The sequence below is a fragment of the Acinetobacter sp. WU_MDCI_Abxb74 genome (genome assembly GCF_025513915.1).
Taxonomy (GTDB): domain Bacteria; phylum Pseudomonadota; class Gammaproteobacteria; order Pseudomonadales; family Moraxellaceae; genus Acinetobacter; species Acinetobacter calcoaceticus_C.
Map to the genome: position 1 here is coordinate 115,343 of NZ_JAHPRP010000005.1, position 57,671 is coordinate 173,013.

52 protein-coding genes, 1 pseudogene and 1 riboswitch (2 of these 54 running past the window's edge) are annotated in these 57,671 nt (G+C 38.5%); of the genes and pseudogenes, 32 read left to right on the plus strand and 21 right to left on the minus strand.

Annotated elements, in window-relative coordinates; all coding sequences use genetic code 11:
- From KTH84_RS10650 to puuE, 4 genes are all read right to left on the minus strand, one after another.
- Positions 1-600, minus strand: the start of a protein-coding gene (locus KTH84_RS10650) for a nucleobase:cation symporter-2 family protein (RefSeq protein ID WP_262473090.1). It extends 768 nt beyond the left edge of the window; the window shows 600 of its 1,368 coding nt (coding positions 1-600); the start codon lies at positions 598-600; its stop codon lies off the left edge, out of view.
- A gap of 26 nt (positions 601-626) precedes the next feature.
- Positions 627-950, minus strand: coding sequence for a hydroxyisourate hydrolase (gene uraH, locus KTH84_RS10655; RefSeq protein ID WP_262473091.1), 324 nt, complete (start codon positions 948-950; stop codon positions 627-629).
- Positions 947-1,450, minus strand: coding sequence for a 2-oxo-4-hydroxy-4-carboxy-5-ureidoimidazoline decarboxylase (gene uraD, locus KTH84_RS10660; RefSeq protein WP_133976111.1), 504 nt, complete (start codon positions 1,448-1,450; stop codon positions 947-949). Before uraD ends, uraH begins: the two co-directional genes overlap by 4 nt.
- A 101-nt stretch (positions 1,451-1,551) precedes the next feature.
- Positions 1,552-2,517 carry an allantoinase PuuE gene (gene puuE, locus KTH84_RS10665; RefSeq protein WP_262473092.1) on the minus strand — a complete coding sequence of 322 codons (966 nt, stop codon included), beginning with the start codon at positions 2,515-2,517 and terminating at the stop codon, positions 1,552-1,554.
- 251 nt (positions 2,518-2,768) lie between these two features.
- On the opposite strand from puuE, the gene KTH84_RS10670 reads away from it, so the two are divergent.
- The 4 genes from KTH84_RS10670 (at position 2,769) to dsbD (ending at position 6,434) form a co-directional block, all read left to right on the plus strand.
- On the plus strand, positions 2,769-3,119 hold the full coding sequence (locus KTH84_RS10670; protein ID WP_197730962.1) for an HPF/RaiA family ribosome-associated protein: 351 nt from the start codon (positions 2,769-2,771) through the stop codon (positions 3,117-3,119).
- Positions 3,120-3,272: 153 nt separating this feature from the next.
- Complete coding sequence (locus KTH84_RS10675; protein WP_262473093.1) at positions 3,273-3,818, plus strand: ankyrin repeat domain-containing protein; 546 nt, start codon at positions 3,273-3,275, stop codon at positions 3,816-3,818.
- A gap of 12 nt (positions 3,819-3,830) precedes the next feature.
- Complete coding sequence (locus KTH84_RS10680; protein WP_262473094.1) at positions 3,831-4,598, plus strand: transporter; 768 nt, start codon at positions 3,831-3,833, stop codon at positions 4,596-4,598.
- A gap of 15 nt (positions 4,599-4,613) precedes the next feature.
- Positions 4,614-6,434, plus strand: a complete 1,821-nt coding sequence (gene dsbD, locus KTH84_RS10685) for a protein-disulfide reductase DsbD (protein ID WP_262473095.1) — start codon at positions 4,614-4,616, stop codon at positions 6,432-6,434.
- On the opposite strand, the gene KTH84_RS10690 is transcribed toward dsbD, so the two are convergent.
- Together KTH84_RS10690 and KTH84_RS10695 are read right to left on the minus strand one after the other, a co-directional pair.
- On the minus strand, positions 6,429-7,622 hold the full coding sequence (locus KTH84_RS10690) for a GGDEF domain-containing protein (RefSeq protein ID WP_262473096.1): 1,194 nt from the start codon (positions 7,620-7,622) through the stop codon (positions 6,429-6,431). The two genes, dsbD and KTH84_RS10690, sit on opposite strands and share 6 nt — an antisense overlap.
- Before the next feature lie 175 nt (positions 7,623-7,797).
- The gene (locus KTH84_RS10695) at positions 7,798-8,709 is read right to left on the minus strand and encodes an alpha/beta hydrolase (protein ID WP_133971213.1); all 912 of its coding nucleotides are present in this window, start codon (positions 8,707-8,709) and stop codon (positions 7,798-7,800) included.
- Positions 8,710-8,860: 151 nt separating this feature from the next.
- Between KTH84_RS10695 and KTH84_RS10700 the strand changes: the two genes are divergently transcribed.
- The gene (locus tag KTH84_RS10700) at positions 8,861-9,298 is read left to right on the plus strand and encodes a DUF2147 domain-containing protein (protein ID WP_003654111.1); all 438 of its coding nucleotides are present in this window, start codon (positions 8,861-8,863) and stop codon (positions 9,296-9,298) included.
- Between the two features lie 39 nt (positions 9,299-9,337).
- Here the strand turns inward: KTH84_RS10700 and KTH84_RS10705 are convergent, their stop codons facing one another.
- Positions 9,338-9,688, minus strand: coding sequence for an arsenate reductase (locus tag KTH84_RS10705; protein WP_133971215.1), 351 nt, complete (start codon positions 9,686-9,688; stop codon positions 9,338-9,340).
- Between the two features lie 454 nt (positions 9,689-10,142).
- Positions 10,143-10,967: an exodeoxyribonuclease III gene (locus tag KTH84_RS10710; protein WP_042895797.1), complete on the minus strand. Its 825-nt coding sequence runs from the start codon at positions 10,965-10,967 to the stop codon at positions 10,143-10,145.
- A 38-nt stretch (positions 10,968-11,005) separates the two neighbouring features.
- On the opposite strand from KTH84_RS10710, the gene pyrE reads away from it, so the two are divergent.
- Positions 11,006-11,656 (plus strand): orotate phosphoribosyltransferase, encoded by a 651-nt coding sequence (gene pyrE, locus KTH84_RS10715; RefSeq protein WP_262473097.1) that lies wholly within the window; start codon positions 11,006-11,008, stop codon positions 11,654-11,656.
- Between the two features lie 639 nt (positions 11,657-12,295).
- Here the strand turns inward: pyrE and KTH84_RS10720 are convergent.
- From KTH84_RS10720 to KTH84_RS10735, 4 genes are all read right to left on the minus strand, one after another.
- Positions 12,296-12,799 carry a HEPN domain-containing protein gene (locus KTH84_RS10720; protein ID WP_262473098.1) on the minus strand — a complete coding sequence of 168 codons (504 nt, stop codon included), beginning with the start codon at positions 12,797-12,799 and terminating at the stop codon, positions 12,296-12,298.
- Between the two features lie 8 nt (positions 12,800-12,807).
- A complete protein-coding gene (locus KTH84_RS10725) occupies positions 12,808-13,932 on the minus strand; it encodes a DUF262 domain-containing protein (protein WP_262473099.1) in 1,125 nt (374 codons plus the stop codon).
- Between the two features lie 337 nt (positions 13,933-14,269).
- Positions 14,270-16,462, minus strand: coding sequence for a TonB-dependent receptor (locus tag KTH84_RS10730; RefSeq protein WP_262473100.1), 2,193 nt, complete (start codon positions 16,460-16,462; stop codon positions 14,270-14,272).
- A gap of 229 nt (positions 16,463-16,691) precedes the next feature.
- A complete protein-coding gene (locus KTH84_RS10735) occupies positions 16,692-16,904 on the minus strand; it encodes a DUF1737 domain-containing protein (RefSeq protein ID WP_133971221.1) in 213 nt (70 codons plus the stop codon).
- 814 nt (positions 16,905-17,718) lie between these two features.
- Here KTH84_RS10735 and hemG point away from each other — a divergent pair.
- Positions 17,719-18,273, plus strand: a complete 555-nt coding sequence (gene hemG, locus KTH84_RS10740) for a menaquinone-dependent protoporphyrinogen IX dehydrogenase (protein ID WP_133971223.1) — start codon at positions 17,719-17,721, stop codon at positions 18,271-18,273.
- Between the two features lie 22 nt (positions 18,274-18,295).
- On the opposite strand, the gene KTH84_RS10745 is transcribed toward hemG, so the two are convergent.
- Together KTH84_RS10745 and KTH84_RS10750 are read right to left on the minus strand one after the other, a co-directional pair.
- Positions 18,296-19,165, minus strand: a complete 870-nt coding sequence (locus tag KTH84_RS10745; RefSeq protein ID WP_262473101.1) for a hypothetical protein — start codon at positions 19,163-19,165, stop codon at positions 18,296-18,298.
- Between the two features lies 1 nt (position 19,166).
- Positions 19,167-19,982 carry a hypothetical protein gene (locus KTH84_RS10750; protein ID WP_262473102.1) on the minus strand — a complete coding sequence of 272 codons (816 nt, stop codon included), beginning with the start codon at positions 19,980-19,982 and terminating at the stop codon, positions 19,167-19,169.
- Between the two features lie 1,079 nt (positions 19,983-21,061).
- Here KTH84_RS10750 and gshB point away from each other — a divergent pair.
- The 8 genes from gshB (at position 21,062) to lpxC (ending at position 30,297) form a co-directional block, all read left to right on the plus strand.
- A complete protein-coding gene (gshB, locus tag KTH84_RS10755; RefSeq protein ID WP_262473103.1) occupies positions 21,062-22,006 on the plus strand; it encodes a glutathione synthase in 945 nt (314 codons plus the stop codon).
- 237 nt (positions 22,007-22,243) lie between these two features.
- Positions 22,244-23,341 carry an undecaprenyldiphospho-muramoylpentapeptide beta-N-acetylglucosaminyltransferase gene (murG, locus tag KTH84_RS10760; protein ID WP_262473104.1) on the plus strand — a complete coding sequence of 366 codons (1,098 nt, stop codon included), beginning with the start codon at positions 22,244-22,246 and terminating at the stop codon, positions 23,339-23,341.
- 11 nt (positions 23,342-23,352) lie between these two features.
- Positions 23,353-24,801, plus strand: a complete 1,449-nt coding sequence (gene murC / locus KTH84_RS10765; RefSeq protein WP_262473105.1) for a UDP-N-acetylmuramate--L-alanine ligase — start codon at positions 23,353-23,355, stop codon at positions 24,799-24,801.
- A 36-nt stretch (positions 24,802-24,837) separates the two neighbouring features.
- Positions 24,838-25,764, plus strand: a complete 927-nt coding sequence (locus KTH84_RS10770) for a D-alanine--D-alanine ligase (protein WP_262473106.1) — start codon at positions 24,838-24,840, stop codon at positions 25,762-25,764.
- A 2-nt stretch (positions 25,765-25,766) separates the two neighbouring features.
- Positions 25,767-26,621 carry a cell division protein FtsQ/DivIB gene (locus KTH84_RS10775; RefSeq protein WP_133971233.1) on the plus strand — a complete coding sequence of 285 codons (855 nt, stop codon included), beginning with the start codon at positions 25,767-25,769 and terminating at the stop codon, positions 26,619-26,621.
- Positions 26,622-26,681: 60 nt separating this feature from the next.
- Positions 26,682-27,944 (plus strand): cell division protein FtsA, encoded by a 1,263-nt coding sequence (ftsA, locus tag KTH84_RS10780; protein ID WP_262473107.1) that lies wholly within the window; start codon positions 26,682-26,684, stop codon positions 27,942-27,944.
- A gap of 164 nt (positions 27,945-28,108) precedes the next feature.
- On the plus strand, positions 28,109-29,284 hold the full coding sequence (gene ftsZ / locus KTH84_RS10785; RefSeq protein ID WP_133971235.1) for a cell division protein FtsZ: 1,176 nt from the start codon (positions 28,109-28,111) through the stop codon (positions 29,282-29,284).
- Positions 29,285-29,394: 110 nt separating this feature from the next.
- Positions 29,395-30,297 (plus strand): UDP-3-O-acyl-N-acetylglucosamine deacetylase, encoded by a 903-nt coding sequence (lpxC, locus tag KTH84_RS10790; RefSeq protein WP_133971237.1) that lies wholly within the window; start codon positions 29,395-29,397, stop codon positions 30,295-30,297.
- Positions 30,298-30,391: 94 nt separating this feature from the next.
- Here lpxC and KTH84_RS10795 read toward each other — a convergent pair whose 3' ends face one another.
- On the minus strand, positions 30,392-30,835 hold the full coding sequence (locus tag KTH84_RS10795; protein WP_133971239.1) for a DciA family protein: 444 nt from the start codon (positions 30,833-30,835) through the stop codon (positions 30,392-30,394).
- 107 nt (positions 30,836-30,942) lie between these two features.
- Between KTH84_RS10795 and KTH84_RS10800 the strand changes: the two genes are divergently transcribed.
- The 5 genes from KTH84_RS10800 (at position 30,943) to KTH84_RS10820 (ending at position 37,803) form a co-directional block, all read left to right on the plus strand.
- Complete coding sequence (locus KTH84_RS10800; RefSeq protein ID WP_262473108.1) at positions 30,943-31,635, plus strand: M23 family metallopeptidase; 693 nt, start codon at positions 30,943-30,945, stop codon at positions 31,633-31,635.
- Between the two features lie 250 nt (positions 31,636-31,885).
- A complete protein-coding gene (gene aceE / locus KTH84_RS10805; protein WP_133971241.1) occupies positions 31,886-34,603 on the plus strand; it encodes a pyruvate dehydrogenase (acetyl-transferring), homodimeric type in 2,718 nt (905 codons plus the stop codon).
- Between the two features lie 2 nt (positions 34,604-34,605).
- On the plus strand, positions 34,606-36,573 hold the full coding sequence (locus tag KTH84_RS10810) for a 2-oxo acid dehydrogenase subunit E2 (RefSeq protein ID WP_262473109.1): 1,968 nt from the start codon (positions 34,606-34,608) through the stop codon (positions 36,571-36,573).
- A 146-nt stretch (positions 36,574-36,719) separates the two neighbouring features.
- Positions 36,720-36,998: a hypothetical protein gene (locus KTH84_RS10815; RefSeq protein WP_202743164.1), complete on the plus strand. Its 279-nt coding sequence runs from the start codon at positions 36,720-36,722 to the stop codon at positions 36,996-36,998.
- 28 nt (positions 36,999-37,026) lie between these two features.
- A riboswitch (yybP-ykoY riboswitch) is annotated at positions 37,027-37,212 on the plus strand.
- A 15-nt stretch (positions 37,213-37,227) separates the two neighbouring features.
- On the plus strand, positions 37,228-37,803 hold the full coding sequence (locus tag KTH84_RS10820) for a TMEM165/GDT1 family protein (protein WP_003654075.1): 576 nt from the start codon (positions 37,228-37,230) through the stop codon (positions 37,801-37,803).
- Positions 37,804-37,862: 59 nt separating this feature from the next.
- Here the strand turns inward: KTH84_RS10820 and KTH84_RS10825 are convergent, their stop codons facing one another.
- On the minus strand, positions 37,863-39,995 hold the full coding sequence (locus KTH84_RS10825; protein ID WP_262473110.1) for a TonB-dependent siderophore receptor: 2,133 nt from the start codon (positions 39,993-39,995) through the stop codon (positions 37,863-37,865).
- A 253-nt stretch (positions 39,996-40,248) separates the two neighbouring features.
- Here KTH84_RS10825 and KTH84_RS10830 point away from each other — a divergent pair.
- The 5 genes and pseudogenes from KTH84_RS10830 to recJ all read left to right on the plus strand — a co-directional run.
- Positions 40,249-40,341, plus strand: a pseudogene (locus KTH84_RS10830) (MBL fold metallo-hydrolase); the annotation flags it as partial.
- A 173-nt stretch (positions 40,342-40,514) separates the two neighbouring features.
- A complete protein-coding gene (gene guaB, locus KTH84_RS10835) occupies positions 40,515-41,981 on the plus strand; it encodes an IMP dehydrogenase (RefSeq protein ID WP_262473111.1) in 1,467 nt (488 codons plus the stop codon).
- A 149-nt stretch (positions 41,982-42,130) separates the two neighbouring features.
- On the plus strand, positions 42,131-43,468 hold the full coding sequence (glmM, locus tag KTH84_RS10840; RefSeq protein WP_262473112.1) for a phosphoglucosamine mutase: 1,338 nt from the start codon (positions 42,131-42,133) through the stop codon (positions 43,466-43,468).
- A 10-nt stretch (positions 43,469-43,478) separates the two neighbouring features.
- Positions 43,479-44,135 carry a pyridoxamine 5'-phosphate oxidase gene (gene pdxH, locus KTH84_RS10845; RefSeq protein ID WP_133971253.1) on the plus strand — a complete coding sequence of 219 codons (657 nt, stop codon included), beginning with the start codon at positions 43,479-43,481 and terminating at the stop codon, positions 44,133-44,135.
- Positions 44,136-45,836 carry a single-stranded-DNA-specific exonuclease RecJ gene (recJ, locus tag KTH84_RS10850; protein WP_262473113.1) on the plus strand — a complete coding sequence of 567 codons (1,701 nt, stop codon included), beginning with the start codon at positions 44,136-44,138 and terminating at the stop codon, positions 45,834-45,836. It begins immediately after the preceding gene.
- Positions 45,837-45,883: 47 nt separating this feature from the next.
- On the opposite strand, the gene KTH84_RS10855 is transcribed toward recJ, so the two are convergent.
- Both KTH84_RS10855 and KTH84_RS10860 read right to left on the minus strand, forming a co-directional pair.
- Entirely contained in the window at positions 45,884-46,651 is a 768-nt protein-coding gene (locus KTH84_RS10855) for a putative porin (RefSeq protein WP_042895761.1), read from the minus strand.
- A gap of 335 nt (positions 46,652-46,986) precedes the next feature.
- Positions 46,987-47,844, minus strand: coding sequence for a putative porin (locus KTH84_RS10860; RefSeq protein ID WP_262473114.1), 858 nt, complete (start codon positions 47,842-47,844; stop codon positions 46,987-46,989).
- A 207-nt stretch (positions 47,845-48,051) separates the two neighbouring features.
- Between KTH84_RS10860 and prfB the strand changes: the two genes are divergently transcribed.
- The 5 genes from prfB (at position 48,052) to KTH84_RS10885 (ending at position 52,927) form a co-directional block, all read left to right on the plus strand.
- A protein-coding gene (gene prfB / locus KTH84_RS10865) for a peptide chain release factor 2 (RefSeq protein ID WP_133971261.1) occupies positions 48,052-49,147 on the plus strand; the annotation gives its coding sequence in 2 pieces (ribosomal slippage) (positions 48,052-48,123 and positions 48,125-49,147; 1,095 coding nt in all).
- Between the two features lie 222 nt (positions 49,148-49,369).
- Positions 49,370-49,672: an ArsR/SmtB family transcription factor gene (locus tag KTH84_RS10870; protein ID WP_133971263.1), complete on the plus strand. Its 303-nt coding sequence runs from the start codon at positions 49,370-49,372 to the stop codon at positions 49,670-49,672.
- 28 nt (positions 49,673-49,700) lie between these two features.
- The gene (locus tag KTH84_RS10875) at positions 49,701-50,759 is read left to right on the plus strand and encodes an alkene reductase (RefSeq protein ID WP_262473115.1); all 1,059 of its coding nucleotides are present in this window, start codon (positions 49,701-49,703) and stop codon (positions 50,757-50,759) included.
- A gap of 171 nt (positions 50,760-50,930) precedes the next feature.
- Positions 50,931-52,223, plus strand: a complete 1,293-nt coding sequence (locus KTH84_RS10880; RefSeq protein WP_262473116.1) for a 3-deoxy-D-manno-octulosonic acid transferase — start codon at positions 50,931-50,933, stop codon at positions 52,221-52,223.
- On the plus strand, positions 52,220-52,927 hold the full coding sequence (locus KTH84_RS10885; RefSeq protein ID WP_262473117.1) for a 16S rRNA (uracil(1498)-N(3))-methyltransferase: 708 nt from the start codon (positions 52,220-52,222) through the stop codon (positions 52,925-52,927). The genes KTH84_RS10880 and KTH84_RS10885 overlap by 4 nt, the downstream gene beginning before the upstream one ends.
- On the opposite strand, the gene KTH84_RS10890 is transcribed toward KTH84_RS10885, so the two are convergent.
- On the minus strand, positions 52,907-53,887 hold the full coding sequence (locus tag KTH84_RS10890; protein WP_262473118.1) for a mechanosensitive ion channel family protein: 981 nt from the start codon (positions 53,885-53,887) through the stop codon (positions 52,907-52,909). The genes KTH84_RS10885 and KTH84_RS10890 overlap by 21 nt on opposite strands.
- Positions 53,888-54,001: 114 nt before the next feature.
- The gene (locus KTH84_RS10895) at positions 54,002-54,577 is read right to left on the minus strand and encodes a DUF805 domain-containing protein (RefSeq protein ID WP_133971273.1); all 576 of its coding nucleotides are present in this window, start codon (positions 54,575-54,577) and stop codon (positions 54,002-54,004) included.
- A 294-nt stretch (positions 54,578-54,871) separates the two neighbouring features.
- Here KTH84_RS10895 and acs point away from each other — a divergent pair, with 294 nt between their 5' ends.
- Positions 54,872-56,821 carry an acetate--CoA ligase gene (gene acs, locus KTH84_RS10900; protein WP_133971276.1) on the plus strand — a complete coding sequence of 650 codons (1,950 nt, stop codon included), beginning with the start codon at positions 54,872-54,874 and terminating at the stop codon, positions 56,819-56,821.
- Positions 56,822-56,857: 36 nt separating this feature from the next.
- Here the strand turns inward: acs and KTH84_RS10905 are convergent, their stop codons facing one another.
- A complete protein-coding gene (locus KTH84_RS10905) occupies positions 56,858-57,400 on the minus strand; it encodes a cysteine hydrolase family protein (protein ID WP_042895740.1) in 543 nt (180 codons plus the stop codon).
- A 105-nt stretch (positions 57,401-57,505) separates the two neighbouring features.
- On the opposite strand from KTH84_RS10905, the gene KTH84_RS10910 reads away from it, so the two are divergent.
- A protein-coding gene (locus tag KTH84_RS10910) for an Lrp/AsnC family transcriptional regulator (RefSeq protein WP_042895737.1) crosses the window boundary here: on the plus strand, positions 57,506-57,671 show its beginning. 248 nt of this gene lie beyond the right edge of the window; 166 of the gene's 414 nt are visible here — the first part of the coding sequence; the start codon lies at positions 57,506-57,508; its stop codon lies beyond the right edge, outside the window.

Sequence of the window (57,671 nt, forward strand, 5' to 3'; positions counted from 1 at the left end):
CGATAACCTGCGAATGCTGGCTTGAGGCAGCATATTTAGAACAATCACAATACCTAAAGTAAGTAAGGCCAAAGAGATATTTTCTACGCTACCCCAGTTGGGTGCTTTATTGTTACCACCCATCATCCAGCGAACTGCGACGGGTAATAGAGATAAACCAATAATCGTGATGACGCACCCCGTCACCACAGGTGGAAAAAATCGAATAATTTTAGAAAAATAAGGCGCAAGACATAGTCCAATCAGAGATGCGGCAATGACCGCACCGTACACCGCAGGTAGGCCGCCTCCTGTGGTGATAATGGCCACCATGGTTGCCACACCCGCAAAAGACACGCCCTGAACTAAAGGTAATTTGGCTCCTAAATATTTGGTTCCAATCGTTTGTATGAGTGTTGCCAGTCCACCTACAAATAGCGCAGCCGCAATTAACATTCCGACTTGTGCTGAGCTTAATCCAGCTGCTGTTCCAATAATCAGGGGTGGGGCTACAATGCCACCATACATGGTCAGGACATGTTGTAACCCGTAAGCAAAACTTTTGGATATTCCTAAATATTCATGCTCTGGAGAAATAGAGGTTTTTTGCTGACTATTCATATTTTTCTCCTATCTATATTCTGTTTTTAACTGCCGCGATAAGTGGAGTAAGCAAACGGGCTGATCAGTAAGGGAATGTGGTAATGCTGATTAATGTCTTCTATAAAAAATTGAATGCAAACACGCGGGAAAAAAGTTTTGACTTGTTGCGATGAAAAATAAGGCGCAATTTCAAATTCAAGTTGATACGCCCCTTTAGTCAAGTCTTTTAGTTCAAAATCACTCACTCGACCATCTTGATTGGTGGTTGCTGTCGCAATCAGCTCATGGGTTTCTGCATGAAATAACTTCACTTCTACGTGTGCAGCTGGTTTGCCTAAATTCGTATCTAAAATATGAGTGCTGATCATGCTTGTATTTCCTGAGAAAGACGTAAGAGGGCAATCGCTGCGAGTTGCTCATGTACAATTATTTTTTCTGTGGCTAAATCATTTTGAAGACGGTCATGTAGATTTTTTAAAATCTCTTCGCTACTTAAGCCTGCTGCTTTAATTAAAAAAATGAAGCCAAATTTTTGTTCATAATCGAGATTGCCTTGCGGTAGGGCTTGCTGCGTTTTCTCATCTAGAGAAATGCCGGCCTGTTCTTGATTTGAAAAATGTTGCTCTTTTGCATTGAGCTGATTTTTTGCCTGCCGTTCACCAATTTTGGGGTGGGTTGCTAAAGCCGCTTCTATCTCTTGCCAAGTCCACATTTGACTTAAATTTTCTGCATATTCCAGAAGAGATGCTTTTGATAAATAGGGACGTTCTGAGATGATTTTTTCGGCCCATGCGGGAATGTGGACACAGTTTTTTAACAAAGTCTTGAGTTGTGCGGGTGGGGCTTGATTAAACTCGGCTAAAAACACTGTTATTCCTAAACTCATTGTCGTGATATAGAGTTTTTAGCAATAACAGTGCCAATAGTGGTTTGTGATTAACTTATGAATTTTAAAAATTTAAAAATCAATTATTCAGTTATGTGATTTTTATACCAATGTTCAGCGATATCCTGACGTCGACATATCCAGACCCGATCATGCATTTGAATATAATCGAGGAATTTTTGTAATGCTTTAAAACGGCCGGGCCGCCCTAAAATACGGCAATGCATTCCAATTGACATCATTTTTGGTGCAGTTTCACCTTCTGCGTACAGCACATCAAAGCTATCTTTTAAATATTGGAAAAACTGCTCCGAGTGATTAAAACCTCCCGGTGAACAGAACTTCATGTCGTTACATTCCAAGGTGTAAGGAATAATTAAATGTGGGCGGGATGCACCAGAAACATCGGTCAGAGTCACCCAAAAAGGCAGGTCATCACCATAATAATCAGAGTCATATTGTATTTGTGGGAACTCTGCAAGTAACTGACGAGTATTGGGACTGTCACGTCCGGTGTACCAACCTATCACTTTATTTCCAAACAAGTTTTCTAAAACAGATAAAGCTTGTTCTATATGCTGTTTTTCTAGTTCGATATCAGTATCTTGATAGTGAAGCCAGCGGTAGCCATGAGACACTACATCATAATCAGCTTGCTTAATGGCTTCCGCAATATACGGGTTGCGGGCAAGCGCCATGGCAACTCCGAAAATGGTCATTGGAAGCTTACGTTTTTGGAATTCAGCATGAATACGCCAAAAGCCAGCACGTGAACCATATTCGTACATTGAGTCCATCGACATATGTTTGGCTGGGTAGCTTGCAGCACCAATAATCTCTGATAAAAACTGTTCTGAGCCATCATCGCCGTGCTCAATATGTTTTTCGCCACCTTCTTCATAATTAAGAACAAACTGGATGGCAATTTTGGCGTGATTAGGCCACTGAACCTGTGGCGGTTTTCCGTGATAACCGATTAAATCACGTGAATAAGGAGATTTTTGAATTTGCTCAATAAGCTCGGCTCCAGATAGATAAGATTCAAGCACGATTGTTCTCCTTTTGTTCGAATTTTCATAAAAATTTAAAAAATCAGCTTGCATATTTTTATAGATGGACTGATATTGAAGATAGAAGATCTTCTAAAACACTCCAAAACAATACGGTCAAGTGAGGAGATAAAAAACCATTACACCGTCAAACTGTACAATTAAACTCGATTTATGCATGCTTAAAACATGCCAAGATAAAAAAGTTTTGCATAGAAAAGATCCACAGTAAGAAAGAGAGGATGGTATTTATGAATATTGAAATCCGCACAGATAAAAACATCCATAATAGTGAACGTTTAATTACTTATGTACGTGCAGAACTTACTCAAGAATTTCAACGTCATAGCGAACGTATTACACATTTCTCGGTTCATTTTAGTGATGAAAATGGGGATAAAAGTGGCGACAAAGACATCCAATGTATGATCGAAGCACGTCCTTCAGGTTTGAAACCAGTTGCAGTGCACCATAAAGCAGGCAATATTGATGCTTCAATTCATGGCGCGATTGAAAAATTAAAACGTAGCCTCGAACATACTTTTGAGAAAAAAGAACACCCGAGAGGTGGGCAACCAGAATTCATTGATGATGAAGTTTAATTAAAAATGCTAAAAAGCCCTTCGGGGCTTTTTTTATATTTGATGAAAATAAAACTATTCACAACATTAGGTTTGCAATGCTATGCAATCAACCTCTAAAATCTGGAGAAGAGATTAGGCATAATAGCCCTAATATATTTTTGAGAGATGGTCATGTTAACCACCCAGCAGCAAGCTTTAATTAAAGCCATAGAAGAATTAGAACTCGCGCAAGTGCAGAAATTACTTGCTGACGGACTTGATCCGAACTTTATTGATCCGGAACAAGGACCACCTGTATCAATTATCTGTGACGGAATTTTTAAATGGTGGGAAAATGTATCAGAAGCTTATGAAGCAGGTACACCATTATCAAAAGAAGAAAAGCAACAAGCATTGCAAGTTTACCTCGATATTCTCGAAGCTTTGATTCAGGCCAAAGCCAATGTATATCTTTGGGATGCAGAAGAGTTCTATGGTCCGTTATGGGATGCTGCAAGCTCAGCATGTGCGCCAGCCGTTCAACGTTTACTTGATGAAAAAGTAGATCCAAACACACGTGATGAAGAAGGACTCACTATTTTATCTTCGATCAGTCAGTTATTTTTTGATTGTGATTTTGATGAAATAGATTGGGCAGAATCGCTTGAAGAAGAGCGTGAAACATTAGAGTTATTGCGCCGTCACGGGGCAAAGATGTCAAAAGAATTAACTACTTAATTGGATATTAGAATGAAAATAGTTCAAATTTTAACTTTTGCTCTTACAACTGTTGCTGCCGGAAGTACCTTCGCAGCAGAGTTCTCGTTTGACCGCCCAGGGGCAGGAATGGGGACGGGAATTACCCCTGTAGGTAATTTGGCTTGGGAGCAAGGTTTACCAAGCGTAACCTATACTGAAGCAACTGTTGATGGTGTTAAAGAAAAGACTGTAACCTTAAATCAGGACATGTTGTTCCGTACAGGTTTAGGTCGTGACTTAGAATTACAGTTAGGATGGCAGGGTCCAGCCTGGACTCAGACTAAACGTGCTGGCAAAAAAAATGATACTTCGGGCTTTGGTGACGTAAGCATCGGTTTAAAAAAAGCGATTGATTTAAAAGATGACAGACTGTCTATGGCAGTGTTGGCTGAGGCGATCATTGCAACTGGAAATGATGAGTTTACGGCACATGACGACATTTATAGTCTTACCTCTGCGGTAGCTTACCAATATAGTGATTTAGTAGGTACTTCAATTACCATGCGCTATGAAGTGCAAAATAGTGATTGGGCAGTTACAGCTGTACCAACTATTGACTATAAAATCGCAGGTAAGCTCTCAGGTTATTCCGAGTTCATTTACCGTAAAGCTGAAAGCCAAGACTATGAATATGGTCTAGGTACAGGTCTGGTTTATGCGGTAAATAATCGTACTCAGCTTGATGCAAGTGTAGGGGTAGATTTAAACGGGCAAGATAAGAGTTATAACGGTGGCTTAGGCGTATCGTTCTTGTTTTAAAGAACGATTGATTAGATGTTAATGAAAAAGTTTATTCAGCAAGGAATCATTTATTTTCTGGCAATTGTTTCGCTTGTACTTAGCCAATTTATCTTTGCGCAGGACAAGTTATTGTCACCTGAACAAGCTTTTTCATTTTCGGTTGAATCTTCTGAGTCGCATACTGCGAATTTATCTTGGCAGATTCAGCCAAATTACTATCTATATCAGCATAAATTTACCGTACAACAAGGTACTCAACCTTTAGCTTTAAAGTTACCTAAAGCTGTTGCTCAATATGATGAAAATTATGGGCAAAGTCAGGTTTACTACAATCAAGTTAATTTCCAAATTAAGACGAAACCTTCTGAACACTATAGTGTGACTTGGCAGGGCTGTGCCAAAGATCGGATTTGTTACCCACCACAAACCATTGAGTTTCAAACTGATGCAGATGGTTTAGTTGGTGTACAAAACCAAGCTGGAACAGCACCAAAACGTTTGCTGGATTTAGCAAATACACAAACAGACGCTTCTTCAGGAACTTTAGAAAAAGAGCAGAGTACACAGACGGCTGTTGATACAACTACACCACAAATTGCACAAGATCAGATCTGGTCAGCGAAGTTAATTGAACACTCACTTTGGTATGGGATTTTATTATTTCTAGGTTTAGGCATGCTGCTCGCATTTACGCCATGTTCTTTACCGATGCTTCCTATTTTAACTTCGTTAATTATTCGAGAGCATAAAGGCTTAAAAGCTTGGGCTATTGCACTTACTTTTGTCTGTAGCATGGCATTGGTTTATGCAGGTTTAGGTTTAATTGCTTCTTCAGCAGGCTTGAATTTCCAACGCTGGCTACAACAGCCTGCTACTTTAATTGCTTTTAGTTTGTTGTTTATCGTATTTGCTCTGAATCTATTTGGCTTGTTTGAGCTTCGTTTGCCACAAACATGGTTAAACCGACTTGACCGCATTCAGTCCATGCAACAAGGCGGTACCTTGATCGGTGCTGGTGTCATGGGTGTGGTTTCTGCGCTCTTGGTGGGTCCTTGTATGACTGCACCACTCGCTGGAACTTTATTATTTATTTCTCAAACACAAAACCAATGGCAAGGCGCTTTGCTTTTATTCTGTCTAGGTTTTGGAATGGGAATTCCGTTGTTACTGGCAAGTATTTTAGGTGCAAAATTCTTACCTAAAGCGGGCGATTGGATGCATCAGATTAAAGTAATTTTTGCTTTTCTGATGTTGGGCTTAAGCCTCTACTTTATTCGTCCTTTATTGCCAGATTGGGGCATGCAAGTACTTAGTCTCGTATTAGGACTCGCTTTTATTGTCTATTCGCTTTATCAGCTTTTCTGGAAAAAGGGACAGCTACAATGGCTCTACGCCATCTTATTGTTAGTCGTTACACCTTTTGTAGCCTATAACCAATATCAACATATTCAAAATCGAAATTTGCAAAGTTCTGACCACATGGCCGAGTGGCATGTTGCGGCTAGCGCGGCAGATTTCCAAAAGATTTTAGCAGCAGCACCTGCTGATCGGGCCATTGTGATTGATGTCTATGCAGACTGGTGTGTTGCTTGCCAACCGATTGAGCACCGTATTTTAAAAGCACCCGAGGTTCAATCTGCTCTTGCGCCATATTATTTAATTAAGCTTGATTTGAGCCATTATGATCAGTCGCATGAAGCTCTACTCAAACAATGGAATATTTTAGGGCCACCAACGTATCTATTTTTAAACCCAGAGCAAAAAGAAATTCGTGCTTTGCGTTTAACTGGTGCCTTTAGTCAGCAAGAGCTTTTGCAGCAACTCGCGAACTTGGCGAAACTAAAAGAATCATAAGGTATTAATAGCTTCGATCTGATGAAATGTGCGCACCTGATTACGTCCCGAAGCTTTTACCGCGTAGAGGGCTTGGTCTGCCTGTCGGATAACAAGATAAGGGTCTTGTGCAAAAGCTGAACTACTTATTCCAAAACTTGCACTAATATGAATGGGATTATTTTGAGCACTAAAAACTGGCAGTTCTTCTAAAGCGTGACGGCAACGCTCAGCAATTTTTTCTGCTTGAATAATATCGGTATGGGGCAATAATAAAATAAATTCTTCTCCACCAAACCTGCCAATAATATCTTCATTACGCAAGTTTTTTGACAGACATTGAGCGATTTCAATTAAAACCTGATCGCCTTGGTGATGCCCATAAATATCATTAATTTTTTTAAAATGATCAATATCCAGAAGTACCACCGCATAATCAAATTGCTGTTGGTGTAGTGACTCTAAATGCGTATTTAAACTGCGTCTGTTTAATACATTGGTTAATGGGTCAAGTTGACTTAAACGTTGAATATAAGTTTCGCGCTGGCGCCATTGGGTCAATAATATTTCAAATAAAACAAAACAGGCCAATAAAATCGGCATAATAAAAAATGCCATACTTCCCAGCCAAAAAGGATTGGTTTGAGCACGTTGCATAGCAATAAGATTAAATAACGGCGCATAAGATAAAGTGCCTCTCATACTTAAATACGTACATACCGTTAAAATAATCGTTGCAGGTACGAGAGCGCTATAAACAATTTTTCGGTCAAATAACACGAGTCCTACACCAATGGTACCGACATAACCGACCATAGTGGCGGGACTAATACTTCCAATTAAATATCCATCGTGGCATAGCATGAGTGCAAAAAACTGCACACTAATGAAAGGAATAATTCTTTGAGCCCATTCATCATTTTTATAGCAATAGCAGGAAATAATCAGTAAAACTAATAAAAATAAGGTGAATAGATTGAGCCGGATTTGCGACTCAACTAAAGGTAAATTTGCCCATTGCCAGATATCTGGAGTAATTAAAATATAAGCTTTCCACAAGATCCAACTAAAATTCATTGCACAAGCAAGTGTGAGCATGAGTGCGCTTTTTTGTAATGGTGTCCAGTTGATGATGTGATTATGGTGGATGAAATCGATTATCACCTGTTTTATTCTATGTATTGGACGAGTGATTAAACGACTTTTCATAATAAGTAAGGGCTCCTAAATATAGATGCCTCTTTGTTGGACCATCCTAAAATTGGATTGTTTAAATAATTTATATTTTAAACATAACATGATTTTCAATTTATACATGATGACTTTTTTATAAAGATAATGATGTGAAAAGTTTGCGGGACTATTCACATCATTTATAGATAAATTAATTTTTATCGAGCTCATGGGCAAATTCAGCAATATCTGCCAATGCTTGTTTAGCCTCATCAAACCATGCATTGAACATCTGGAAGTTATGCCACATACCTGTATAAAGTTTGAATTGAACTTTAACACCTGCATCTTCGGCTTTTTCTCTAAAGCGCTTGGCATCATCTAATAATATTTCTTTAGAACCTACTTGAATCAAAGTCGGCGGTAGGCCATGCAAGTCATCGAAAATAGGTGAAACACGTGGGTCGTCAGCTGCAATTTGATTACCAATATAATGTTGGATCCCTGTTTGCAGGGCTTCAAGCGAAAGCAGGGCATCATGTTTCTGGTTATATCTAAGAGACTCGCTGGTTAGCGTTAAATCCAGAAATGGAGATAATAAAATCAGACCACTTGGCATGATTTCAGGTTGTTCTTTTAAGCGTAAGCAAAGCGCCAGTGCTAAATTTGCTCCGCATGAATCACCCGATAAAATAATATCTTTTGGCTGAACGCCTTGTACTACTAAAGATTGATAGATGTCATATAGAGCTTCAGTTGCCTCAGGGTACGGGTGTTCAGGCGCAAGCGGATAATCTACATGAATAACCTGCATTTGGGTGCGAGCGGCCAAATCTGTCATAAAAGCATGGTGTGTTTTGACACTACCAAGAAAAAAAGCACCGCCGTGAATGTGAAAAATCAGCTGAGTAGCATGATCTTGTGGTTTGATTTCTTCACCTTTAATGCCTGCTAGCCGAATTGGGCGAACAGAGACATTTTTTTGTCGTGGAAAAGCACGACACATTTGGTCTAAAACAGGACGTAAGGCAGTAGGCGGTAAATTTAGCTGACTTGGCTTGCGAATTGTTGTTTTAAGAAAAGTTTCTGTAAAGTAATATTTCCAAACATTTGATATATTCATAGAGCATCCATTTTTATGCTAGTTTCTTGTTTTCTTGTAAATTTTATTTTGCAAGATTACAAGGTTACACGAAACAGTCACATTCAAAAATTGCAATATCTTTGCGACTTCTGAATACTAAAATCTTGAAAGACCCAAGGATATTACAAAAATGAAAAAGATTGCTTTAGCTTTAGGACTCATTGGTATGGCTGCATTTGCCAATGCGGCTGATACACTCAATGGAACGGTATGGAAAACAATTGATGATCAGACCAATAAGCCAAAAGCCGTAGTTAAATTTACGGAACAGAAGGATGGAACCTTAACTGCTACTATTCAAAACATTTTGACACCAGGCGAAGAAAACGCTTGTACAAAATGTGAAGGTCCGTACAAAAATAAACCGCTAAAAGGCGTCACCATTGTACATAATTTAAAAAATGTAGGTGGCAACAGTTATGAAAACGGTACGATTTTAGATCCTAAATCTGGCAAAACTTACAAATTAAAAGGTGAGTTAACAGACGGCGGTAAGAAGCTTAAATTGCGTGGCTATATTGGCGTTTCTGCCCTTGGTCGTAACCAAACGTGGATTCGCGCTAACTAAAAGTTTTAATAAAAAAAACGAGCCAAATGGCTCGTTTTTTTATGCTTGGATATTTTGATAGGTTGTTTCATCAAAACCGACGATAAAACCTTGGGAGGTTTGTAAAACGGGTCTTTTAATTAAACTTGGTTGAGCAATAAGTGCTTCAATAAGATGGTCTTCACTGCTTAACGCACGCGTTTGTTCTTCTTCTGATAACTTGCGCCAAGTGGTTCCTTTTTTGTTTAAAACCGTATCTTGCCCAATTTCTTTTAACCAGATTTTTAGAGTATCTGCATCGATCCCTTGTTTTTTATAATCATGAAAATCATAGTTAAGCCCTTTGGCTTGTAAAGCATCAAATGCTTTTTTCATTGAATTACAGTTTTTGATTCCATAAATTTTTAACATTTTATCGGACCATGTCAAAAAGAGAGAGCACACAGCCTAACCCAAAAAGCATTTGAGCACTACTTTATACAGATACTTTTAAAACAAATGAAAAATTATGATTAATCGAAAGAGAAATGTCATGTTATTGTCATAAGACAAAGCGATAATGGGCTTAATAAGAAGAAGTTAAAACTAAAAGAACTTAGCGCAAAAAATAAGAGATTGAAAAGAGAAAACCCGCATTTAATCATCCTGATCATGCGGGTCTCATTTCAACGTCCAATGTCACATCCTTGCAAATAAACTTATCATAAGTTTATTTTATCTTCCTACGGCGTCCTATCCTTTTGCGTCATCCTGACTGCTTCCCTGTGCCGTGCAGCTATAATGCCGTTAAAGCTGTGTAAGAAAAATACTCAAAAACGACAGATGCTGTAAGCGAAAACGACAAGTTAAGTGAACAGTTGTTCACTTAATCTTGAATTTTATAGTCAATAATAACTGGTGCATGGTCACTAAACCATTGATCTTTATAGACCCATGCATTAACTGTACGTGCTTGCCAGTCTGGTGAACAGGCTTGATAGTCAATACGCCACCCAACATTTTTTGCACGAGCTTGACCGCGATTTGACCACCATGAATAAAGTTCTGCTTCTGCTCGAACAACGCGGAATGTGTCAACATAACCAAGTTCATCATAAATATGATCAAGCCATGCGCGTTCATGCGGCAAACAGCCAGATGATTTTTGGTTACCCGACCAATTTTTAATATCAATCCGTTTATGAACAATGTTGTAGTCACCACAAATGATGACTGACTTATTTTCATCACGCCATTGTTTTAAGATTTTCGCGTATTCACCTAAAAATAAATCTTTACGGGCTTGCGCTTCTTCACCACTTGAGCCTGAAGGTAAGTATAATGACGCAATATGTACCGGATGTGACAAACCTAGATCAAATTCAGCAGAAATAAAGCGACCTTGACTGTCAGCCAGTTCAAACCCTAAACCGTCTTTAACAGAGACAAAGGGTAAGCGGCTATATATGGCAGTTCCTGCATAACCTGCACGCTCTGCTGGAAATAGATGGGTATGCCACCCTTCGGGTCTAAATTTTTCAGTCCATTGTTCATGGGTAATGCGGCTTTCCTGCATGCATACGACATCGGCATCTGATTGTTCTAACCATTCAAGTAAGCCTTTCGTCACCGAAGAACGCAAGCCATTTACGTTAATGGAAACGACTCGAAGAATTTTTACATCACTTGGATACTGATCCTTTGGTATCATGCGAAAATTTAACCTCAATTGTGAATTTGGAGCACCTCATGACAACGCCTGTGTCATTTAACCCGCAAGCATTTATCGAACTCGCATTATCACGCGGTGTGCTTAAATTTGGTGAGTTTACTTTAAAATCTGGACGTGTGAGTCCTTATTTTTTTAATGCAGGCCTACTTAATGATGGTGAAGCTTTATCTCTTTTAGCACAAGGCTATGCCGACAAATTAATACAATGTGAAAATGTTGATGTTATTTTTGGCCCTGCTTACAAGGGAATTCCATTTGTGGCAGCAACTGCTGTTGCCTTGTCGCAAGTACATAACAAAAGTGTGCCATGGGGCTTTAATCGTAAAGAAGCTAAAGATCATGGTGAGGGCGGCGTTTTAGTTGGTGCTGCGGTTGAAGGTAAAAAAGTCTGGATTATTGATGACGTCATTACCGCAGGTACAGCCATTCGTGAAGTTGTAACGATTTTAAAAAATGCGGGCGCAATCATTGCTGGCGTATTGGTTGCACTAGACCGCCAAGAGTGTGGTCAAGGTGAGCTTTCTGCAATTCAAGAAGTTCAAAAAGAGTTAGAAATTCCTGTGCATGCACTGATTACTATGAAAGATTTAATGGATTATTTGGATGCAAAAGGCGAGAAAGAGTCTTTAGCAAATATGCAAGCTTATCGTGAGAAATACGGTATTTAAGAATTAGGTATGAAAAAGGAAGCTTCTGCTTCCTTTTTTTATAATTTAATCAAATTATTGAGTTGATTTAATGGCACTAGTAATGTGTCGGTTAAATAGTGTTTGAAGGATCACGAGGAAAACTGCTCCAATATACTGAATATTGGAACGGTTTTGAGTAAAATATTGATTTATAAATTAAATTTTTAAGGGTTTTGTATGGGCGTATTATGTTAATTTTAGAAACGCTAAAAGATTGAATTCAAACTTTTAGCAGACTTTTATCTAATTAGTATTAACGACAAGATTATTGAGACTTCTACGTAAATCATCTAAAATTTCAATAGCAGTAACACACTTAAACTTCCAATATCCTGTATGGAATATTTCACTAATTGCTGATTTTTCAAATAGTAAAAGGCATTAATATCCTATAAAATTACTCGATGGAGCTAACTTGTAATTAGTGTCCAATTGTTGTACATATAAGTAATATTGATTGTTCCAGACTAATTTTCTAAGTCTACGCGGTACTATCCTATTGCCAATTCAGCAGAGTGTAATGCTGATCGATTTAGAGAACGCGTTTTTTCCTTATATATTTGACAGACGATGTCAAATATATAAAGACTAATTTCTTTTACTTCTAGCAGAATCAGACTAACTATTTATAGCTTTATTAAACGCATAAATAATATACTTTGAATACCTGTGATGCTTATACGCTTCTTCGATAGTTGTTTGAGGTGCTTTAGAATGCGCATATGCATGCCTCCAATCTAGCAAGGAACTATACTTTTCATTTGGATGAACTCCTCCTAGCCTAGTTTGTACAGCTAACATTTCATTTGTAAATTTTGTCGCTTTAGTATTTGAAAATAATTTCAAATACTTACAAAGATCATCTTTGGAAATTTTACTGTTCAGTTTTTTGTAATTTTTCTCAATATAATGTGAAAAATCACCATGCACAGAGTCCGCATATTCAATCATAATTTTTTTTATGACATTCTCGTAAACTGCACATATAGCAACCAATAATAACCCTGAAAGCTCACCTCTAAGTACGTCATTTTCAGTATTAGATGCAGGAGCAACTCTATTTAGTTCTTTAACTAGATGATCAATATAAGAAAGCTCATTTTTAAGATCTGAAAAATTCATTTCACACCTTAGTTCAAGTACTGAATAGCTAGCTGTATTCTATTTTTCAATACAGAATTATCAGCTGTTGGACCAAAAGTATTCGCTAAAAATGCATCATCCTTAATTAATTTATTGTAATTTTCTACTAATCTTTCCGCATCAATCTCATCTACTTGTAAAAGAGCTGTAAAGATAGAGTCCAACATTGCAGTATTAATTACCCCTTTAGGTCTAAATGGTTTATCAATATTCTTATAAATAGCTTCACAAACTTTAGGGAATTTTTCTTTAAAAGTTCTTGCTTTCTCAGAGCCAAATTCTCTATTTGAATACATTGTTCTATTTAAAAAACCAATCATTGGTTTTTCATAGTCAGCCCAATCTTGATAAAGCCCAAATAATCGTAGAATTAATTCAACATCTCTTTGATTTTTATGTGGCAATTTAAAACCAAGAATATTTAACCAATGTTGATTTTCATTTAGTATTTGTAATTCTTTAACAATATTTCCTCTATAAACAGCATTTCTAATTTCTTGAGGTTTAAGCTGTGTTCCACCAGTATTTAATCTTTGAAAAATGTGGAAAACACAATCATTACTCGTACTAGGGGCTAATTGTCTAATATTGATAGCTCTTAATGTAGCGTTTTTTAGCTTCCTTTGATCTTTTTTATCTAAATCTTTGAAGGTTTTCCCATTATAAGAATATGTATCAGAAAGCCCCTTTAATGCAAAAACCTTTCTTTTTCCTTGAACATCTTCCTCACCAAAATACCCTTCTAAAAAATATTTGATAGACATGATTCGTTGTTGTCCATCAATGATCTCTAATGTTCCTTCATCATTTACATAGAAAAATACTTGGGGTACAGGTAAACCAATTAGAAAAGATTCGATCAAACGTGATGCTTGCTCAATTTTCCAAACAAATTTTCTTTGATAGAAAGGTACTATTAGATCTTCTGAATCCAATTTCATCGCTAATAGTTCTAATGTTGGATCTGATGGAGTTACTGATAAATCAAAATGGATATCTGGAATCTCATCATCACAATCTTCATCTACTAACTGCTCATCTATCAACTCTTCGGCAATTTGTTGTTTCTTAATTTCCGGAATTCTAAAATCTTCATATTGGTCTTCAGTCATGCCTATTCTCTGTAACTTTATAATTTAATTATTATAAGTACTTTAGTAATCGTTTTCTTGATAATTATTAAATTAGCTGTATTTAACATAAAATACCACTCGCAATCCTTAACTGGATTTTTTCACTTCTTGCCAATAAAGCGATCTATTCGAAATCTTTTAAATCCCACTTCTTACACTTCAAGGCCATGCTCAACTTGTCTTGTTGACCTTGTTCAGTCATCACCAAAGGCGAAACAGAAGCGCTAGCAAATATGCAAGCTTATCGCGAAAAATAGGGTATCTAAAAAAGAAAAAGGCATACCTCGAAATAGGGGTATGCCTTTTTAATATTTACTTAAAACTGATAATTCAAACGCAATAACACATTACGTGGTGTGCCTGGCATGCTGTCTGAGCGCCAATACTCTTTATTGGTTAGATTATTCACTGCAAGTGTGACATTCCAAGGGTCAGCACTATAACCAATTGCTGCGTCGACGCGATTAAAGCCTTCCATTTTTACTGCATTATTAATGTTCGGATAATAAGACCCCACATAGGTTACACCCATTTCGGTATACCACTGTTCAGTTGGTAAATAGCGAACAAATAAATTGCCCGTATTTTTCGATGTATTTGCTAAATAGTTGCCTTCTTGCTCAGGCTTTTGTTTGTCTTTTTTAACTTTAGCATCCGTGTAACCATAACCACCGCGAACAAAGACATTATCAAGTACGCGACCAATAAAACTAAATTCAAGACCACGAGATTGATGCTGACCAGCAGTTGCCCATACATTTGGTTGTTCATTAGGATTTGGTTTATAGCGGATATTATTTTTACGAATATCAAAAACAGAAAATTGAGTATTTAACCGATTATCTAACCATTCGCTTTTTACCCCGACTTCATATTGCTCGTTATATTGAGGCTCTTTATCCATTTTTGTGACATCGGTGCTTCCAGTGACTTGGTTAACACCCATTTGTCCGCCAAATGGTGCAAAGCTTTTAGAGTAAGAGGTGTAAAAACTATGTTCAGGAAGCGGTTGCCATACCAAGCCAACATTTGGACTAAAGCTGCCATCTTTTACATTACGGCGTTCATTAGTTAGCTTGTTGGTAGTCGAAAAGTCGAAGTAATCATAACGTAAGCCTAACATGAGTTTAAGTTGGTCGTTTAGACCAATTAAATCTTGAATAAATACCCCGTAAGTTGTGCCTTCATTATAGTTATGCTGACTAATCTTTAATGGGCCATTGCCATGACTTGATTCTCTTTCACCTGTGAATGGATTGACGTAACCATAAATGGCTGAACCATTTTGAGTCTTATTGGCTAGACGTGGTTCTCGTTGTTCATAGGTCCAGTCTGTACCCATCATGATTTGATGTTCAAGCTGGCCGGTTTTGAACCTGCCTTTAATATCAAAGGTATTGGTGGTGGTTTTATTGCTGGTTTGCTGCCAGTAGTAATTCTGATTGATATAACCTTTTTTGGTGTTACATTCTTTGCCTTTCAAGTCATTTCCATCGAGGCCACAATAAGTTCCAAAGTAAAAATGATCAAAGTTCTGTTCTGCTTGTCGGTAACTCGCTGCCCAGTGAAAGTTCCAGTCAGGTGCATATTGATAATTCACATCGGTACGGACCACTTGCAAAATATCATCAACATAATCTCCGTCTTGGGCAAATCCTGTTTTGATCGAAGTTCCCGCAGGCAGAATGTCACGTGATGGTCCGCGATCAGGTACACGACCTAATTTGTCATAGGTATATTGTGTGGTCCAAGTGAGTGTTCCATCGTCATTTTTATAAGTAAAACTTGGTGAAAACATCTCAATTTTATTTTCAATACCAGAACGAAAACTGTTGGACTCACCATATTCTCCGGTAAGACGTACTGCTAAATTGTCATTAATGACTTGGTTGATGTCAACAGTTGTTCCATAGTTGTCGTATGAACCTGCATAAGCGCCAACTGAACTTTTAGAGTCGAAATTGGCGAATTTACTCACCATATTTACAACCCCGCCACCAGCACTACGACCATATAAAACAGAAGCGGGGCCTTTTAAAATTTCAATACGCTCAATATTGGCAGTACTACGGCGTACTTGACCACTTTCACGTATACCATCACGGTAAATATCGCCTGCGTCCGCTCCAAAACCACGAATGGTAATGCCATCACCGCGCATATCGTAATTGGTAGATACGCCAGGGGTACCTTGCAGCATAACGCTTAGATCATTTGATCCATAAACTTTGTACTTCTGAACATCAATGGTATCAATGGTTTGAGGAATATCTTTTTTATCTAAACCATTACGTGTGACATTGGCTTTGTCATAATCGATATAGCTTTTGATTGGGTCGAGTTCACTCATGGCCTCAATTTTTATGGTAGGCATGGTCGCTGCAACTTTCGAGGATGAGTTACTAGAGTCTTCAGCGTATACACCTTGGATATTCAAGATCATTAAACTGAGTAAGCTGAGCGGGAAAAGACGCTTAATTGGGGGAGATGATATAGAAATTCTTAACATAAAGATAAAGTCAGTTAACAAAAATAAAAGTATAAATGATAATTATAATCATTTAATTGTTTAGAATAAAAGAACTATTACCTTAAAAAATGACATATTTATTTTTTAATAACTGAATTTTAGTAGTGTAATGAGTAAATTAAAAGAACTGGTAGAATCAACTTATTAGTTTTTCTTGTTAATTGAGTCTAAAAAGGGTGCTTTTTATAGAGAAAAGCACCTCTTAGAGTTAAGCATTATTTTTGAGAATATCTAAAATATCCATTTCTGGATCATAATTCTCATCAATCGTTTTACAAATTGCTTGTCCAACAATCACATGTGTGCCATTAAAGGTCATGCTGGGTGCTTCATATAATTCCCAGCCGTGATTCAATGCTTTAGTTACTCGTGTACAAAAAGCAGAGTCATCTGGTCCGGTTAAATAGCGATAAAGTTTCATCATCAAGCCTAAAAATTAATATTTTATGGTCATAGTTTAACTGAATTTACCTTAGTGTAATCGCGAATAAGGAATTGAATTAAAAAATATAAGCGCTGGAGTCATCAGTAGAGTTACCACACCAAATTGACATCTTTTAAGAATGAAAATAGTTCAACTGAGTGTTTCACAAATTAGCTTTATTGCTATCTTATAAAAGTGTTTCGAATTTAATAATTTCAAAACATTTTTCTCACAGTTAAAATAATAACAAATTCGTTTATTTAAAAGTTTACCTTGTAAATCAATAGCCCATATTGTATTCCTTGATAAAAGCCATTGAGATAGTTTTATGGTTCTAAATTATACATTTCCTATATTAGAGTGATTGAACAATGAGTCAAATTTTTATAAACAAAGTATTAATGGATAGTTGTTGTATCAGTCAAGATTTAAAAAGAAAACTGAAAGAGCATGGATTCTGTTGAATTTTTTGATCAGATGAATATTACTTAAAACAACCTGATGAAATAGAGAATTTATGTAAATATCAATTAGTACATCAAAATAATCCTATGATTTGAATTATGGATCCTTAGGTGAAAAAGTATTTGAGTTAATTGTGAATAGTAATTTATTTTTATTCGATCCAAATTTATTTTTGATCTTACAAAAATAAATCGCTAATAGAAAATCGTATATATGATATAGATATTTGTAGCTTTTCATATGTCTAAAAATGGTTTTAGTTGTAAATGTTATTGGATTAATTTTAAGATATTATATAGAATTAATCAATTTTAATTTATTAATATATTGAAGGATTTTATTGTAAATGAAAAATATTCTTATATTGTTTTCAACTACAGATGGTCAAACATTAAAAATAAGCAACTATATAAAAGATATATTGCTTGGTTATGGTTTTAAAATTTCTGTTTTTTCTATAGATGATTACTCTAAAATAGATATTAAATATGATTTCATTCTTATAGGTGCTAGTATTCGTTATGGAAAATATAGTCAATCTCTTTATAAATTTATTGAAAATAACTTGCAAGAGTTAGAATCAATAAATAATGGTTTCTTTTCAGTCAGTGCAACAGCTAGAAAAAAAGGTAGAGATATACCAGAATTAGATAATTATTTTAAAAAATTTAAAGAAAAGACAAATTGGAAACCTGATATTGTTGGTGTTTTTTCAGGAGCTATTAATTATCCTAAATATAATATTATTGATAGATACATGATAAAATTTATAATGTATCTAACCAATGGACCTACAAATTTATCTAAGACATTTGAGTTTACAGATTGGAATAAAGTTTCCTTATTCGCTATCAAAATAGTTGATATTTTTAAATATCAAAATAATTTTGATAGTCAGTAAATTCATTTGACTACTAAAGATATTATTTTAGAGCTTCGTACGCTGCATTAGAAAGTATGGTATCAGAACTTAGCTTTGCCTTTTCCCAAATTTCATTACGTAAAGTCGGGTTAAATTTAGTTAGTTCCTTCATTATTTCAATACGTGTTCTTCTACAACTATGGGAATCTTTTAATTTCCAAAAACTGTCTAAGCATTTAGAACCGAGTAAATCAGCTATAAGATGTACAGTTTGGGCTCTTTTGAATGTATCGTTTTCCAAAGGTCTTATGATTTTCTTATTGGTTAAATCAAAAGCATATTGGTCATTAAATCGCTGTTGACCTCGTTTTCGCACAATCAAATTTAGGCTAATAGAAAAATCATCTGGAGAACGTTGTTGATGTATTTCTTTACCTGCACGGAAGAGATAGGTTTGGCCTAGTTTTAATTGATTGAAAGAGATCTTTTTCATTTCAATACTTTCTCCAGTTTTACCTATAACTGAATCATAATCATATTCATAAGTTTCTGTATAGTAACCTGAGCCATAATGACCAACTGTTAAGAAACTGAAATCATGATCATGTGCTATAGAATAAATTAGTAGACCTCGATCAACATCTACATTTACAAATTTTCTTTCTTTATCTGAAATCCAGCAAACTGCCCTTATTACAAAATCTTCATCTTTATAAAGAACATAACCACTAGCTTGATAAGGATTATTTTCTTGAAAAGGTTTATTTGAGTACCTTAATTCTTCACATACAGCTTTAGGTAATAAGTCTTTATCGTTACTTAATTTTATCAACATTGGAGCAGCAGAGTTAATAGAATTTAGATCATCTAAGTCTATATTTTTTTTAATATAATCAATAAATTCATCTAAAGAGATTTTATCTTTATTCATTTTATTTATTCCTATTTTGGATTAAAAATAAACTTTGATTAATAGCATTAATAACATGAGGATGTTGTTCTTCTGCTAAAACTCTTGAAAGGAATATTTCTGCTTGATCAGGGTTTACTTTACAGAAAGTTCTTGTAGCTTCCCATCTAATAAAGTAATCACTATGATTAAAAGCTAAATGTTCTGCTACATCTGAACAAGCTTTATAATTCATATGTCCCATAGTAAACAACATAAGTTCTAAACGTGATGATGCAAGACTATTTGATACTATATGGCTAAATTTTCCAGTATTTATAGAATAAACTTCTCTTATTGATTCATTAGTCACATTTGTATTATCAGTTAAATATAAAAGATAAGTTGAGACGGTAGAATTATTTTCTATGACCACCAGTTCATGATCTATTAAAGTGGATTGTCCACTAGATATGATTTCTTTTGAAATTTCGATTATTTCTTTTTTATTATTTTTTTTTGAAAATATTTGTATTTTAGCACTACCGATCAATACGCCAATAGCTTGTTTACTGCCGTTAGGGGATATGAAATTCCTCGGTGGAATATTTGCAGGTAAAATTTCTAATTCTAAATGAATTGATTGTGTTTGAAGTAATGTTGTGCGAGATGATATTGCTGGGTTAAATGAAGGAACAAAATCGTGTTTTCTTTCTAATAATTCTAATAAATACTCACCTATGGTTTGATAAACTTTGGGTGATAAATATGTGTTAAATTTATCTAGATTAATAGAATTTTTACTAAAAACAGATTCTATGTGATTAAAAACTTTATTAAAATTAAACTGTTTATTCATTTTAAACTTATTTGATAATATTAATTTTTAAATTGGAAAGAATTTATAATAAGTAATTAGGGGTGATGGAATTAAAAACTCTAATCACCCCTAATTCTTTATCTAACTAAAAATTAGATAAACCACCATATCAGTGCTAACTGACCATTTCCATCACACACATTTTGTTCTAGGTTTACTAAACAATCATCAATACGCATTTTAAAATCCTCTGTAATATAGGGTTGAGACCACAATATATATTAAAGAATTTGAAATAGTAAATATTAAAATTAATTTTTTTATATTTTTTTATTAAAATAATAAGATTAATTTAAGAGTAAGTTGTTTTATTTAATTTATTCTAAACACCTTTTAAATTAATTTTAATAATACTATGAGATAGTGGTTTTTATATAAATAATAAGTTTAATTAATAAAAGTATATTTTTATTAATTATTTTATATAAAATGAAAAGCCATTATGTATTTTTAAATTTAGCTTAATAGATAATGTATTTTTAAATTATCTGAATCGTGGATAAGAATTTGACTTGAAAATATAGTGGTTAGAGTCATCAGTAGAGTTGTCATACCAAACTATCACTTTTTAAGAGTGGGAATGGTTCAACTGAGTGTTTCAGACATTACCTTTATTACTATGTGGTATGAGTATTTTCAATTTAATAATTTCAAAGTATTTTTCTTATAATTAAAACAATATAAAGTCATTTGTTTAAAAGCTTACCTTGTTATCAAGGCGTGATTTATTTGATCAATATGTATCAATTGGTACTATCCATTTTATATATGGCTATGAGTTATATATTGTGATGAATTAGTTCGCTGAAATTGTTAGTTCTGTTTTATCTAATGGGTATATGCTGATATTAAAATAGTTAAGCAGTTAGTCAAACAAAGCTTGGGCGGCTAGTTGTTACATCAGCTGGGATTTAAATTTAAAAACAAAACTGAAAGAATAGGATTCGGATTAGTCTAAGCTAAAGGAATAACAGATAACGATGTACTTAAATTAAGAAAAACCAGTGAAAAATCTCAGCTATACTCATGCTAATTTAAATTTTAAGAAGAGCTTGAGCATGCGTGTACTTGTCGTCATGGATCCGATTGAAACCGTGAATCTGAAAAAGGATTCAACCATGGCAATGTTGTGGGCGGCGAACCGCCGTGGACATGAATTGGGTTATGCATTACAACAAGATTTATATATCGACCAAGGTAAAGCTTACGGTTTGATTTCACCATTAGAAGTGTTTGAAGATTACAACCATTATTATGAGCTGGGCGAAAAGAAAAAAGAATCAATCGCTGCTTATGACGTTGTGCTCATGCGTAAAGACCCACCGTTTGATATGAATTTTGTCTATACGACTTACGTGCTTGAGCAAGCTGAACGCGAAGGTTCATGGATTATTAATAAGCCTCAGTCACTGCGTGATTGCAATGAAAAACTTTTTGCAACCCAATTTCCAGAGCTACAAGTTCCTACGCTGGTAACTTCACAACAAAGCTTGATTCGTGAATTTATTAAAGAACATGGCGATGTCATTGTTAAACCACTTGATGGTATGGGTGGTACGGGAATTTTCCGTTTATACCAAGATGGTGTGAATATTGGTTCTACTTTGGAAATGCTGACCGAGTTAGGTAACCGTCCAATTATGGCTCAACGTTATATTCCTGAGATTGTAGAAGGGGATAAGCGTATTTTGATGGTAAATGGTGAACCTATTCCTTACTGCTTGGCACGTATCCCACAAAATGGCGAAGTACGTGGTAATTTAGCGGCGGGTGGTTTGGGCCAAGCGCGTCCACTCACTGAAAATGATAAATTGATCGCAGCTAAAGTTGGGCCATTCCTACGCGAAAAAGGTTTGATTTTTGTTGGCTTAGATGTAATTGGTAATTATGTTACTGAAATTAATGTCACTAGCCCAACCTGTATTCGTGAAATTGATGCTCAGTTTGGTACATCAATTGCCGATAACCTGTTTGATGTATTAGAAGCTGGTCGCCCTGCATAATTGATTGTTTCAAGTGGTTTTCTGCCTAACGGGTAGGAAATCACTTGAAAATATATGAATTTGTAAAATAACAATACTAAATACACCATAGCTTTGTAGGCATATTTTCAAAAAAGCACATCTTTCTGTTATAAACGAGTGAAATTAGCTTTTCGTTAATGAAGCTTTAGGATTAAAATAAACGGCTACAAAAATAGATGACAATTTCCATTGTTTTTTGAGTTGAAGAATTAGACCGTGACCGATCCGCAGCAAAGTAAACCTAAACATGTCATGATGATGGCTGCCGGTACAGGTGGACATGTTTTTCCAGCCCTCGCCGTAGCCAAACAACTTCAACAACAAGGTTGTCAGGTTTCATGGTTAGCCACGCCAACAGGTATGGAAAATCGATTATTAAAAGATCAAAATATCCCAATATATCAAATTGATATTCAAGGTGTTCGTGGGAACGGCGTGATCCGTAAACTTGCTGCGCCTTTTAAAATTTTAAAAGCAACATTAAGCGCAATGCACTATATGAAACAGCTTAAAGTTGATGCTGTAGCTGGATTTGGTGGTTATGTTGCGGGGCCTGGTGGTTTAGCAGCGCGATTATTGGGTATTCCTGTACTTATTCATGAGCAAAATGCGGTAGCGGGTTTTACCAATGCTCAGTTATCACGTATCTCTAAAGTAGTATGTGAAGCATTTCCAAATACATTTCCTGCTAGTGAAAAAGTAGTGACAACCGGAAATCCGGTACGTCGTGAAATTAACGATATTTTAAGCCCAAAGTGGCGTTATGATGAGCGTGAGCAAGCAGGGCAACCTCTAAACATTCTTATTGTTGGTGGTTCTTTAGGTGCAAAAGCGCTCAATGAACGCTTACCTCCAGCATTAAAACAATTACAAGCACCACTCAATATTTTTCATCAGTGTGGTCAGCAACAAGTTGAAGCAACGCAAGCACTTTATGCAGATGCACCAGCTAATTTAACGGTACAGGTTTTGCCGTTTATTGAAGATATGGCAAAGGCTTATAGTGAGGCTGATTTAATTATTTGCCGAGCTGGAGCATTAACGGTAACGGAAGTTGCAACAGCAGGTATTGCCGCAGTTTTTGTACCTCTTCCTATAGCAGTTGATGATCACCAAACTGCGAATGCCAAATTTTTGGCCGATGTTGGTGCTGCAAAAATTTGCCAGCAATCGACCATGACACCAGATGTTCTAAATGAATTGTTCACTTCGCTGATGAACCGCCAATTACTTACAGAAATGGCAGTGAAAGCGCGTCAACATGCCCAACCAAATGCGACTCAGCATGTGGTTGATCTTATCCAAAAAATGTAATCGGATTTACTATGTCTCCATCAACAGCTGCGAACCAAGCAAAAAAACTGATTAAAGTGCCTGAAATGCGCCGTATCAAACACATTCATTTTGTGGGGATCGGTGGGGCTGGGATGTGTGGCATTGCAGAGGTATTGGGTAACCAAGGTTATAAAATTTCTGGTTCAGACATTAAAGCATCTAAAACTACAGAACAATTAGAGAAAAATGGCATCAAGGTTTATATCGGCCATCAAGCGGAAAATATTAAAAATGCCAATGTGCTTGTAGTTTCTACAGCCATTGATCCAGAAAATCCGGAAATTAAAGCAGCAATTGAACAACGTACCCCAATCGTACGCCGTGCAGAGATGCTAGGTGAGCTTATGCGTTACCGTCATGGTATTGCTGTAGCTGGTACACATGGTAAAACCACTACCACAAGTCTTTTAACCACCATGTTGGCTGAAGAAAACCTTGATCCAACCTATGTTATTGGTGGTTTGCTTAATAGCACAGGTGTAAATGCTGCACTGGGTGAAAGTCGTTTTATCGTGGCTGAAGCTGATGAGTCAGATGCATCTTTCCTTTATTTACAGCCTATGGCGGCCATTGTAACGAACATTGATGCTGACCATATGGATACCTATGAAGGTAGCTTTGATAAATTAAAAGATACGTTCGTACAGTTCCTTCATAACTTACCATTTTATGGTTTGGCTGTAGTTTGTGGTGATGACGCCAACATTCGTGAAATTATGCCACGTGTAGGTCGTCCAGTTATTACTTATGGTTTTAATGAAGATAACGACATTCGCGCAATTGATGTTGAACAAGATGGTATGCGTTCACACTTCACGGTGTTACGTAAAGGTCGTGAGCCGTTACGTTTAACTATTAACCAACCGGGTATGCATAATATTTTGAATGCTTTGGCTGCTATTGGCGTTGCGACTGATGAAGGTGTTTCTGATGACGCAATTAGCCGTGCTTTAGCTGGGTTTAGCGGTGTTGGTCGTCGCTTCCAAGTACAAGGCGAATTTGAACTTGCCGATGGTAACGTTAAGTTAGTTGATGACTATGGACACCATCCGAAAGAAGTAGAAGCAACAATTAAAGCTGCTCGTCAGAGCCATCCGGATCGTCGTTTGGTTATGCTATTCCAGCCACACCGTTACTCTCGTACCCGCGATTGTTTTGATGACTTTATTGAAGTGCTTTCTCAAGTCGATCAATTATTATTACTGGAAGTTTATCCTGCCGGCGAAAAGCCTATTGTCGGTGCAGATAGCCGTACTTTAGCGCGTAGTATTCGTTTACGCGGACAGGTGGAACCGATTTTGGTCGATCCGGTTGAAGGTAATTTGCAAAACATCATGCAAAATGTGTTACAACCAAATGACTTGTTATTAACGCAGGGTGCGGGTAACGTGGGAGCAATTTCAGTAGAACTTGCACAACACCATTTGTATATGAAATAAACAAAAATATTGAATTATCGGGTTAAGGATTTAAACGTGTCAAATGCTACAAAATTCGGCAAAGTTGCCGTGCTATTTGGTGGAAAATCGGCTGAGCGTGCTGTGTCTTTAGATAGTGGTCAGGCAGTTCTGGATGCTCTGTTACGTTCAGGTGTTCAGGCTGAAGCATTTGATCCGCAAGACCGCAGTGTGACTGAACTTGTAAATTATGATCGTGCATTTATTGTATTGCATGGTCGTGGTGGTGAAGATGGCCAGATTCAAGGTGTACTTGAATGGTTAAATCTGCCATATACCGGAACAGGTGTGCAAGGTTCTGCCATTGGCATGGATAAAGTCAAAACCAAGCAAATCTGGCAAGGTAGCGACTTACCTACAGCGCCATATCGTATTATTACTAAAGAAACAGATTTAGATGCGGTTATTGCTGAGTTGGGTTTACCTGTGATTATCAAACCTGTACATGAAGGCTCAAGTGTGGGCATGAGTAAGGTTGAGAAAGCGGAAGATTTTGCTGCTGCAATTGAAAAGGCGACTCAGCACGATGCTGTTGTTATGGCAGAAAAATGGATCACAGGTCGTGAGTTCACAATCTCATTCCTAAATGGTCAGCCTTTGCCTGTTATTCGTTTACAACCACCAGCAGATGTTGCCTTCTATGACTATGAAGCAAAATATGAACGTAATGATGTTGAGTACGGTATTCCTTGTGGTCTAAGTGAGACAGAAGAGAAAAACCTACAAGCATTATGTTTACGTGCTTTTCAGGCAGTTGGTGCAGAAAGTTGGGGCCGTATTGATGCAATGCAGGATGAGCAGGGTAATTTCTGGCTTTTAGAAGTAAACACTGTGCCAGGTATGACCAGCCACTCTTTAGTTCCAAAAGCTGCGAAAGCTGTTGGCTATAATTTTGATGAATTGTGTGTTGCCATTCTTGAGCAAACATTGGAAGGTACGGCTTAAACATGGCACAACTTCCGGCTTCCATGCGCCGTAAACGTGCGGCCATCACCTCTATTCATGATAAACCACCTACACGTAAGCAGAAGCTTGCCAATGCTGGTGGATGGGTGCTGTTGGTTATTGCTTTTGTAGTGCTGGCATTCGGAATTTATGGGTTATATAAAGTTATTACAGATGCAAAAGTTGCAAAGCTAGAGGTTGTCGGGTCAACGTCTTCAGTTGAAACACAACAAGTGATGCAGCATGTTGCTCCAATTATAAAAGCGAATTATTTCACATCTGATTTAGAACAGGTTCGTGATAAAACGTTAGAAATTTCTTGGGTAGACCGAGTTGTCGTATCTCGTGCTTGGCCCAATGGTATTCGTGTTCGTGTTATGCCTCGACATGCCATCGCCCGTTGGGGAACAGGTCGCTTGTTAAGCGATGGAGGCGATGTGTTTAGTGAGGCAGAGCCGACAATTCATCCTGAGCTTCCGTTACTACATGGTCCGGTAAGCCAGTCGAAAATGATGATGCGACGCTATAATGAAATCAATCAATTATTCCATCCCGCCAATTTGCGTCTAAAAGAGTTATATCTGACGGAGCGAATGACTTGGTTTATGCAGTTTGATACAGGTTTGCGAATTATTGTTGACCAAGATCAAACAATGAATAAGTTGCAACGTTTAAGTCATCTGGCACAATCTGACTTAAAACCGGTGTGGTCGAAAATCTCAGCCATTGATTTGCGATATCGTAATGGATTATCTATTCAATGGAAGAACGCAACACCACCTAAAATTGTGAATGGTCAGTTTGTTGTAACGATTGATGACACAAGCATTGCAGGTGGAACAAAAGCAAAGCCATAATACGTGGCTTTAAAATAGGCAATTTGCCTGGTATTAAACAACAAAGAAATGGTATGAGTGATGAATGAAGCTGTTCCCTCAGTTGTTGCGATTGACATTGGGACGCATAAAGTTTCAGTTTTGATTGGAAAAATTCATGCGCCGGATAACATTCAAGTTATCGGTATGGCAACTGCTCGTAATCGAGGCATGAATAAAGGAAAAATTGTAAGCCTCGATAAAGTCATCGCTGCGATTAAAAATGCTGTTGCTGAAGCGGAAAATATGGCCGAATGTCGCATTCATAGCGCGTGGGTATCGATTCCGAGTACCGAGTTGCAAAGTTTTTATGCCTCTGGTCGTACACCAGTCGCTAATCCAGCACATGTTATTACAACAAATGAAGTCGTGCGCGCGTTAGAATTGGCAAAAGCAAGTCATGTGACTTCTGATTACTATTTAGCAAGTGCAGTGCCGTTAGGCTTTGAGTTGGGTGATTCTGCTGAATGGGTGCAGAATCCAATTAACATGACTGCCCATAGTATGACAGGACATTATCAGTTAATGATGATGCCGATTGCGACTATGCAAAACCTTGATCGCGCTATGAAAGGTGCAAATATCGGGGTTGAAAAAATGGTGGTATCTTGTCTGGCAACCGCTGAGGCAAGCTTGCTTAAAGATGAAAAAGAATATGGTGTTTGTCTAGTTGATGTTGGCGCAGGCATTACCAATCTTGCTGTTTATCTGGATGGGCGTCTGGCTCTGGCACGCACATTGCAGCGCGGTGGTGAACACGTTACACGTGATATTGCTGCTGTATTGCAAACCACGACAGAAGAAGCTGAACGCATTAAAATTCTATATGGTTGTGTCGATTTAAGTGCTGTTAAGCCAGATCACATGATTCAGGTAGAAGGAATTGATGGCCCTCAAACTATTAGTCGAATTGAGTTGTCAGAAATTATTATTGCCCGTTATGAAGAGATCTTTAGCCAGATTCGCGATGAACTCGAACACAGCGGCGCAATTCATGGTTTATACCATGGTGTAGTGTTGACAGGGGATGCTTGTCAAATCGAAGGTATGGTGAGTTTGGCTCGCCGTATGTTGGGGGTATCTGCACATTTAGGTAATCCACCGTTACAGGTTTATGCTGATGATCAGCATCAAGCCTCGTTACGTCGTTCGATGTATGCAACAGCAGCTGGTTTGCTCATGTTTAGCCAAAGTGAGTTGCAAGAAGCTGTTGACGAGCCTGAAGAGGCAAATGACCGTTCGGTATGGGAGCGAATGGTAAATGGCTGGAATGCATTTAATAGCAAGCTAAAAGCCATTTTTTAGGATGTATGGATTTATTGGTAGAATTGTTAGGAAGTTGTAAGAGAAAACCACTGTACTTGACAAGGTTTGTATTGCACAGCATTCTTAAAATTAGTTATTTTTGAAAATCAAGGCAGTATACGGGCTGAAGTGACTGCCATAATGTATTAGGAACCCTAAAGGTCATGGCCTCATTTGAATTTATAGAAGATGAACTAAACGATGGCAACGGTCAAGCCCGTTTCACTGTATTTGGTGTAGGTGGCGGCGGCGGTAATGCCGTTCAACATATGGTGCAGTCTGATATTCAAGGTGTTAAATTCGTTTGTGCCAATACAGACAAACAAGCGCTGGACTGTATGAATGCACCTTTCAAAATTCAGTTAGGCGAGCAAAGTACACGTGGTCTAGGTGCTGGCGCTAACCCTGAAGTAGGGCAAGTTGCAGCCGAAGAAAGCCGTGAAATTATTCGTCACCATCTTGAAGGTACGGATATGGTATTCGTTACCGCTGGTATGGGTGGTGGTACGGGTACAGGCGCAGCACCGGTTGTGGCTGAAGTTGCCAAAGAAATGGGTATTTTGACCGTTGGTGTTGTAACAACCCCATTTAACTTTGAAGGCCGTCGCCGTTTAAAATCTGCTGAACGCGGTATTGAAGCGCTTGAAGCACATGTTGATTCATTGATTATTATCCCTAACCAACGCTTGTTAAGCGTATATGGCGATATTTCAATGAAAGATGCTTATAAAAAAGCTGATGATGTATTGTTAAATGCTGTACGTAGTATCTTTGACCTTGTTGTAAACCGTGGTCACATTAACCTTGACTTCGCCGATTTGAAAACTGCAATGAGTACTCGTGGTTACGCAATGATGGGTGCTGGTTTAGGTCGTGGTGAAGATCGTGCACGTCAAGCTGCTGAACAGGCTATCCGTAGTCCATTGCTTGATAACGTAAATATTATTAATGCTAAAGGTGTGTTGATTAACATTACTGGTGGTGATGATATTACTTTACGCGAAACTGAAATCATTACTGATGTTGTGAATCAGATTGTTGACCTTGATGAAGGCGAAATCTTCTACGGTACTGTATTTGATCCAGATGCGCGTGATGAATTACGTGTAACAGTGATTGCAACTGGTTTAACTCGTAATGCAGCAGATGCAGAACCGAGAAAACGTAATACAGTAAGTCATGCATCGTCTCAATCAGCTCAATCTGTTGATGAAGATGACGTTCCTGCAATTAATAAGCGTCAAAATGCAGACAATGAAGTGAGTAGTAACGCAAGTTCTTCTCCGCGCTCTTCTCCGATGAGCATTCAAGATTACTTGAAAAATCAGCAACGTAAGTAAAATATTATTAAATTTAAAAAAAGGCAGTGTTTAAACACTGCCTTTTTTTGTTTTTGATCAATGACTAAATATGCTAACGTATAGCGGTTTTAAAAAAGAAGTTACAAAGCATGGTGAAACAACGTACTCTCAATCGTGTGGTAAAAGCGAGTGGAATAGGTCTTCATAGCGGTCAAAAAGTGATGATCAATTTCATTCCACATACCGTGGATGGAGGTATTGTATTTCGTCGTATCGATTTAAATCCGCCTGTGGAAATCCATGCGAATGCTTTGCTGATTCAAGAAGCTTTCATGTGCTCCAATTTAGTGATTGGAGATATAAAAGTTGGAACAATTGAGCATGTGATGAGCGCAATTGCAGGTTTGGGAATTGATAACCTTATTGTTGAGGTATCTGCGTCTGAAGTTCCGATTATGGATGGAAGTGCTGGCCCATTTATTTACCTGTTAATGCAAGGTGGATTGCGTGAGCTGGATGCGCCGAAAAAATTTATAAGAATATTAAAACCAGTTGAAGCATTAATAGATGATAAGAAAGCAATTTTTAGCCCGCATGATGGTTTTCAGCTAAATTTTACGATTGATTTTGACCATCCGGCATTTGCTAAAGAATATCAGTCTGCGACTATCGATTTCTCTACTGAAACTTTTGTATATGAAGTCAGTGAGGCTCGTACTTTTGGTTTTATGAAAGACTTAGATTATCTCAAAGCAAATAATTTAGCCTTAGGTGCAAGTTTAGATAATGCAATTGGCGTAGATGATACAGGCGTAGTGAATGAAGAAGGCTTACGTTTCGCCGATGAATTTGTGAGACATAAGATTTTAGATGCAGTAGGTGATTTGTATTTGCTTGGTCATCAAATTATTGCCAAGTTTGATGGCTATAAATCAGGACATGCTTTAAATAATCAGCTGTTACGCAATGTTCAAAGTGATCCGAGTAATTATGAAATTGTAACATTTGATGACGAGAATGAATGTCCAATTCCCTATGTGAGTGTGACATAAGTCATTGTCTTTATTTGGCTACGTTATAATGTAACATTTTAAAATGTGATTTATGTCACAAAAATATAGCTAAACTTTTCATAGAATATAAAGTTCATAATTTTTTATTGCTTGCCAAACGTAGTAAAGCTTGGCTAAGCTTAGGGTCGCTCACGAAGTCGGCTGCACTACGTAACATTTCTTGTGTTTCCGGGGGGATGGGTTTAGATGGCTCAGATGAGGGTGGATTGGGAATGTTTTTATTCCTCAAGCGAACCTGAATTCTTTGTAAGTCTTTTAACCCTTCAAGTTGAGATAATTTAGATACATATTGGTTCTGTAAGTAACTGAGTTGACTGATCATCGCCTGATTTTCACCAGTAATGATTAAAGAGCCATTTTGATAACACACGACCTGCCATTGTTCCGGTTGGGGCAATAAGGGTTGGACCATTTTCGTAAGTCTTTGCCATTGCGCGACTTGCGTTGTTAGAAACGTAAGGTTTCCTGTTTTTATGTGTTTTCCGGATTGTTGAAAAACGTTATCGGGTTTAGACATGGGTCATTCTCGGATAGATTCTTGTCTTCATCTTAAGCGTTCATTTCAATCGATATCAAGGAAGAGATCATAAGGAACTTAAGTAAGAACAGTTTCAAGAGGTTTTTATGCACACGCGTCGTATTTTATTAGCGTTTTCACTTGCCGCTTCGGCAGCATCAGTTGCTTTTGCAGATTATCAAACAATTAACCAATCTACTGATTCAGATCGATTGGAACAACTATCAAAAACATTATCTCAAGGTTCATATACTCATCCTGATGATTTAGATCTTCCAGCGAATGCGAAAGTTTCAGTGACCTTACGCCAAAAAACGGTTGAGCTCAACAATGAGTCACTCGCTAAAAAATATGGCAATACGACAGCTAAGAACTCTTTCAATACCTCTTCTTCAAATGCTTATTCATGGTTAGTTTCTCATCCTCTTCCTGATACAGTGCGTGTTTCTTCCAACTTTGGTGGCCGTACGATGGGTGGTCGTGCCGAACATCACGGTGGATTGGATATGGCTGCTCCAAGTGGTACGCCAATTTATGCTACAGGGCCAGGTATTGTAACCAAATCTGGTTGGGGTACTGGCTATGGTCAATATGTTGAAATTAACCATGGTAATGGCTATTTAACACGCTATGCGCATGCTTCTCGTTTAATGGTACGTGTAGGTGAACAAGTCTCTGCAGGTGAACATATTGCCAATGTAGGTTGTACTGGTCGCTGTACTGGCCCACATTTGCACTATGAAGTAGTAAAAGATGGTCAACGTAAGAATCCAACAACTTACTTGGCGATGCTTCCTTAAAAGCATAGTTAAAAAGATTAAGGTTATTAAATTTATGAATCTGAAAATAACTTAAACCTTTTTTAACGTAAAGATTGTATAAAAAAACGCCATTATTGGCGTTTTTTTGTTATTTTGTTTAATGCTCGGTCAATGACTATTCATTCAGAAAATAATAGGACCCCCTCACATTCACCCATGGCAATAACTAGAGAGGGGTAAAACGTGGTAAAAATACAAAGTAGATTAAAGGACAAGGAACAGGTGAATTATGGCGTTTTACGGTGACTCCGATGCACAAGAAACCCAAGAGTGGCAAGATGCATTCGATTCAGTTTTACAACATATGGGAACTGAGCGCGCGGCATTCTTGTTGGAGAAACTTTACCAACAAGCAATTGCTAAGCATGTTCCCATTCAACGTCTGAATACACCTTACTTAAATACAATTTCTGTTGAAGAACAACCTGCAATGCCAGGCGACCAAGATATGGAACGCCGTATTCGTGCATTGATTCGTTGGAATGCCTTAGCAATGGTACTTCGTGCGAATCAAACAGGTGATGATTTAGGTGGACACTTGGCGAGCTTCGCATCAAGTGCAACATTATATGACGTAGGTTTTAACCATTTCTTCCGTGCAAACAGCAATAACTTTGGCGGAGATATGATTTATTACCAAGGGCACTGTGCTCCTGGTATTTATGCACGTTCATTCCTTGAAGGACGTTTAACTGAAGAACAGTTAAGTAATTTCCGTCGTGAAGTTGGCGGTAACGGTTTACCAAGCTACCCACACCCATATTTAATGCCGGACTATTGGCAATTCCCAACTGTATCAATGGGTCTTGGTCCAATCATGTCGATTTATCAAGCACACATTCAGAAATATTTAATGAATCGTGGCTTGATTAAAGAAGAAAATCGTAAAGTCTGGGCTTATCTGGGCGATGGTGAGATGGATGAGCCAGAAAGTACTGGTGCAATTTCACTTGCTGGTCGTGAAAAACTCGATAACTTGATCTGGGTTGTTAACTGTAACTTACAGCGTCTAGATGGTCCGGTACGTGGTAACGGTAAAATTATTCAAGAATTAGAATCTTTATTCCGTGGTGCAGGCTGGCGTGTCATTAAAGTAGTATGGGGCCGTCATTGGGATCCACTACTTGCAAAAGACAACACAGGCGCTTTAAAAGCGGTAATGGAAGAAACAGTTGATGGTGAGTACCAACGCTATCAAGTGAAAGGTGGTGCATATACACGTGAGAAATTCTTTGGCAAGTACCCAGAAGCTGCGGAACTTGTAAAAGATTTAAGCGATGAAGATATCGATAATCTTAACCGTGGTGGTCATGACCCGTACAAAGTTTTTGCTGCCTATGCAGAAGCAATGAAAGCCAAAGGTCAACCAACAGTTATTCTTGCGAAAACTGTTAAAGGTTACGGTTTGTCTGAAGAAATTGAAGCGGTGAATAAGACTCACCAAATCAAAAAAATGCAGATCGACTCTTTGAAATATGTACGTGACCGTTTTAACCTGCCATTTACAGATGATAAATTAGAAGAGCTTCCATTCTATCGCCCAAGTGAAAACTCTCCTGAAATGAAGTATATGAAGGCGCGTCGTGAAGCTTTAGGTGGCTATTTACCTGCACGTCGTAAAGAGAGTGAAATTTTAGCGATTCCTGAATTATCTGTATTTGATGCAGTATTAAAAGGTTCTGCAGGCAAAGAACAATCAACTACCATGGTGATGGTGCGTTTAATTGCTTCTTTACTTAAAGAAAAAGCAATTAAAGACCGCGTAGTGCCAATCGTTCCAGATGAAGCGCGTACTTTTGGTCTAGAAGGTATGTTCCGTCAGCTCGGTATTTATGCCGCTCACGGTCAAAAATATACCCCAGAAGACCAAGAACAGTTAATGCATTACCGTGAAGCAAGTGACGGTCATATGCTTCAAGAAGGGATTAATGAAGCTGGTGCGATGAGCGCATGGGCTGCGTTGGCAACAAGTTATTCAACCAATAACTTGCCAATGATTCCAATGTATATGTACTACTCAATGTTTGGTTTCCAACGTATTGGTGACATTGCGTGGGCTGCAGGTGATGCACAAGCTCAAGGTTTCTTGTTAGGTGCAACTGCTGGTCGTACAACATTGAACGGTGAAGGTTTACAGCACCAAGATGGTCATTCGCATATCTTGGCGAACACGATTCCTAACTGTGTATCTTATGATCCATGTTTTGGTTATGAATTAGCTGTAATCGTACATGATGGTTTACAACGTATGTATGTGAACCAAGAGCGTGTGTTCTATTACTTAACTGTAATGAACGAAAACTACGAGCATCCTGCAATGCCTGAAGGCGCTGAGGAAGGCATTAAACGTGGTATGTACTTGTTCGAAAAAGATGAAAAAGCAACTGTTCAATTACTTGGTTCAGGTGTAATTCTTCGTGAAGTGATTAAAGCTGCGAAAATCTTACGTGATGAATACCAAATCCGTTCAAACGTTTGGAGTGTAACAAGCTTCAATGAGTTGTCGCGTGATGGCATGGCATGTGAAGAATACAACCGTTTACACCCACTTGCTGAAGAAGTGAAAGAGTCTTGGGTATCTAAACAATTACGCGGTACAGAAGGTATTGTGGTTTCAGCAACAGATCATATGCGCGCTTATAGCGAACAAATCCGTGCCTATCTTCCAGATGGTCGTCCATTTGTTGCGTTGGGTACAGATGGTTATGGTCGCTCAGATACACGTGCTAACTTACGTAGTTTCTTTGGTGTTGATGCTGCACATATCGTTGTTGCTACTTTGAAAAAATTAGCTGACGAAGGTGAAGTAGATGCACGTTTAGTGAAAGATGCAATTTCTAACTTTGAGTTAGATACTGATCGTCCAGTGGCATGGGCTCCACAAGCACATCCAGAAGTTCAGGCAGTTGCTGAATACAATGAAGCGCAAACAGGTGAGGGGAACTAAGCATGCAAATTAAGACCCCTGATATTGGCGTAGATAAAGCAGTTGTTGCTGAAATTTTGGTAAAAGTTGGTGACAGCATTGCTGAAAATGACAGCCTTGTTTTGCTTGAGTCAGATAAAGCCTCTGTTGAAGTGCCTAGCACTTCAGCAGGTGTAGTCAAAAGCATCTTAATCAAAGAAGGCGATAGCGTAACTGAAGGTACGGTATTGTTTGAACTTGAAGCTGAGGGTGCTGCACCTGTAGCTCAAGCAGAAGAAGTTGCAAAACCTGCACCAGCAGCTGAAAAAGAAGCACCTGCTACAGCACCACAAGTTGCTGCGCAACCAGCAGCGGCAACCACTAGCCAAGTTGTTGAAGTTCAAGTTCCTGACATTGGTGTTGAAAAAGCACTAGTTGGTGAAATTTTAGTAAAAGTTGGCGAGCAAATCGATGTTGAACAAAGCATCGTTGTGGTTGAGTCTGACAAAGCAACTGTAGAAGTACCGAGCAGTGTTGCTGGTACTGTAGAAAGCATTCAAGTTAAAGAAGGCGATACAGTTAAAGAAGGTGTTGTACTCATTCAAGTGAAAACAACGTCTGCATCAAGTGCGCCAGTTGAAGCTCCTGCTTCTACAGCAGCTACAGCGGCAGCACCTGCACCAGTTCAACAAGAAACTGTAGCTGCGGCTGCTACTCAATCTGGACTAGTTGATATTAACGTTCCTGATTTGGGCGTAGACAAAGCAGTTGTTGCTGAAATTTTGGTACAAGTTGGCGATAAAGTTGATGTAGACCAAAGCCTTGTTGTGGTTGAGTCTGATAAAGCAACTGTAGAAGTTCCAAGTACTGTTGCTGGCGTTGTGAAAGCGATTCACTTGCAAGCAGGTCAACAAGTTTCACAAGGTGTTTTGCTTGCAACAATTGAAGCGGAAGGCCAAGCACCTGCTGCTGCACCAGCGGCAAAAGCAGAAGTAGCTCCAGCTCCTCAGGCAGCAGCACCTAAAGCGGCAGCTCCGACTCAGGCTGTATCTGCTCCAGCGTCTGGTAGTGACAAGTTAACGAAAGAGCAAGAAGCTGAAAACGCTAAAGTTTATGCTGGCCCTGCTGTTCGTAAGCTTGCTCGTGAGCTTGGTGTAGTTTTATCACAAGTTAAAACTTCTGGTGAACATGGTCGTGTGATTAAAGAAGATATCTTTGCTTATGTGAAGACTCGTTTAACTGCGCCACAAGCTGCACCAGTTGCTGCGGCTGCACCAGCGGTTTCGGGTTTGCCAAAGCTTCCTGACTTCACTGCGTTTGGTGGCGTGGAAGAAAAAGTACTGACGCGTTTGCAGCAAGTATCAATTCCGCAATTGTCATTGAACAACTTTATTCCGCAAGTCACCCAGTTTGATTCGGCTGACATTACTGAGTTAGAAGATTGGCGTAATGAGCTGAAAGGCAACTTCAAAAAAGAAGGTATCAGCCTGACGATTATGGCATTCATTATCAAAGCGGTTGCGCATTTGTTGAAAGAAGAGCGTGAGTTTGCAGGTCATCTATCTGATGACGGTAAATCAGTGCTCTTGCGCAATGAAATCCATATGGGAATTGCGGTAGCAACACCTGATGGTTTAACTGTGCCAGTACTTCGTAATCCAGACCAAAAATCAATTAAACAAATTGCAGTTGAATTGGGTGTGTTAGGTCAAAAAGCACGTGATAAGAAATTAACACCGAAAGACTTACAAGGTGCGAACTTCACGATTACAAGCTTAGGTTCGATTGGTGGTACATCATTTACACCACTTGTGAACTGGCCACAAGTTGCAATTTTAGGTATTTCACCTGCAACTATGCAGCCTGTGTGGAATGGTAAAGACTTTGACCCACGCTTAATGTTGCCGTTGTCGATGTCTTATGACCACCGTGTAATTAATGGTGCAGATGCCGCTCGCTTTACCAATAAACTTACGAAACTTCTTAAAGATATTCGTACTTTATTAATCTAATATTTTGAAATGAATTATTAAAACCTCGCTTCGGCGGGGTTTTATTTTGATATTTAATTTACTTGGTTTTAAGTTAATCTAAAGACGAAAAATGAAGTGTCGAGAGAGGAGAAATTTCTCGTTAGTAGGTAAAGGAGAAAGAATAAATGGTGGGTTTTTTAAAAATCATGTTGCCTATTTTGTTGGTTGTATTTTTACTGATGGGATTATGGGTCAGTCTTTTGCACTTTCCTTGGGAATGGATGACTTACGTTGCAATGGGCTTAGAAGTATTTGTAGCAACGCTTATTTTGCCATTTGAATTTCAATCACAGCATGTAGCTGGTATTAACAATTTTGGGTTTATTAACTTAAGTATTTGTTTAGCCATACTATTAGGCTTAGGTCGGTTGTTGGTGTGGGCATGGATAAAATTTTTTGTTTGAAAAATAGAACTGCTCGAATATAATAAGCACATACTTCATTGGGGAGTAGCCGCTATTCATTTCTGAATGAATAGGTGATGGTCAACATAATTGTTCAACAGAACATGGTCATCATAGCTTAAACGTCTCATCGTTTCCGAGTTGGCAAGACCTTTGATTTACCACTCTGCAGATATTTGGCTAGCAGGAGGGGTAGGTCATGGGCATTTATGCTAGCCAGAGAAACGATATGCAAGAATTTCTGATTTCTACCTCAATTGTTGCCCTAGCTGAAATGGGCGATAAAACTCAATTACTTGCCCTTTTATTGTCTGCACGTTTCCGTAAGCCAATCCCTATTCTCATTGCGATTCTTTTAGCAACTTTAATTAACCATGGTATTTCTGCTGTGCTTGGGCAGTGGATTACGACCGTTTTGAGTCCCGAAATCTTAGTTTGGGTTCTTGCGGGTGGTTTTATAGGTATGGCGTTCTGGATGCTTATTCCAGATAAGTTAGATGATGAAACAGATAGCATTAATAGATGGCAAAAATTTGGTGTTTTTGGTGCTACTTTCATCTTATTTTTCTTAGCAGAAATTGGTGACAAAACCCAGATTGCAACAGTGGCCTTAGCTGCTCGTTACGACAGTATTTTCTGGGTTATGCTGGGTACAACTTTAGGTATGATGATTGCCAATGCACCAGCTGTATTTATTGGTAATAAATTGGCTGAACGTTTATCCATCTCACTCATTCATAAAATTGGTGCTGCTATTTTCTTAATTGTAGGTGTCTCTACTTTGGTACAGCATTATTTCTTCTAAAGTATTTAAAGCTGCCATCAAAAACGCACTCAATTCGAGTGCGTTTTTTGTAGGTCATTTTAGTAGTTAAATTTCACTGTAAAGTTAACTTGGCGTGGGTTGCCCAGTGTTACCATATTTTCATTCAGTGCTCCGGCATAGTAATCTTTATCAAATAGATTACGGATAGCAAGTTGAGCGCCCCAATGCCCAGCATCATAGCCAGCTTCAGTGTCAAAGACTGTATAGCCTGGAATATGAACATCTAACTTATCCATGGTTTTATAAGTTTCTCCACGGAATCCACCACCCACATACCAACCAAGTTTTGATGCTGGGTCAAATTTATAACGTGCTGATAAGCTATAAGCATGTTCTGGAATATTATCAAGAGACTTTCCAACATTGCTAATATTTGCATCTTTACTAATTTCTGCATCAGCCGTGTAGGTATAAGTTGCGGTGAGCTTTAAACCATCAAGAATATCTGCATTTAGTTCAGTCTCAATCCCACGGGTTAACTGTTCACCGCGCTGGATTTTGAAAGTAGTATCCGTAGGGTCGTTGACCAAAACATTTTGACGTTTTAAATCATACCAAGCGATACTACCTTGTACACGCTGATCAGGACTTTGTAATTTCATCCCGACTTCAATCTGTTTGCCTTTTTCAGGGTCAAAAGTATTTCCAGCAGAGTCTGAGCCACTTGTTGGGAAGAAGGATGTTGCATAGCTGACATAAGGTGCGACTACATCATTGATTGTATATAACAATGAGGCATTACCCGTAAAAGCCTCTTCCGATTTTTTAGTATTTGTATTTTTAACTAAATCTACAGTTTGGGTTTGAGCCCAATCTTGGCGGCCAGCAAGATTTAAAACGAGCTGATCATTAATCTGAATGCGGTCGCGTAAATATAATCCCATATATTTTAGACGGTTTATATCATGGTTCGTGACTTTTTCAGGGCAAGTAACTGTTGTGCCGTACTTTGGTGAATAGAGATTCAAATTTGTGGCAGTACAGCGATTATTTAGATAATCATTTTTATCTTGCAGACCATCTATTCCGACCGTTATCTGGTGTGCCATATCCGCAATTTGAAAGGTCTTTTGGACACTATTGTCGATTGAGAAACTTAGATTGCTGACATCCTGATAGCGTGCTTGACGCTTAAGGGTTGTATGGTTTTTATCCGTCCAGCCATTGTAAAATACGGCAGGGCCAATCATTTCGGTTTTTTGAATTGCAAAGTTTTGCTTAAACTCCCAGCCATTATTAAAAGCATGCCTAAAGTTATAACCTGTACGGAATACGTCGGCATCATAAGCTCCGTAGCTCGGTTCACCAATAAATAAGTCTTTAGGTAAGCTTCCATTAGGATTATCTTTTAAGGTACCAATGACGGGTAAACCTTGCTGACGAATATATTCGCGGTGTTGGTAACTTGCGATGACAGAAAGGTCCGTGTTATCTCCTAAATCGAAGTTATAAGAAGGGGAGATGTAGTAATTTTTAAAATACACATAATCTGTCGGGTCATCTTGGTCAGAAATACGGCCATTTAAACGGAAAGCACCTTTTTCACTATTATTGGGACTATAGTTGAAATCGAATGTGCCTTCTTTAAGACTATAACTACCATAAGTCATGCTAGCACGAGCAAAACTTTCTGCTTGAGGGCGTTTAGTGACTAAATTAACAACACCACCTGGCTGGACCAATCCAAAATTAATAGAAGCTGGACCTTTTAATATTTGTACTTGGTCAAGTCCTGATATTTCGGCACCTACAAAAGTATTTTGTTGGGCTTGTCGTAAACCATCTATGAAAATTTGATCAGAAGATGTTTGTCCACGAATAATAAAATCATCCCAACCCCGACGACCAAGTTGCCCAGCAGAAATACCAGCTACACCATTTACTGCTTCTGCTAGAGTTCTTGCTTGTTTTTGGTCAAGCTGTTCACGTGTTACCACCGAAACCGACTGCGCAGTTTTAAATAAGGGTGCATCTGATTTTAAAACCGATGCAGCTTTCGTTGCGACATAGGGAGAGGTAGTTTCTTTTTGTGCCTGAATAGAAATTGTGGGTAGCACACTGGTCGAATTTTGTTGTTCTGCTGTTTCATCAGCATGACTTGCTGTCATCAAACTAAAAATAGCAACTGCTAACAATGTTTTGGAGCTTGAAAAATAAGGTGCTTGGTTCATGGGAGGCCTAGGCAGCGCAAAAGACAAAACTGATAATGAGAATTATTTTAATTTATTGTGAGTTAATTTTAAATAACATTATGATTCATTTATAAAATAAGAAAAGCAAAAGCTATTTTAAAATATTATGAGAAAAATAAAGCAATTCATTGCAAGAATTATCGAATCTCTTCATTTTTATATGGGTATAAAAATAACTAATATTTAAAGTTTTTTTGGGGATTACATAGGGTTTGAAAAAATAATATCGTAGATATTATTTGATAAGGGCGTACATAAATGTATTAGTTTTACCAGTTTGGTCAAAGGCGAAAGCATACAAGCCAATCAATTTTTAATTATTGTTTAAGATAGGGCTGTCGTGATTAATCCAGTTAGGTTAATTGGTATGCTAAAAAGCAGATTAATAAGGAATATTTAGAAACGAACTTTATCTATTGCTGAAAAAGGCAAAGATAATATGAAAATTGCATTGAAATTTGTTTATAATAGCTCACGGAATTTACCAGTGAGATTGTTATGCTGACCATCGTTCAAGAAGCGCTAACCTTCGATGATGTCTTATTACTTCCTGCCTACTCTACTGTTCTCCCAAAAGATGTCTCTTTAAAGACACGTTTAACTCGCGGCATTCATTTAAATATCCCATTAGTTTCTGCGGCAATGGATACAGTGACTGAGTCACGTATGGCGATTGCAATGTCACAAAATGGTGGTATCGGGATTTTGCACAAAAACATGGATATTGCTGCTCAAGCTGCAGAAGTACGCCGTGTAAAGAAATTCGAAGCGGGTATGGTGAAAGATCCTATCACTGTAACGCCTGAAACTACAGTACGTGAACTGATTGCAATTACCACTGCTAATAATATTAGCGGTGTACCTGTTGTTAAAGACGGCAAGGTTGTTGGTATTGTGACAGGCCGTGATACACGTTTTGAAACCAATTTAGAACAACCTGTTAGCAACATCATGACAGGCCAAGATCGTTTGGTGACTGTGCGTGAAGGCGAGTCTAAAGAAAATATTCAAGCATTATTGCAAAAACACCGTATTGAAAAAGTCTTGGTCGTTGGCGAGAGCAACGAACTTAAAGGTCTCATTACAGTGACTGACTTCCGTAAAGCTGAGAGTTATCCAAACAGTTGTAAAGATGATCTTGGTCGTTTACGTGTTGGTGCTGCGGTAGGTACAGGTGCTGATACTCCAAGTCGTGTGGAAGCATTGGTTGAAGCTGGTGTTGACGTAATTGTTGTTGATACAGCACATGGTCATTCAGCTGGTGTAATTGAACGTGTACGTTGGGTGAAACAAAACTTCCCTCAAGTACAAGTAATTGGCGGAAACATCGCAACTGGTGATGCTGCATTAGCATTATTAGATGCAGGTGCAGATGCTGTAAAAGTGGGTATTGGTCCTGGTTCTATCTGTACAACTCGTATTGTGGCAGGTATTGGCATGCCACAAATTTCTGCTATTGATAGCGTTGCTAATGCACTGAAAGATCAAATTCCTTTAATTGCAGATGGCGGTATCCGCTTCTCTGGCGATATGGCAAAGGCGATCGGTGCGGGCGCAAGTACAATCATGGTTGGTTCACTTTTAGCTGGTACTGAAGAAGCGCCTGGCGAAGTTGAGTTTTTCCAAGGTCGTTACTACAAAGCATATCGTGGTATGGGCTCATTAGGTGCAATGGCGGGAGCAACCGGTTCGGCTGACCGTTATTTCCAAGACTCAAAAGCGGGTGCTGAGAAGTTAGTACCAGAAGGTATTGAAGGCCGTGTTCCATATAAAGGCCCAATGGGTAATATCGTTCATCAAATGATGGGTGGTTTACGTTCATCGATGGGTTATACAGGTTCATCGATAATTGAAGATCTTCGCCAAAATGCGAAATTTGTGAAAATTACTTCAGCAGGTATGTCTGAGTCGCATGTTCATGATGTAACGATTACTAAAGAAGCTCCAAACTATCGTGTTGGTTAGATTTTGGTAACCAAAACAATGAAGAAAGCCGTCATTACACTGACGGCTTTTTGTTTTTGGTGTAAAGTAAATCTAACGAAAAGAAATATGGCGGAATTGCCATATATGAAGTGAGCCACCGCTGAAGTGGCGTAAGAATGAGATAAGCTATGAGTTATTTTGGAACGGATGGTATTCGTGGAAAATTTGGGCAAATGCCTATTACTCCAGAGTTTGCTTTAAAACTCGGTTTTGCTGCAGGGAAGGTATTAAAACGAACGAGTCCAAAAAATAAACCGCTCGTTGTATTAGGAAAAGACACACGTTTATCTGGTTACATTTTAGAATCTGCTTTACAGGCAGGCTTAAACGCTGCTGGCGTATATGTTCATTTACTTGGTCCATTACCAACACCAGCAATCGCACATCTTACTCGTGCTTTGCATGCACATGCAGGTATTGTTATTTCTGCTTCGCATAATCCATATTATGATAATGGGATTAAATTCTTCTCAAGTGAAGGCAAGAAATTACCAGATTCATTACAAGAAGAAATTAATCAAGAATTAGAAAAAGACTTATTTATTGAGGACACTGCAAACTTAGGTAAAAGTGTTCGTGTAAATGATGCAAACGGTCGTTATATCGAATTTTGTAAATCTACGTTCCCTTACCACTTTGATTTAAATAATTTAAAGATTGTGTTGGACTGTGCTCATGGCGCGGCATATAGCGTTGGGCCTTCAGTTTTCCGCGAGCTAGGTGCAAAAGTCATTGCTTTATATAATGAACCAGATGGCTTAAATATTAATGAAAGCTGTGGTTCAACACATCCTGAACACTTGCAAAAAGCAGTGGTTGAGCACCAAGCAGATTTAGGAATTGCATTTGATGGCGATGCTGACCGTGTTGTGATGGTTGATAAGTTTGGTAACTTAATTGATGGTGACCATATCTTATATATTTTGGCAACTCAGGCTCAAAATAAGCCAGCTGGTATTGTTGGTACTGTCATGAGTAATATGGCACTTGAAGTTGCACTTGAAAAAGCAAATGTTAATTTTGTTCGTGCAAAAGTCGGTGACCGCTATGTATTACAGGCTTTAGAAGAAAATGGTTGGGTAACAGGTGGCGAACCTTCTGGTCATATTCTAACTTTAGACAAGAGTACGACTGGTGATGCCATTATCGCCGCGCTTCAAGTTTTAACTGTGATGGTCGAGCAAAATAAGGCTGTTCATGAATTGGTTCAAGACTTTAAACTATTCCCACAAGTTCTTTTAAATGTACGTTTAGAACAAATGCTTGACCCATATTCTATTCCAGCATTGGTTACTGAATTTGATAAAGCAGAAGCACAGCTTAAAGGCCGTGGACGTATCTTGATTCGTAAGTCTGGAACAGAGCCAGTGATTCGTGTCATGGTTGAAGGGGATAATGAGCAAGAAGTAAATACTTTAGCTCAGCATTTAGCAGATGCGGTTCGTTCACAAGCACAAGTCGCATAAGGTGCATGGCATGAGTGATGTCATTAAAGATTTAAGTGAATTACGCTTGAGCTATGAGCAGGGCGAGTTGTATGAGGGACAGGTTGAATCAAACCCTCATCAGCAGTTTCTTGGTTGGTTTAACCATGCTCTAGCTGCCAATTTGCATGAACCCTATACCATGTCGTTAGCAACAGCAGGTGCTAATGGCAGACCTCATGTTAGAACTGTTTTGTTACGTGGTGCCACAGAAGCTGGGTATGATTTTTATACTAACTATGACAGTCAGAAAGGTATTGATTTGGCAGAAAATCCTTATGCCGAATTATTATTTTACTGGCCGAGTCTAGAGCGTCAGGTGAGAGTTGGTGGTCGTGTTGTAAAAATTTCTGAACAGGAATCTACAGACTACTATCGTAAACGACCACGTGATAGTCAAATTGCAGCGCATATTAGTGCTCCTCAGAGTGGCAAAATCGAGAGTCGGGAACTGTTACAACAACGTTTCCAAGACTTACAGCAACAAGTTGCAAGTCATGAAGTACTCGATAAACCGGAGTTCTGGGGAGGCTATCGTCTGCAACCGGATTATTATGAATTCTGGCAAGGGCGACCAAATCGTTTACATGACCGCTTGAGTTATGAAAAAATCGACGGTCAATGGATGTTGCACCGGCTGATGCCTTAAATGACAAAAATACAAATCAAACAAAGACCTTTATTGACACGCCCTGAACAGTTTCAGGGCGTGCCTCCGTTTATTGCCGAGATTTTGGCAAGACGTGGAGTCCAATCTGAACAGGAACTAGAGCTCAAGCTTAAGAATTTACTCGCTCCTGAGCTCAAAGGTTTAGAAACCGCTGTAGCCTTAATGGACCAAGCCATTGATGAGCAGAAAAAAATTGTTATTGTCGGGGATTATGATGCCGATGGAGCAACCAGCACAGCTTTAATGGTTCTGGCACTTCGTGATATGGGTGCACAAGTTGACTATCTGGTTCCTGATCGGTTTAAGTATGGTTATGGTTTAACACCCGCTATTGCTGAATTAGCCTATTCAACATACCACCCTCATATATTAATTACTGTGGATAATGGTATTTCGAGCCATACGGGTGTAGAGGCTGCTCATACATTAGGTATGCAGGTCATTATTACCGATCACCATTTAACCACTAAAGAAACTCCACCAGCAGAAGCAGTTGTAAACCCAAACCAATTAGGCTGTGATTTTCCTAGTAAAGCTTTAGCGGGAGTTGGGGTTGCTTTTTATGTCTTGGCGAATTTGGCAAGTTTACGTAACAAGCAAGGCAAGAGCACAAGTAAAGTCACTCAATACCTAGACCTAGTTGCTCTGGGAACTTATGCGGATGTTGCTGTATTAGATTATAACAACCGAATATTGGTTGATGCAGGCGTAAAAAGGATTCAACAACAACAATGTCGAGTGGGAATTCTAGCGTTATTAGACATTGCTGGTCGAGAAGCTGTTTCATTGCGGGCACAAGATTTAGGTTTTGTTATAGGGCCCCGTATTAATGCTGCTGGGCGCATGGAAAGTATGCGTATTGGTATTGAATGCTTGTTGGCAGAGAATATGGAAACTGCTTATCCCATTGCTCAACAATTAAATCAATTAAATATAGAGCGCCGTCAAGTTGAAGGAGAGATGAAACAACAGGCTCTTACAGCTTTAGATAGCCTGCAACTTTCAAAAGAAAATATCCCATCCGCTCTCGTACTGTTCGAAGAAAGCTGGCATCAAGGTGTTATTGGAATTGTGGCAGGGCGTTTAAAAGAGCAGTTTCATCGACCTACTATTGTTTTTGCCCCTGATGAAGATGGTATTCATATCAAAGGGTCTGCGCGTTCAATTGATGGCGTGCATATTCGAGATACGATTGAACAAGTTGCAGAACAGCATCCAGAGCTGGTCAGCCATTTTGGTGGGCATGCCGCAGCAGCAGGTTTAACAATTCGAAAAGAGAACTTTGATGCTTTTAAAACGGTTTTTACCGCTTGTGTAGATGCAATGGATGAATCACTTTTTCAGGCAACGTTGTGGACTGATGGAGAGTTGCCAGCTTCGGCTTTACAACTTGACACGTTAACCTGGATAGAGCAGTTAGGGCCATGGGGACAAAAATTCCCTTTTCCTCAGTTTGAAGGCCTTTTCAAGGTAATAGATTATCGTTGGCTTAAAGAAACCCATCTAAAACTTAAAGTCGCATTAGACCAATATAGTTTTGATGCAATTGCCTTTAATGCAGCAGGTCGATTTGAGTTCGACCCTATGCGAGATCATGTCTATTTAGTTTATGAGATTGACCGTAATGTATTTAATGGGAACGTGAATTTGCAGTTGCGCATCGTACATTTAAATCAATAAAAAAACCGCTCAATAGAGCGGTTTTTTATATGTGCTTTTAAGTGATATTAGAAGCGGTATCCTGCACGAACACCATAAGTGTTGTCGTTGTCACCGAAACCAATACGACCTTCAAGACTTACTTGTTGATTTAAGAATTTTTTAGCATTGATACCAAATTCATCTTTATCAGTTAAGTCATTGTTGTAGTAGTCAGCACCTACACTGAAAGTTTTGTCGATGTAGTAGTCACCACGAACTTTATATTCGTCTAGGTCACCAAACGCACCGAATGCTTCAAGGTTTACGTCATGTTGACCTACTTGAGTAACGTATTTAGCACGAACTGTTGGATCAGCGCCGTCTTTACCGTCTTTTTCGTCGTAGCCTTTAACACCTAGAGCAAGTAATAAACCAGGAGCTGGTAAATAACCTACTTCAGCAGCATAAGTTGTAACTTTACTATCAATATTCGTGTTGTCGATTTCACGTTCATTTCGGCCTACATCACCGCTAACGTAGAAATCTGAATTAGGAACATAGTATTCAACGCCTACGCCATACTGAGTGTCTTTTGTACCGCTGTTATCGCCATAGTTGATAAGAGCGTTAACATTACTTGCACGGCTTAAGAAAGCTGCTTCAGCAAGTGGAGCGTTACGAGTTTGAACAGGATTAAAGTAATAAGTCCCGTCAACACCAAATTTGCTTACACTGCTGCCGTCATCTGGATCAAGATAATTGTAAGAACCACCAACTTCAGCTTGGTAAGCGTTTGCTGCGCCACTTACTGCCAGTGCAGATAAAAGAGCTGATGCAATTGCTAGTTTTTTCATGGAATCTCTCCCCTCTAAAAAGCGATTTTATAAATGTTTTGTTACAACTTTTAGTCTAGAGGAAAATGCTTGATCGTCAATCTTAGACAAGTAACCATACTGTAACTATGTGCTTTTTTTGTAAACATATTTAACTTAAATAATTGATTTTAAATTATAAAAATAGAATGTTTTATTTTATTAAAATTGAGGATGTTTTGTGTAGATCATAAAAAATGCTGTAAAAGTACCCGATTTTGTATGAGGATGTTACCAATTAATCTTAAAATGAAATGAAGAACGCTCAGATAAATCTATCCAAGCGTTTATATCTTTAATTAATAAATTCTTATGAATTAGAAACGGAATGTTCCATTAATACCAAAAGAATCAGCATCCTCAACAGTCGTATAAGTTAAGCCTACTGCTAATTGTGGTGTAAAGAATTTTTGTGCACGAAGACTAAAAATTGTATCTGAATCTTCTGCTGTTGAATCTGCAAAAGATGCTCCAATACTTAAAGTTGGATCAAGATAAAGATCTGCACCTAAACGATAAGTGGTTTCATCCCCAATATAAGTTTGTCCTTCAAAATTAGTATAAAAACCAGAAATTTGAGTAACATACTTGGCACGTAGAGTTACGACTGTATCTTCATCTTCACCAGTTACGGCTGCGGCATTTGACAACGAAGTAATAAAGCCATATTTAGCTGCTTGTATTGGATCGAAACTTTCAGATAAATCCGTTACACCAGCAGCCAATAATAATCCATCTGTTGGTAGGAAACCGACCTCTACAGCATAGCCATTACCGTTATCATCAGCTGAACCGAAATCATTTGCAGTGGCTTCTCTTTTTGTACGGTTAAATGCTCCTGATAAATAGAGCGAGGTATTTGGAATAAAGTATTCACCAGTAATACCTACAGAACTAAATTCGAGTTTTCCAGAATCTTCATCATCTTCTAGTTTGCTATATGCATAGCCTAGTCCAATATTTGAAGATTTATTTAGAAATGCAGCTTCTGCTAAAGGATATGTTTTTGTTTCAACTGGATTAAAATAATATTTGCCGTTAATACCGAAGCTATTATTTTCTCCCCCATCCATATCTGTAAATTCGTACATAGTACCTACTTCAGTTTGATAGGCATTTGCATTGAAAGCACATGTGGCGGTAAGGATTGCGAATAAAATATTTGATTTTTTCATGAGAAAAACTCTAGTAATGAATGTTATAAAGTTATTAAGATTTTAAGTTGTTAATTTTAATATATTTTTATGATATTAATCAATAATATTATATCTACTTATCTTTTTTAGAGTGATAAAAATCAATAAGTTTTAGTCCTTTTGTTTGGGAATGACAAGCTATGCTAAAATAATCGACTGTTTATCTGCTTTTATGGGAACACTCGCGTGGAAATTAATCCTTATCTAAACCAATTGAAAGACTTAACTGATCGTAGCCAAACACTACGGGGGTATCTTTGACTACGATCTAAAGAAAGAACGTTTAGAAGAAGTTTTACGTGAGTTAGAAGACCCTGCAATCTGGAGCGATCAAAGTCGTGCTCAGGCTATGGCCAAAGAAAAGGGCGAGCTTGAAAATGTCATTAATGTGTTAGACGGTTTAGCAACACAGCTTGAAGATGCAAAAGCAATGCTAGATTTGGCCGTAGAAGCCGATGATGAAAGCCTGCTTGAAGACGTTCAGTCTGAGCTTGGTGCTGCCGAAGATGAACTGGCTAAACTTGAATTCCGTCGTATGTTTAGTAATCCAATGGACCCGAATCCTTGCTATGTCGAGATTCAATCGGGTTCAGGTGGTACAGAGGCGCAAGATTGGGCTTCAATGCTATTACGTATGTATATGCGCTGGATTGAACGTCACGGTTTTAAAGCAGAACTTATGGAAGTATCTGACGGTGATGTGGCTGGTATTAAGTCTGCAACGATTCGTGTTGAAGGTGAATATGCCTATGGTTGGTTACGTACCGAATCAGGTGTACATCGTCTAGTTCGTAAATCACCATTTGATAGCGGTAACCGCCGTCATACCTCATTCTCTGCGGTATTTATTTCACCGGAAGTTGACGACAATATTGAAATTGATATCAATCCGTCTGATGTTCGTACCGATACTTACCGTGCATCGGGTGCGGGTGGTCAGCACATTAACAAAACTGATTCGGCAGTTCGTTTAACTCACATGCCAACAGGTATTGTGGTGGCATGTCAGAACCAGCGTTCACAACATGCTAACCGTGACCATGCATGGAAACAGTTACGTGCGAAGTTGTATGAATTGGAAATGCAAAAACGTAATGAAGCAGCTCAAGCTCTAGAAGACTCGAAGTCTGATATTGGTTGGGGAAGCCAGATTCGTTCGTATGTATTAGATGATTCACGTATTAAAGATTTACGTACGGGTGTTGAAAACTCTAATACGGGTGCTGTTCTTGATGGTGACCTTGACCGCTTTATTGAGGCGAGTTTAAAACAAGGTTTATAAGAGTCTGATGAACTTTTAGTTTAAATACAGTTCATCTATGAATATGTAGGACTCTTGGATTTTTAGCGATTAAAACGGCAAAGCAGTTCAGTACTTAAATGTTAATCGAAAAAATACGATATCAATATCGAAAAAAATAGATATGAATATCGAAAAAATGCGATATGATGTTTTTGAAATGCTGAACAAAGCTTTGTTCGTTTAAAAAGACGTGTTGAGCCTATGGATATTGATGCAATTAGCAAAGCCCTTTCCAATCCTCTGCGCAGGCAAATTTTGCAATGGTTAAAAGAACCTGAACATTATTTACCTGTAGAAGAATGTGGCGGTAGTTTTGAGAAGGGTGTTTGCGCAGGTCATATTGAACGTTTGGGTGAAGTAGCTCAGTCTACAATGTCTAATCATTTGTCTGTGTTACAGCAGGCGGGGCTTATTCAGGTCCAAAAATATGGTCAATGGTCTTATTTTTCACGTAACGAAGCTTTGATTCAGCAATATATCGAACATTTAAAACAAACACTTTAACTATACTAAAGTGTAAGTCGAGGCGATTATGGCTGAACTCAATACTCCTTTAACGGTTGGTGATTTTGAAATTAAAAATCGACTAGTTATGGCTCCACTAACACGTGCGCGTAGTGGTGAAAGTCGAGTACCTAACGATTTAATGGTGGAATATTATCAACAACGTGCAAATGCTGGTCTGATTCTGACTGAAGCAACAGTGATTGGTTCAAAAACTGTGGGTTATGCAGAAACTCCAGGGTTATGGTCACAAGAGCAAGCACAGGCTTGGAATAAGATTATTGAGGCAGTTCATGCTCAAGGTTCGAAAATTGTAGCTCAACTTTGGCATGTGGGACGTATTTCGCATCCTGAACTTTTAGAAGGTGATACACCTGTTGCGCCGAGTGCGATTCAGCCTGCTGGTGAAGTGAGTTTGTTACGCCCTAAACGTCCATATGTGAAGCCGCGTGCACTTTCAATTGAAGAAATTAAAGAGGTCGTTGCTCAATATAAACATTCAGCAGAATTGGCTAAGGTTGCTGGTTTTGATGGCGTTGAGTTACATGCCGCTAATGGTTATTTAATTGACCAGTTCCTTCAAAGCAATACCAACCAACGTAATGATGAGTACGGTGGTCCGATTGAAAATCGCGCTCGTTTATTATTAGAAGTGATTGATGCGTTTATTGAAGTGTGGGGCGCTGGCCGAGTAGGTGTACATATTGCACCGCGTGGTGATTCACACGATATGGGTGATGAAAATCCATTAGCAACGTTTGGTTATGTTGTTGAAAAACTAAATGAACGTAATATTGCTTTCATTTTCTCTCGTGAATATGAAGCTGCTGACAGTATTAGTCCTCAACTTCGTGAAAAATTTAATGGTGTATGGATTGCCAACGAAAACCTAACTCCAGAATCTGCAAAACGTATCTTGCGTGATGGTGAGGCTGACGCTGTATCTTTTGGTAAAGCTTATATTGCAAATCCGGACCTGTTGCAGCGTTTAGAGCAAAACTTACCTTTAAATGAGCTTCAACCTACTACTTTATATGCTAAAGGTGCGGAAGGTTACACAGATTATCCAGCGTTGGAAGCTTCATAAAATAGTATTAAATATTTAAAGATTTACTAATTGCTGATCTTGTTAGTTTATGAGCTCAGTAAATAGCTTTTCTTATAAATGGTAGAGTTTCAGTATAGAAGCTCTGCCATTTTTTTTATCTATGTTATATTTTCCCCAGTTTTTAAACTTTGATTATTTGAGGCAAACCGCTTGGCGACCCCATTTTGGTACAACACCGCACTTCATTTATTAAAACCTTTTTATCGCTGGCGAATAAAAAAACGTGCAGAAAACCAGCAATTGTATGATCAGGAATGTCTAGAAAGATTTGGACCGTTTGAATCTCCTAAAAATGTGCGAGCGATTTGGTTCCATGCCGTTTCGGTCGGAGAAACAAATGCTGCGCAGCCATTAATAGAACATTATCTTAAACTTGGGCAGCCTGTTTTAGTCACCAATACCACTAAAACAGGGCAGGCCCGTGCCAAATCATTATTTTTAAAACCACCTTATCTAGACTTATTCCAAGCGGTCTATTTACCAGTGGACCAGAAGCATTCGGTGAAAGAGTTTTTTGAATTATATCAGCCTCGATTGTTAGCATTAGTTGAAACAGAACTTTGGCCAAATTTAATTGATCAGGCCAAGCAACAGCATGTGCCTTGTTTATTATTAAATGCACGCTTGTCGGAAAAATCGGCTAAAGGATATGGGCGAGTTGCGGGGCTAACGGCAGGAATGCTCAAAAACCTTGATTGGGTCTTGGCACAAGATGCTGCGACTCGACAACGCTATGTGGAACTTGGTTTAGATCAACAAAAAAGTCAGGTGGTTGGAAATATTAAATTTGATATTCACGCCCCAGAAACATTTGTAAATCAGGCAGCACAATTACGCCAGCAATGGTATTTGGGGCAACGTAAAGTTCTGACAATTGCCAGTACACATGCACCCGAAGAACAGCAAATTTTGCAGGCACTTCAGTCTTATTTAAAGTCAGATCCAGATTTAGTTTGTATTGTGGTGCCACGTCATCCTGAACGGTTTGATGAAGTATTTGAAATTTGCCAAAACTTAGATTTAGTGACTCATCGTAGAAGTATGAATCATGGCATTCATGCAAGTACGCAGGTTTATTTAGCTGATAGTATGGGGGAGCTTTGGTTATGGTATGCCTTAAGTCAGGTGTGCTTTGTGGGGGGATCGCTTAATGAGCCAGGTGGTGGGCACAATATTTTAGAGCCTATGGTTTTAAATGTGCCGACAGTCATTGGACCACGTTATTTTAATTTCCAAACGATTGTTGATGAATTCATTGATGAAAATGGTGTGCTGATTGCTCAAGATGCTGAGCAAGTTGTAGCAATCTGGATGGCTTGCTTAGCTGAACCTGATGACGCTCAGCAAGTGGTAGAGCAAGCGCATAAAGTTTTACATCGCAATAAAGGTTCTTTGCAAAAACATATTGGGATAATTAACAGATATCTAGCCGAAAAATCATGAATATCGTTTTATTAGAACCAGAAGATGTTCAATCAGACACGTGGTTAATTCACTCAAAACGCCAATTACAGCATTTACGTGAACACCTTGATATTGCGGTTGGAGATCAGCTTAAGGTTGGGATTCGAAATGGTGCGCGATATGTCACTGAAATTGTTTCAATCACAGAACAAAAGGTAGATGTACGCCCAGTTTGCGAAGAAATAGTACCTACAAAACTTCCTGTTCATTTAATTTTGGCTTTGCCGAGACCTAAAGTTTTACGCCGTTTAATGATGGATAGTGTGACTTTAGGTGTTGAAAAAATTAGTCTGATTCATAGTTATCGGGTCGATAAAAGCTATTGGCAGACTCCATTTTTGCAGCAAATCGACAACTATGTGACTTTGGGGCTTGAGCAAGCAGGGGACACGATAGTGCCTGAAATTCAAATTTATAAACGCTTTAAGCCTTTTGTTGAAGATGTTTTGCCGAGCTTAATTTCAAAAGAAATGCCTGCCTATGTGGCTCATCCTTATGCTGAGCAGAGCATGCCAACCAATATTAGCCATGCTTGTAGTATTGTGGTCGGACCCGAAGGTGGTTTTATCCCTTATGAGGTTGATTTGCTCACAAAATACGGCTGCCAAGCTGTGAGCTTAGGCAACCGTATTTTAAGAACTGAAACGTCTATTTCTTATATTTTAGGTCGTCTCTTTAGTTGATGCTTCAGGGTTCAATAGTGGCTGATTTGCGGCCATTTTTAATTCCTGAATTGGGTAAGGGATATTAATATCGTTCGCATTAAAAGCTTGTTTTACTTGAGCTTGAATGGTACTCGTTGATGAAGACATATCAGTCTCAGTAGTATCAACCCACCAGCGTACAGTTAGGTTAACCGAGAAATCTGCTAAAGCTGTGACGTTAACAGAGAAGGCTGGCTGACTAAGTACATTTCGGTCATTATTAAGAATATCTAAAATAATCTGTTTGGCCTTTTGTTCATCATCGTCATATCCAATTCCGACCACAAACTCGCAGCGTCGTTGTTGATAAGCAGTATTTACAGTTAAAGCACTCGTATAAACAGTTGCGTTTGGAATGACAATGCGACGTCCATCTGGCGAACGTAAGAATGTTGCACGAATCTGAATATCTTCAACAGTTCCTTCAAGTGAATTCACCACGATTGAGTCGCCAATACGGAACGGCTCACTTAGTAAAATTAAAATACCTGAAAGTAGATTTTGGAAAATATCCTTAAATGCGAAACCAATTGCGACCGAACCAATCCCTAATGCGCTCATTAATTGGCCTGGAGTAAACCCTGGAATCATGATGACTAATGCAATTAAGAAACCAAAAAATAAAATTGCTGTACTACCTACGCGGTTCAATACCAGAACCAGATTTTGACGAGTATAAGATCGGTTTTCTAAGGTTTTACGAACAAAGAATTTAAATAATTTGGTGAGTAGCCAAAAAATAACAAAGACGATGATTGCAATACAAATATAAGGCACACGTTCCCAGAAGCTATCCACAATTTTATCAATTGTGGTATAGGCATCATGATACTTTTCAGTATGGGCCAAAACCGTTTGAGTGGTTTTAGTCCCAGCCTCTTGCAAAAGTTCGCCTGTATTTTTTGCGACATCCGTTAAGGATTTTTGTTCATCAGCCACGATAAGTCTCTATTAAAAAAAGTTTATGAAAGCGATGATCGGCTTTCATTATAGTAGGAGATAAAATGTGCGCCTACTATAATGAGTTCATCTGAATAATAAAGTGTTTTTTAATTAAAAGTATTCCGTTCCTTTTTGTAAGATTTGTGACGGTGTTTCTAGAGTATCGGTCCCTGAGAAATAGTAAAAAATTCCTGCTGTTGAAATGAGGCTAATTAAAATAGCCACTAAAATAAGCCAAGCCATAAGTTTTTCTATAAACGTTGATGGTCGAACAGGACCATACTGATTGGTACCTGCTGTACCTGAGGCAAGCAGTAAATAAATCATAAAGAAGAACTGAATAACTGGAATGAATAACAGTAATCCCATCCAGCCACTCTTATTTAAATCATGCAGACGTCGAACAACGAGAACAATATTTAAATAAATCAAGAAGACCGAAAAAGCCCAGACCACTAAAGCACTGAGGCCAGAAAGAGAACTATAAAATTCAAAATTAAACAGATTACTTGAAAGCTGAAAACTTCCAAAAAATGAGGCCAAAATAAGATAACCTACAAGGGTGACTAAATAAATTAGTCCATATCCACCTAAATAGCTCATACGATTAAAGCGACCATGAATTGAAAAAGGACTATCTTTAAAAGGGAGCTGGGGTGGGCGTGAAGAGGTTGTTTGGGCAAACATATTATTTTATTCCTGTGCTCGATATGAGAGACAAAATAATCTTTGTTGATGATCAAAACCATCAAATCTTGAAAAAATTATAAAAGTAAAAGCTATAGACAAATGTTTTAAATCAACTTAATTTTATAAAAATGTTCACAATTTCGTATGCTTGAGTAAGTGGTTGATATATGACCAAAGTCGCATTGTTTGGACTTTGAAAGAGTCATCATACTGCAAAGGCATGCAAATAAGATCCAGTAAAATAATAGCCACAGTCTCGAGATGGGATGCACAAGATCAAGGAAGTTGCGTATGAATGAGATCTATCCAGTACCAGAGGAATTTAAAAAAACAGCTCGTACTGTTGAAGCAGACTACTTTAAACGTTATCAACACTCTATCGAGAGTCCAGATGAGTTCTGGGCAGAGCAAGCTAAAATTGTCGATTGGATAAAGCCATTTACCCAAGTTAAAAATACGAGTTTTGACAAAGACAATTTCAAAATTGAATGGTTTGCCGATGGTGAGTTGAACGTGTCAGCAAATTGCCTAGACAGGCATCTTAAAGAACATCCACATAAACCTGCAATTATTTGGGAAGGTGACCATCCTTCTCGCCATAAAATCGTTTCTTATAAAGAATTACACGATGAAGTCTGCCGCTTTGCTAACGTTTTAAAGAAATATGGCATTGGTAAGGGTGACCGTGTTGTGCTCTATATGCCAATGGTCACTGAAGCTGCAATTGCCATGTTAGCCTGTGCCCGTATTGGCGCGGTTCACTGTGTGGTATTTGGTGGTTTCTCACCAGACTCTTTAGCAAGTCGTATTGAAGATAGCCAAGCTAAACTTGTGATTACAGCAGACTCGAGTCTACGTGCGGGTAAGTTGTTACCACTCAAAGAAAATGTTGATTTGGCTTTAGCGTTACCCGGCACTGAATGCGTTGAAAATGTGATTGTGGTTTATCGTAATGCGAACCCAATTGAAATGAAACCGGGCCGTGATTTGTGGTATCACCTCGTTATCATGGAAGTTGATGCGAACTGTCCGCCAGAGCCAATGAAGGCAGAAGATCCATTATTTATTCTCTATACTTCTGGTTCAACAGGTAAACCAAAAGGGGTCTTGCATACCACTGGCGGTTATCTGGTTTATGTGACAAGTACCTTTAAAGAGGTATTTGATTTAAAACAAGATGATGTGTACTGGTGTACGGCTGATGTAGGCTGGATTACAGGACATAGTTATCTCCTCTATGGACCGCTGGCAAATGGCACCACGACTTTAATGTTTGAGGGCGTGCCTCAATACCCAACATGGGCACGTCTTGGTCATGTGGTCGACAAGCACAAAGTCTCTATTTTATATACGGCTCCAACCGCGATTCGCGCCATGATGCGAGAAGGTGATTCGTTTGTGCGTGAAAGTAACCGTAGCAGCTTGCGTTTACTCGGTTCGGTCGGTGAGCCTATTAACCCTGAAGCTTGGAACTGGTACTACAACGTGGTCGGTGAAGGCCGCTGTCCAATTGTTGATACGTGGTGGCAAACTGAGACAGGTGGTATTTTAATTGCACCGTTACCAGGTGCAACCGCGCTAAAACCCGGTTCGGCAACACGTCCGTTATTTGGTATTCAACCTGCCATTGTAGATGGTGAAGGTAATGAGCTAGAAGGGGCGGTAGAAGGTAATTTAGTTATTAAAGATTCATGGCCGGGCCAGATGCGTACCATTTGGGGTGACCCAGATCGCTTTATTGAGGCTTACTTCTCGACCTTTAAAAATACTTATTTTACAGGTGATGGCGCCCGCCGTGATGAAGATGGCTATTACTGGATTACGGGCCGCGTAGATGATGTCTTAAACGTTTCAGGTCACCGTCTGGGTACGGCTGAAATTGAAAGTGCTTTGGTATCGCATGAATCAGTAGCAGAAGCTGCGGTGGTGGGAATGCCACACGAGATTAAAGGACAGGGTATTTGTACTTTCGTGACTTTGCAGGCTGGTGTACCTGAGTCAGAAGAGTTGCGTAAAGAGTTAATTAACTGGGTACGTAAAGTGCTTGGACCAGTGGCTTCGCCAGATGCACTACACTGGGCACCAGCATTACCTAAAACGCGTTCTGGAAAAATCATGCGCCGTATTTTAAGAAAAATCGCGGCAAATGAGTTAGATAGTTTGGGAGATACTTCAACCTTGGCTGAGCCAGCTGTGGTAGATCAGTTAATTGCAACGGTCTATCCAGATAAGCAAAAGTAAAATTTAAAAAAAGCCCCGTTTGGGGCTTTTTATTTTTTAATGTTTTTCTAAAAACTCTGCTGTGCTTTGTACATCAGCAAACATGCTTAATGCAGCTAAAAAGGCATTTTGTACGTCTTCAGCTTTCACGATTTTACCGTTGAAGGTTAAATCGCGGGTAGCTGTTGCATCGCCAATTAATATAGGTTCATAGCCACGTTCTTTTGCAGCTCGGGTTCCTGAATCAATACAAATATGTGTCATCATGCCTGTAATAACAAGTTGCTCAATTTGATGTGCTTTTAAAAGTTCATCTAAATTGGTTTCTAAAAAACTATTTGGATAATGCTTTATCACGATCAATGAATCACTGCCAGCATTGAGTTCAGAGTGAAGCAAAACACCGTCGGTATTTTCTTGAAAGAAGCTGGCCTGTGGTGGGCTAATATGTTGCACATAAATGATTGGGAGATTTTTCTCGCTAAAATATTGTTCGAGCTGCTTTATTTTTTCTAAGGCTTGATCAGGTTGTACCAATTCCATTTTGCCATTTTTAAAATAATCATTTTGTACGTCGATAATTATCAATGCTTGTTTCATGAGATCACTCTTGTTCATATGAGATAAAACAAGGTTATTCTCTACTGGCAAAATCGGCTATAGTCAGATGAAAGCATTACCGCCAGTTTTCTTTCGCCATGAAAAATGAATATTGAATTAGACCCGATTGATCTAAAAATTATTGCATTGCTCAAACAAGATTCCCGTCTGACAAATAAAGAAATTGGGCAACGTGTCCACCGGACAGGACAGGCAGTAGGAGCCAGAATTGCTCAGTTGATGGATGCAGGTGTCATTAAAAATTACACCA

Coding starts and splice junctions, on each gene's coding strand:
- uraH (WP_262473091.1), bottom strand. CDS start 950: ATGATCAGCACTCATATTTTAGATACGAATTTAGGCAAACCAGCTGCA.
- KTH84_RS10670 (WP_197730962.1), top strand. CDS start 2,769: ATGAATATTGAAATCCGCACAGATAAAAACATCCATAATAGTGAACGT.
- KTH84_RS10675 (WP_262473093.1), top strand. CDS start 3,273: ATGTTAACCACCCAGCAGCAAGCTTTAATTAAAGCCATAGAAGAATTA.
- KTH84_RS10680 (WP_262473094.1), top strand. CDS start 3,831: ATGAAAATAGTTCAAATTTTAACTTTTGCTCTTACAACTGTTGCTGCC.
- dsbD (WP_262473095.1), top strand. CDS start 4,614: ATGTTAATGAAAAAGTTTATTCAGCAAGGAATCATTTATTTTCTGGCA.
- KTH84_RS10690 (WP_262473096.1), bottom strand. CDS start 7,622: ATGAAAAGTCGTTTAATCACTCGTCCAATACATAGAATAAAACAGGTG.
- KTH84_RS10695 (WP_133971213.1), bottom strand. CDS start 8,709: ATGAATATATCAAATGTTTGGAAATATTACTTTACAGAAACTTTTCTT.
- KTH84_RS10700 (WP_003654111.1), top strand. CDS start 8,861: ATGAAAAAGATTGCTTTAGCTTTAGGACTCATTGGTATGGCTGCATTT.
- KTH84_RS10705 (WP_133971215.1), bottom strand. CDS start 9,688: ATGTTAAAAATTTATGGAATCAAAAACTGTAATTCAATGAAAAAAGCA.
- KTH84_RS10710 (WP_042895797.1), bottom strand. CDS start 10,967: ATGATACCAAAGGATCAGTATCCAAGTGATGTAAAAATTCTTCGAGTC.
- pyrE (WP_262473097.1), top strand. CDS start 11,006: ATGACAACGCCTGTGTCATTTAACCCGCAAGCATTTATCGAACTCGCA.
- KTH84_RS10720 (WP_262473098.1), bottom strand. CDS start 12,799: ATGAATTTTTCAGATCTTAAAAATGAGCTTTCTTATATTGATCATCTA.
- KTH84_RS10725 (WP_262473099.1), bottom strand. CDS start 13,932: ATGACTGAAGACCAATATGAAGATTTTAGAATTCCGGAAATTAAGAAA.
- KTH84_RS10730 (WP_262473100.1), bottom strand. CDS start 16,462: ATGTTAAGAATTTCTATATCATCTCCCCCAATTAAGCGTCTTTTCCCG.
- KTH84_RS10735 (WP_133971221.1), bottom strand. CDS start 16,904: ATGAAACTTTATCGCTATTTAACCGGACCAGATGACTCTGCTTTTTGT.
- hemG (WP_133971223.1), top strand. CDS start 17,719: ATGAAAAATATTCTTATATTGTTTTCAACTACAGATGGTCAAACATTA.
- KTH84_RS10745 (WP_262473101.1), bottom strand. CDS start 19,165: ATGAATAAAGATAAAATCTCTTTAGATGAATTTATTGATTATATTAAA.
- KTH84_RS10750 (WP_262473102.1), bottom strand. CDS start 19,982: ATGAATAAACAGTTTAATTTTAATAAAGTTTTTAATCACATAGAATCT.
- gshB (WP_262473103.1), top strand. CDS start 21,062: ATGCGTGTACTTGTCGTCATGGATCCGATTGAAACCGTGAATCTGAAA.
- murC (WP_262473105.1), top strand. CDS start 23,353: ATGTCTCCATCAACAGCTGCGAACCAAGCAAAAAAACTGATTAAAGTG.
- KTH84_RS10775 (WP_133971233.1), top strand. CDS start 25,767: ATGGCACAACTTCCGGCTTCCATGCGCCGTAAACGTGCGGCCATCACC.
- ftsA (WP_262473107.1), top strand. CDS start 26,682: ATGAATGAAGCTGTTCCCTCAGTTGTTGCGATTGACATTGGGACGCAT.
- ftsZ (WP_133971235.1), top strand. CDS start 28,109: ATGGCCTCATTTGAATTTATAGAAGATGAACTAAACGATGGCAACGGT.
- lpxC (WP_133971237.1), top strand. CDS start 29,395: ATGGTGAAACAACGTACTCTCAATCGTGTGGTAAAAGCGAGTGGAATA.
- KTH84_RS10795 (WP_133971239.1), bottom strand. CDS start 30,835: ATGTCTAAACCCGATAACGTTTTTCAACAATCCGGAAAACACATAAAA.
- KTH84_RS10800 (WP_262473108.1), top strand. CDS start 30,943: ATGCACACGCGTCGTATTTTATTAGCGTTTTCACTTGCCGCTTCGGCA.
- aceE (WP_133971241.1), top strand. CDS start 31,886: ATGGCGTTTTACGGTGACTCCGATGCACAAGAAACCCAAGAGTGGCAA.
- KTH84_RS10810 (WP_262473109.1), top strand. CDS start 34,606: ATGCAAATTAAGACCCCTGATATTGGCGTAGATAAAGCAGTTGTTGCT.
- KTH84_RS10815 (WP_202743164.1), top strand. CDS start 36,720: ATGGTGGGTTTTTTAAAAATCATGTTGCCTATTTTGTTGGTTGTATTT.
- KTH84_RS10820 (WP_003654075.1), top strand. CDS start 37,228: ATGCAAGAATTTCTGATTTCTACCTCAATTGTTGCCCTAGCTGAAATG.
- KTH84_RS10825 (WP_262473110.1), bottom strand. CDS start 39,995: ATGAACCAAGCACCTTATTTTTCAAGCTCCAAAACATTGTTAGCAGTT.
- guaB (WP_262473111.1), top strand. CDS start 40,515: ATGCTGACCATCGTTCAAGAAGCGCTAACCTTCGATGATGTCTTATTA.
- glmM (WP_262473112.1), top strand. CDS start 42,131: ATGAGTTATTTTGGAACGGATGGTATTCGTGGAAAATTTGGGCAAATG.
- pdxH (WP_133971253.1), top strand. CDS start 43,479: ATGAGTGATGTCATTAAAGATTTAAGTGAATTACGCTTGAGCTATGAG.
- recJ (WP_262473113.1), top strand. CDS start 44,136: ATGACAAAAATACAAATCAAACAAAGACCTTTATTGACACGCCCTGAA.
- KTH84_RS10855 (WP_042895761.1), bottom strand. CDS start 46,651: ATGAAAAAACTAGCAATTGCATCAGCTCTTTTATCTGCACTGGCAGTA.
- KTH84_RS10860 (WP_262473114.1), bottom strand. CDS start 47,844: ATGAAAAAATCAAATATTTTATTCGCAATCCTTACCGCCACATGTGCT.
- KTH84_RS10870 (WP_133971263.1), top strand. CDS start 49,370: ATGGATATTGATGCAATTAGCAAAGCCCTTTCCAATCCTCTGCGCAGG.
- KTH84_RS10875 (WP_262473115.1), top strand. CDS start 49,701: ATGGCTGAACTCAATACTCCTTTAACGGTTGGTGATTTTGAAATTAAA.
- KTH84_RS10885 (WP_262473117.1), top strand. CDS start 52,220: ATGAATATCGTTTTATTAGAACCAGAAGATGTTCAATCAGACACGTGG.
- KTH84_RS10895 (WP_133971273.1), bottom strand. CDS start 54,577: ATGTTTGCCCAAACAACCTCTTCACGCCCACCCCAGCTCCCTTTTAAA.
- acs (WP_133971276.1), top strand. CDS start 54,872: ATGAATGAGATCTATCCAGTACCAGAGGAATTTAAAAAAACAGCTCGT.
- KTH84_RS10905 (WP_042895740.1), bottom strand. CDS start 57,400: ATGAAACAAGCATTGATAATTATCGACGTACAAAATGATTATTTTAAA.